Consider the following 57217-nt stretch of genomic DNA (forward strand, 5'->3'; position numbering starts at 1 on the left):
TTCGTGGCCGCGGCGCTCAAGCGCTTCGGGCGCATTGACGGCCTGGTCAACAACGCGGGCATCGCCGATCCCACCAGCGGTCCGCTGCACAAGCTTGACTGGAGCGAATGGAAACGCCGCATCGATACCAACCTGGGCGGTACCTTCCTGTGCAGCAAGCATGCGTTGCCGGCGCTCACGCGCAGCAACGGCGCGATCGTCAACATCGCATCGTCGCGCGCGCATCAGTCGGAGCCGGACACGGAGGCCTATGCCGCCAGCAAGGGCGGCATCGTCGCCTTTACTCATGCGCTGGCGATCAGCGCGGGGCCGGTGCGCGTGAACGCGATCAACCCCGGCTGGGTGGTCGTGGACGCGTGGAAAAAGCCGGGCCTGCGCCGCAAGGCGCGGTTATCCGCAGCGGATCATGCGCAGCATCCCGTCGGGCGCGCCGGCCTGCCACCGGATATCGGTGCACTGGCCGTGTTCCTGCTGTCGTCGCAAGCCGGCTTCATCACCGGTGAGAACATCACGGTGGATGGCGGCGTCGCACGGAAGATGCACTACGTGTGACGGTCAGCGGTGCAGCGGAATGGTGGTCTTGCCACCGGGGTCGAACCGGCCGTTGGCCTCGTTGTAATCCCAGTGCTCCACCACGCAGCTGCCCGGGTCGTTCGCGGGATCGTGGTGGATGACGTTGAACGAGTTGCTGATGCCGTCACGGATGCGCGTGGACAGCGCCGTACCGGCCTGCACGGACCACAGTTCGCTGGCCAGGGCACGTTTTTCCGTGTTCAGCGGCCTGACGTAGGGCAGGTGGATATGGCCGCCCAGGACGAGATCCGCACCCGCCGCGGCCCAGGCGGTGATCGCGCGCTCGTGGTTGATCAGCAGGTTGGCCACGTCCGATTCGCGGATGACGTGCACGGGTTGATGAGTGACGACGATACGTAATTGCCCCGGGGTGGCCTCGCGCAACCGTCGGCCGACCCGCTCGATCTGCGCGTCGGACACCTCGCCGTTCTTGTGCCGTGCGGCACGCACGGTGTTCACGCCGATCACCAGCACGTCGTCGCTGGCGTGCACCGGTTCCAGGTCGTGACCGAACGCACGACGGTAGCCACCGAACGGATCGAACGCACGCGCGAACACGTTCAACAGTGGCACGTCGTGGTTGCCCGGAATGGCCAGGACCGGGCGGCCGCACGCATCGATGAAGCGCCGCGCCGCGTCGAACTGGCTGCGCCGTGCGCGCTGCGTCACATCGCCGGAGAGGATGACGAGGTCGGGTCGCAACGAGGCGATCAGTTCGCCCAGGGCGGCGACCACGGGCGGGCGCTCGGTGCCGAAATGGGTATCGGAAATCTGTACCAGCAGGCTCAACCCGGATCCTCCCCGGGCTGGCGCTCACCGTCGGTGAGAAGCACGAGGGGACGCGGCGCGGCGCGGAACACGATGGGTGGGGCGAGCCAGACGATCTCGCCGTCGATCGCCACCTTGATCTTCGTGTGCCGGCGCCGCGGCGTCACTGTGATCTCGCGGAACGGAAAGCTCACCACATGCTCGGCTTCGCCCAGCTTGCCCAGCGCACCGCTGAGGATCAGCCGCAGCATGGTCAGCTTGCCGATCGGCTTGAGGACCAGCCCGGCCAGCGTGCCGTCGTTGCGATGCACGTCGGCAGCCTCGTCCAGGCCGATCTTTTCCAGCTGCAGGGCGTTGTTGCCGACGAACAACGTGGGCGTGCGCAGCTGGCGCGCCTGCGATCCGTCGGTGACCTCGATACGCAGTGGCCGGTAGTCGCGCATCAGCGTGGCCAGGCCCGACCACAATGCCACGATGCGGTGACGGCCGAAGCGCTGCTTCCAGGTTTCGCGATCCTCCAGCACCTGCGGGTAGAGACCCAGGCTGGCGTTGACCATGAACATCCGGTCGTTGACCATGCCGATCTGCGCGTCGATCGGCGTCGACCGCACCAGGGCCTCGGCGGCGCCACGCGTGTCGGTGGGAATGCCGTGCGTGCGCCCGGTGAAGTTGAACGTGCCCTGCGGCAGGATGCCCATGGTCAGTTGCTCGCGCCAGGCGGTCTGCGCGACGCAGTTGATGGTGCCGTCGCCTCCCGCCGCCACGATGGCGCCCTCGTGCTCTTTTGCATAGGCGGTCGCCTCGCGGACCGCTTGCTCGATCGGATGCCCGTCGTCGATCAGGAAAAACGCATGGGGGCGACCGGCGGCCTCCAGGATCGAGGCGATCTCGTCGCGCGCGGCGTCCGCGTCCTGGCGGCCGGAGCCGGCGTTCATGACGATGGCAAAAGCGAGTGGGGTGGGCATGGGCGAGGATCGAAGCACTCGCCTCGTCACGGTCGCATGAATTTACGTGGTGGCACGGCGGCCTTCGCGGAGGCGCAGGTATTCGGCGCTGCCCACGCAGAGGGTCACCCAGGCCAGGCCCGTGGCGTAGCCGGCCATCACGTCGCTGAAATAATGCACCTGGAGCAGGATGCGACTGATGCCGACGACGGTGATCATGGTGACCGCGCCGATCACAATGGCGCGATGCCAGCGTGGCGGGCACAGCACCAGCAACACGTAGGCAAGCATGCCGTAGAAGACCATCGAGCCGGAGGCATGCCCGCTGGGAAAGCTGTAGCTGCGCTCGACGATGAAGCCGTGGTCGTGCAGGGGGCGCTCGCGATGGAACCACGCCTTGAGAGCGCTGTTGATCAGGGCGGTGCCGACCAGCGTGACGATCCAGGTCGCGGCGAGGCGGAAATGACGGCGCAGCAGCAGGGTCAGGAAGACCACGCCGGTGGCCGCGCCCACCACGACCGGGTCGCCGCTGTGCGTCACCCACGCGATGACCCGCAGCATGGGCAGGGGCAAGTTGGCCCGCAGGTCCGCCGCCAGTCCGGCGTCGAACACCGTCAACCCGGCCTGCTCGCGCACTTCCACCGCGATCACCGTGGCGACCAGCAGCATGGTCACCACCACGACCAGCGCAGTGGTCGGCCGGAGAAAGGCGCGTGCGGCCGGGTCGAGGCCTTCACGTCGGCGCACGGCGCGTCGCCAGGCCACGTCCGAGCCGACCAGGGCCACCGCCAGTAGCAGGGCCCAGATCGACAGGGCGTGTGTGCTGATCCAATCCAATGGCACTCGGTTCACCTCGCGTATCGTGGCAGGATCGGCATGTTGCCACGCCGCGCGTCGCGGCCGATAAGGGGAAACGCATGTCCATCGGTTCACCGTTCCGCGCGGTTCTCGCGCTGGCCCTGCTCGCGGGTGGCTTCGATGCCGTCCATGCGGACGAGGCGCCAGCGGTCCATCGCATCGTCCGGGTGGGTTTGCCCGCCGCCAGCCCGGGCACGTCGGGCCGCCTGCTCCTGTTCGCCATGCCGGCCCCGGCCGCGAAGGACGGCAAGCCCGAGGCCGTCGACACCAACCCGTTCCGGCCGACCGCGGTCTCCGTGGCCGCCCGCGACGTGACCTGGATCGGCGGCGGCCAGACGGTCGACATCGATACCGACGGCGAAGCGTTCCCCGCCGGGTTCTCCGCACTGCCGCCGGGCGATTACCTGGTCCAGGCCGTGCTGGATGTCGGCCACGACTACAACTACCACGGCCGTGGCGCGGGCGATCTGCTCAGCGCGGTGACGGCGGTGAAGCTGGCCCCGGGCGGCACCGTGCCCACCCTGGTGCTGGACAAGACCGTTCCGGCGAAAGATCCCTGGTTGCTCTCGCCGCGGGTACCGCAGGCGGTCCGCGATGCATTGCCCGAGGCGCGCAAGCACGCGCACGCCGAGATCATGCCCAGCGCCGCGCTGACCGCCTTCGCCGGGCGCCCGCTGGCGATCCGCGCCTGGGTACTGACGCCGCCGGGTTACGACGCCAAGGCGAGCACGCGCTATCCCACCGTCTACGTGACCCACGGCTTCGGCGGCGGCTTCGACGAGTACGCGGGCACGATCGCCTCGCTGTGGTCGGCCATGGCCAACCGGCTGATGCCGCCGATGATCTGGGTGCTGCTGGACGAGTCCGGCCCCACCGGCACGCATGAGTTTGCCGACTCGGTGAACAACGGACCCTGGGGCCAGGCCCTGACCACCGAGTACATCCCCTGGCTGGAAGGCCGCTACCGGATGGACGCGAAGGTGGGCGGCCGGTTCCTCAACGGGCATTCCTCCGGCGGCTGGGCCACGCTGTGGCTGCAGACGCGTTACCCGAAGGTGTTCGGCGGCACGTGGTCCACCTCGCCCGACCCGAGCGACTTCCACAACTTCACCAACATCGACCTCTATGCGCCGCACGCCAACGCCTACAAGGCGCCCGACGGCACGGCCTATCCCCTGGTGCGCGACGACGGCAAGGTGATCGCCACGTTCGAGACCTTCGCCCGTCTGGAGCGGGTGCTGGGTGCCTACGGCGGGCAGCTGGCCTCGTTCGATTGGGTGTTCTCGCCCCGGGGCACGGACGGGCGTCCGCAGCCGATGTTCAACCGCGACACCGGCGCGATCGATCCGGACGTGGTGGCCTACTGGCGTGATCATTACGACATCGCCCAGCGCCTGCGCACGCAGTGGCCCACGTTGAAGCCCGACCTCGACGGCAAGATCCACCTGATCGTGGGTACCGCGGATACGTTCTACCTCGATGGCTCTGCGAAATTGCTCAAGGAGACGCTGGATGGCCTGCACGCCCGCAGCGATATCCGCTTCCTGCCCGGCAAGACCCACTTCGATCTCTATGTCGAGGGCGACGACCGCCAGGCGCTGATGAAGAAGATCGCCTGGGAAATGTACGGCGTGGCGCGCCCAGGGCAGGGCAGGTAATCCCCAGGGAGACGCGTACGCCGCGGCGCAGCAAGGCCTATTCACGCGGCTGCGCTAAAATGCGCGTCTTTACCCCGGAGCATTCCATGGCGCAGCCTTCCTCGGCCGGTGGCCGTTTCCGTGCCGCCCTTGCGGCCGAGCGGCCCCTGCAGGTCATCGGCGCGATCAACGCCAACCACGCGCTGCTGGCGAAGCGCGCCGGGTTCCAGGCCATCTACCTGTCCGGCGGCGGCGTGGCCGCCGGCTCGCTGGGCCTGCCCGACCTGGGCATCAACACGCTGGACGACGTGCTCGTCGACGTGCGCCGCATCACCGATGTCTGCGACCTGCCGTTGATGGTCGACATCGACACCGGCTTCGGGCCCAGCGCGTTCAATATCGCCCGCACCGTCAAGAGCCTGATCAAGGCCGGCGCCGCGGCCTGCCACATCGAGGACCAGGTGGGCGCGAAGCGCTGCGGACATCGTCCCGGCAAGGAGATCGTCACCACGGGTGAGATGGCCGACCGGGTCAAGGCCGCGGCCGATGCGAAGACCGACCCGGACTTCTTCCTCATCGCGCGCACCGATGCCATCGCGGTGCTGGGTGTGGATGCCGCCATCGAGCGGGCGATCGCCTGTGTCGAGGCGGGCGCCGATGCGATCTTCGCCGAGGCGGCCTACGACCTGCCGACCTACCAGCGCTTCGTCGACGCGGTGAAGGTGCCGGTGCTGGCCAACATCACCGAGTTCGGCCAGACCCCGCTGTTCAGCACCGAGGAACTGGGCAGCGTCGGCGTCGGTATCGTGCTGTATCCCCTCTCCGCGTTCCGCGCCATGAACAAGGCGGCGGAAAACGTCTACACCAGCATCCGCCGCGACGGTCACCAGCGCAACGTCATCGACACGATGCAGACGCGCGAGGAGCTCTACGACCGCATCGGCTACCACGAATTCGAGCGTCACCTCGACGCGCTTTTCTCTAAGCAGGGTTAAGGAGAGTCACGCATGAGCGACACCGCAACCACGACCGGCCCGAAGCCGAAGAAGTCCGTCGCGCTATCGGGCATCGCCGCCGGCAACACGGCGCTGTGCACGGTCGGCCGCAGCGGCAACGACCTGCATTACCGCGGCTACGACATCCACGACCTGGCCGCGAAGGGCTCGTTCGAGGAAGTGGCCTACCTGCTCGTGCACGGCGTGCTGCCGAACTGGATGGAGCTGAACGCCTATCGCGCCAAGCTGAAGCGCCTGCGCGGCCTGCCGGCACCGGTCAAGGCGTCCTTGGAGCTGCTGCCGGCCGCCACTCATCCGATGGATGTGATGCGCACCGGCGCCTCGGTGCTGGGCACGGTGCTGCCGGAGAAGGACGACCACAACGTCACCGGCGCACGCGACATCGCCGACCGGCTCATGGCCAGCTTCGGCTCCATCCTGCTGTACTGGTACCACTTCAGCCACAACGGCAAGCGCATCGAGACCGAGACCGACGACGAGTCGATCGCCGGCCACTTCCTGCACCTGCTGCACGGGCGCAAGCCGAGCGAGCTGCATTCGCATGCACTGGATCGTTCGCTGGTGCTGTACGCCGAGCACGAGTTCAACGCCAGCACCTTCGCCGCGCGCGTCATCGCCGGCACCGGCTCGGACATGTACTCGGCTATCACCGGTGCCATCGGCGCGCTGCGTGGGCCGAAGCACGGCGGCGCCAACGAGGTGGCGATGGAAATCATCGCGCGCTACCGCGACGCCGCCGAGGCGGAAGCGGATATCCGCGCACGCGTCGAGCGCAAGGAAATCATCATCGGCTTCGGGCATCCGGTGTACACGGTGTCCGATCCGCGCAACGAGATCATCAAGGAGATCGCGCGCAAGCTGTGCACCGACGGCGGCAACCCGCGCCTGTTCGAGGTGTCGGAAAAGATCGAGAAGCTGATGTGGGAACTGAAGAAGATGTTCCCCAACCTCGACTGGTACTCGGCGTCGGCTTACCACATGATGGGCGTTCCCACCGCCATGTTCACGCCGCTGTTCGTCATTGCGCGCACGTCGGGCTGGAGCGCCCACGTGATCGAACAGCGCCAGGACGGCAAGATCATCCGCCCGAGCGCGAACTACACCGGGCCGGAAGACCAGACCTATACGCCAATCGAGAAGCGTTGATGTAGTGAGGCGGCTTCGCCGCGGTGCCTCCATTCGCGCACATCGTGCGTTATCGGAGGCGGCTTCGCCGCGGCGTTTTCTGTTCGCGCACATCGTGCGCTCCTACAACGCGGCTGTCGTAGGAGCGCACGATGTGCGCGAATGGGGGCACCGCGGCGTAGCCGCCACATCCAACGCACGATATGCGCGAAGCAGGATGCCGCGGCGCGTTGACGCCGTAGCCTGACTCACATCCCCGCCGCCATCCTCGTCGCGCGGTCGATCGCCCGCTTCGCATCCAGCTCCGCGGCCACATCCGCGCCACCCACCAGTCGTACGTCGACGCCGCGCGTGACCAGGGCGGCATGCAGCGCGCGATTCGGCTCCTGCCCGGCGCAGACGACCACATGGTCCACGGCCAGCACTTGGGCCTCGCCCCCCACGGTCACATGCAGGCCGGCATCGTCGATGCGCTCGTAGGTCACACCGCCGATCATCTTCACGCGCTTGTTCTTCAGCGTGGCGCGGTGCACCCAGCCGGACGTCTTGTTGAGGCGCGCACCGGGTCGCCCCTCGCTTCGCTGCAATAACCACACCTCACGCTCGGGTTTCTCCGGCTGCGCTGGCATCAGGCCGCCGGGCGTGGCCATGGTCATGTCCACGCCCCATTCGCGCGTCCAGCGTGCGATGTCCGTCGTCGGCGAGGGGACGCTCTCGGTCAGGAACTCGGCGACGTCGAAGCCGATGCCGCCGGCACCGATGACCGCGACCCGGGCACCCACCGCCGCATTTCCGTGGAGGACGTCGATATAGCTCAGCACACGGGGGTGATCGGCACCGGGGATCGACAGTGGCCGGGGCAGCACGCCGGTGGCGAGGATCACGGTGTCGAAGCCGCCGGACGCCAGCATGTCCGCGTCGGCATCGGTGCCCAGCCGGCGGGTCACGCCGGTCTCGTCCAGGCGATGGTCGAAGTAGCGCAGCGTTTCGCTGAATTCCTCCTTGCCCGGAATCCGCTTGGCCATGTTGAACTGGCCGCCGATCTCGTGGGCACGATCAAACAGCGTCACGGCATGCCCGCGCTGGGCCAGGGTGGTCGCGGCGGCCAGGCCCGCGGGACCCGCACCGACTACGGCGACACGGCGCGCGACGGCGGCCGGCGTGATCGTCAGTTCCGTTTCGTGGCACGCCCGAGGGTTGACCAGGCACGACGCCCGGCGATTCTCGAAGACGTGATCGAGGCAGGCCTGGTTGCAGGCGATGCAAGTGTTGATCGCCTGTGGCCGGGACGCGCGGGCCTTGTTGACCCATTCCGGATCGGCGAGCAGCGGCCGGGCCATCGAGACCATGTCGGCATCGCCGTCAGCCAGGATGCGTTCGGCTACGTCGGGCATGTTGATGCGATTGGTGGTTACCAACGGTATCCCCACCTCACCCTTCATGCGTCGGGTCACCCAGCGGAATGCGCCGCGCGGCACACTGGTCACGATGGTAGGGACGCGAGCCTCGTGCCAGCCGATGCCCGTGTTGATGATCGTTGCGCCGGCGGCTTCCACCGCCTTGGCGAGGGTGACGATGTCATCCCACGGCTGCGCGTCGTCAACGAGGTCGAGCATCGACAGGCGATAGACGATGATGAAGTCCTTGCCGACCGCTTCGCGCATGCGCCGCACGATCTCGATCGGGAACCGCATGCGGTTCGCAGCCGAGCCGCCCCAGCGGTCGGCGCGTTTATTGGTACGCGAGGTGAGGAACTGGTTGATCAGGTAGCCTTCCGAGCCCATCACCTCGACACCGTCGTAGCCGGCGTCCCGGGCCAGCTTCGCACTGCGCACGAAGGCGTCGATGCTGCGCTCCACGCCGCGTGAGCCCAGCGCCCGTGGCGTGAACGGCGTGATCGGCGACTTGATCCGGGACGGGGCGACCGACAGGGGGTGGTAGGCATAACGACCGGCATGGAGGATCTGCATGCAGATCTTGCCGCCCTCGGCATGGACGGCCGAAGTGACCTTGCGGTGGCGACCCACGTGCCAGGGCATCGACATCGTGCCCGACATCGGTTTCAGCCAGCCCTGGATGTTGGGTGCGATGCCGCCGGTGACGATCAGGCCCACGCCGCCGCGCGCGCGCTCGGCGAAAAAGGCCGCCAGCTTGTCGTAGTCGGCGGCCTTGTCTTCCAGCCCCGTGTGCATCGAGCCCATCAGGACACGGTTGCGCAGGGTGGTGAAGCCCAGGTCCAGCGGGGCAAGCAGGTGGGGGTAGGACACGGCGATATCCGGTTCAAACGATCGTTCGAATGATCCCCGGATCAGGCCACGGGAGCAAGGGCGGTCGCAGCACCGTGACCCCATCGGGGCGACTGCACCAGGCAGGAAGTCGCCCTTCGGGGAGCGAAGTAAAGCAAACGTTACGTCAGCCTGTGACGCACATCACGTTTGGCGTGAGTTCCTGCGAAAGGGAAAAGGGCCCTGCAACGCCGTTTCGCCGGTGTTTCAAACGCAAAACAGTATCCGTGCACAAAACGCACACACTTGCGTTTGTTAAAATTTCAAACGGGGGTACTAACAACTTTGAAACATTTCCAGGGAGTTTTGTTCATGCGCACAGGTCAATTCCGTTACGGCAAGCTCACTGTAGGCCTTGCCATCGCTTCGCTCGCCGCCTTCGGCGCGGCCGCGCATGCGCAGGACAGCAGCGAGAAGAAGTCGCAGTCTCCCGCCCTCGACAACGTCAGCATCTGGTTGGGCGGTTACTACACCAACAACGACACGACGATCGGCGCGAAGACCGGCATCCTCAATACCAGCGGCGACGTCAACCTGGAAGACGACCTCGACTTCAAGAAGCACAAGACCGTGCCGCGCGCACGTCTGGACTTCCTGATCGGCGAGCACCAGGGCTTCACCTTCGACTACTACGAAGTGAACCGCTCGCACGCCAAGAGCCTCGATACCTCGATCAACTTCCTCGGCAACCCGATCGACGCTACGGCGCGGGTCAAGGGTGACCTGAAGTTCACCTTCGGCAGCGCTGCCTACAAGTGGTGGTTCGGCACGGGCAACGACGTGTTCGGCGTCGGCCTGGGTGCGGCTTACTACAAGGTCCAGGCCAGCATCAGCGGCACGGCGTCCGGCTTTGGCCAGACCGTCTCGGACCGCGCTTCCAGCGACGTCAACGCCTGGGCACCCAACCTGCAGCTCGGCTGGCGCCACGCGTTCAACGACCAGTGGCGCATGTACTTCAATGCCTCGGGCGTGAAGAAGAACGGCGGCAGCGTCTACGGCCACATCTGGGACGCCGCGCTGGGCGTCGAGTGGTTCCCGTGGCAGAACGTGGGCTTCGGTGCGGAATACGCCTACACCCGCATCAAGCTCAACCAGGACAAGCGTCGCTACGACCTGGATCTCGACATGAAGCTCGACGGACCGGCCGCTTACGTCCGTTTCCGCTTCTGACCAGCCGGTTGGCGGTCGGCTTGCGCCGTCCGCCTCGCCGGGGGGAATCCTGGGCCGCCTTCGGGCGGCCTTTTTTTGTGTTTTTGCTGGGGGAGGGCTCGCCTTCGGCATCGCGTTGGGCCTTGGGTCGTGGAGCAAGAGCCGGCGGGTGCCACCCTCGCGGCCACGCCTGCGGCGACCCGAAAGGGAAGGGCCGCTGGCGCGGCCGTTTTCTTATTGCCCTTCGGGCGGCGGGTCGGGCTTCGCACGGGGATTTTTGCTGAGCCATGGATGGCGAATCAAAAATCCCCGTGCGAAGCCCGACCCGCCCCGTAGGGCAATCCATAAACGGCCGCGCGTAGGAGCGCACGATGTGCGCGAACCAGATACACGGCCGCGCTAGCGGCCTTTCCTCCGGGTCGCCGCAGGCGTGGCCCCGAGGGGGCTACCCGCCGGCTCTTGCTCCACGACCCAAGGCCCAACGCGATGCCGAAGGCGAGCCACTCACGCTGATCATCCCCGCGCCCGACGCCCCCAAAGCCAACCACCGCCGCAGATGCCCAGCACGAGCACCGCGTCAAGGACCCAAGGCGCCCACGGCCGCGCATCGAACCAGGGCGCCACCAGGCCGTCATGGGCGATCATGCGCGCCGCGGTCCAGGCGATGGCCGCGGCACCGATGTAGACGACCGCAGGGAAGCGCTCGATCAGTTTAAGGATGAGGGTGGAGCCCCACACCACCAACGGCACGCTGATGGCCAGCCCGAGGACCACCAGGCCCATGTGGCCCTTGGCCGCGCCGGCGATTGCCAGCACGTTGTCCAGGCCCATCAGCGCATCGGCCACCACGATGGTGCGGATCGCCGGCCAGAAGCCCGACGCGGCATCGATGTTCGGATCGTGGTCGTCGTGCTTGAGCAGTTTCCAGGCGATGGGGATGAGCAGGGCGCCGCCGACCAGCATGAGACCGGGCAGCTTGAGCAGCCAGATCACCGCGAAGGTCAGCACGATGCGCAGGGCGATCGCCCCGAACGTGCCCCAGAACACCGCTTTTTTCTGCAATTCCCGGGGCAGGTTGCGTGCGGCCAGGGCGATCACGATCGCGTTGTCCCCCGCCAGGACGAGGTCCAGCAGGACGATGGCGGCAAGGCCGGAGAAGAATTCGGGTGTGAGGAAATCCATGGGTGGCGGCCTTTGCGCGTGGTGAGATCGAATGCGGCGGCCACGGGCACGCGCGCCCGCGGTCACCACAAAAGTCTCGTTCCTGGCGCAAGCCACCGCGACGACCGGGATGCATGGGGCACCCGTATTGACGACCGTCGCGCACGAAACCCCGGAGGGACTTCGCGGAACTACTCCCCTTCGGGTTGGTAGTAGGGCGCATTGTGCGCGGTTGGGATGCACCGCGGCAAGACATTGCCCCGGGGTCACCGGTTAAAATCGCCGGCTATCCCAACCCCGCGAGTGACATCCATGAGCGCACACGACATCCGTTCCGCCACGCGTCCCGATCCGGACCAGCCGCTGGTGGACATCGCCAACTACGTCGCCGACTATCGGATCGACTCGCAGGAGGCCTACGACACCGCGCGTTACATGCTCCTGGATTCGCTGGCGTGCTCGGCCCTGGCGATGAAATTCCCCGATTGCGTCAAGCACCTCGGGCCGCTGGTGCCGGGCGCGGTGATGCCCGGTGGCTCCCGCGTGCCGTTCACTGCGCACGAACTGGACCCGGTGCAGGCCGCCTTCGCCATCGGCACGCAGATTCGCTACCTGGATTTCAACGACACCTGGCTGGCGGCCGAGTGGGGCCACCCCTCTGACAACCTGGGCGCCATCCTCTCCGTGGCCGATTACCTCTCGCGCAAGGCGGTGAAGGAAGGCAGCGCGCCGCTGACGGTGCGCGACGTGCTGGGCTATGCGATCAAGGCCCATGAAATCCAGGGCTGCTATGCCCTGAAGAACAGCTTCAACCGCGTCGGTCAGGATCACGTGATCCTCGTCCGGCTGGCGTCCACGGCGGTCACCACGGCCATGCTCGGTGGCGACAAGGAGCAGATCACGACGGCGGTCTCGCACAGCTGGATCGACAACGGCGCCCTGCGTACCTATCGCCATGCGCCCAACACGGGTCCGCGCAAGAGCTGGGCCGCGGGCGACGCCTGCCGCCGTGCCGTCACCCACGCCATCAACGCGGTCTACCGCAACGTGGTGGGTTATCCGTCGGCGCTCACAGCCAAGACCTGGGGCTTCTACGACGTGGCCTTCAAGGGCAACGCGTTTGAGTTCGAACGTCCGTTCGGCAGCTACGTGATGGAAAACGTGCTGTTCAAGATCAGCTTCCCGGCCGAATTCCACGCCCAGACCGCGGTGGAATGCGCCATGGCGCTGCACGAGCAGGTCGCCTCCCGCGTGGACGAGGTCGAGAAAATCGTGATCGAGACGCAGGAAGCCGGTGTCCGCATCATCGACAAGACCGGCCCGCTGGCGAACTACGCCGACCGCGACCACTGCATCCAGTACATGGTGGCCGTGCCGCTGATCTTCGGCCGCCTCACCGCCGACGACTACAACGACGCCGTGGCGGCCGATCCGCGCATCGACGCCCTCCGGGACAAGATGACGGTGGTGGAGAACCCCCAGTTCACCCGCGACTACTTCGACCCGGAGAAGCGCTACATCGGCAATTCGGTGCAGGTTTTCTTCAAAGATGGTTCAAAAACCGAAAAGATTTCGATCGACTTTCCCATCGGTCATCGCAATCGCCGCGCCGAAGGCATCCCGGTCCTGCTCCGCAAGTTCGAGGCCGCCCTGCGCGCAGAGTGGCCTGCAGAGCGGGTTGAGAAGGTTCTGGAGGTCACTTCGTCGGCCGAAAAACTCGACGCGATGCCCATTCACGAGTTCATGACGCTCTTCACGGCTTGATAATAGCCGTGACTCAAGTATGAACGGCGGTTTTTAGCACGTGTTCAATTGTTTGATTTTTGCTAAACTGCCGCCGCCCGTTGAAGGGATATAAAAGCGAGGGACGGCTGAAGTCCCCGGATTAGATTTTAGATTTACGCGCGATTCCGTTTGGGGTGGAGCGCGGAAGCGAATACCAATAATGAGGAGACACCGATGAAACGTAAGGGCTTGTTTTTGCTGATCGGCTTGGCCCTGGGCGGCGTGGGTGCCGTTCATGCGCAGGAATCCGCTGCTGACACCGCGGGTAACGGCTATGACGGCCGCTGGTACATCGCACCGACGGTGGGCGGTTACTACAACGACACCGACCGCAACACCAACAGCCGTCAGGTTTACTACGGCCTGGGCTTCGGTAAGTTCATTTCGAACAACGCGTCGATCGACATCTTTGCCGATCGCACCAAGCGCGACAACGACGGTAACGGCCACTGGTCGAACAACAGCTACGGCGTGGCAGCTCGCTTCTACGCTGGTGCCTGGGACAGCTGGCGTCCGTACCTGCTGGCTGGCGTGATGGGTTCGTACCACCACAACCCGTCCGACAACGGCTGGTCCCCGGCTGCTGAGCTCGGCGTCGGCGTGTCGAAGACCATCACCGACAGCTCCGACTTCCGCGTCGAAGCCGGCTACCGCTACGACTGGGACGACAAGACCGTCGAGAGCGAGAATGGCTACGGTGACTGGTTCCTCGGCTTCTCGATCGTCTCGCGCTTCGGCGAGCCGCCGGCAGCTCCGGCTCCGGTCGCTGCTGTCGCTCCGGCCGCTCCGGATTGCTCGACGCTCGACAGCGACGGCGACGGCGTGAACGATTGCGACGACAAGTGCCCGGCCACCCCGGCTGGCACGATCGTCGGCCCGGATGGTTGCCCGCAGAAGGTCGTCATCGACCTGCGTGGTGTCAACTTCAAGTTCGACCGTCCGAAGAAGGGCGAGACGAACATCGGACCGACCCTGCAGGAGCCGACCAGCGACTCGCTGGGCGTTCTCGACCAGGCTGTCGACACCCTGCAGCGTTACCCGGCCGTCAAGGTCACGGTTGCTGGTTACACGGATAGCGTCGGTAAGGACGCTTACAACCAGGGCCTGTCCGAGCGTCGCGCCAAGATCGTGTTCGACTACCTGACCTCGCACGGTATCGGTGCGGATCGTCTGGAAGGTCCGATCGGTCACGGCGAAAGCAACCCGATCGACACGAACGACACGGCCGAAGGCCGCGCTCGCAACCGTCGCACGGAACTGCAGGTTCAGCAGTAATCGTTGCAAGATCGGTAAGTGCAGCATGAAAGAGCCCGGCGAAAGCCGGGCTCTTTTTTTGTGCAGGCCAAAGGGTCGGCCAACGTTCCCAGGGTCCAGCAGCCCGGCGGTTGTAGGAGCGGACGATGTCCGCGAACCCTCGACACGTCATTTCGCGAATGATGCGCTACGTCCGCAGGAGCGAGCGTTCTAACCAGGTGCCTGCGTGGCGCGCCGGGCGATATCGGACCGCCTCGTTCGGCAGATATGGAAACGCCCGGCGTGGGCGGGGCGCGGCATCGTTCGTTTTAGCAGTGTTGAGGGTTCGCGGACATCGTCCGCTCCTACATTGGCCTGTACCGTAACCGTAACCGCGACCGCGACCGGGACCGGGACCGGGACCGGGACCGGGGCGACCTCGGCGGCGGACGCAGCGCACATCGCCGGGTGGCGGGATTACCAGGCGTAGCGGAGCCGTCCGTACCAGTACGCGCCGTTCGAGCCGATCGGGGAGATCACGTCGTAGGGGAAGTTGCCGGCGTAGGCGATGTCGGGGATCGAGCGATCGGGGTACTGGTTGGTGATGTTCTGCCCGCCCAGCGCGAGGGAAAGGCGATCGGTGGCGTGCCATTCGGCTTCCGCGTCCAGCTGCCAGCGTGCCGCATAGGTCTGCTTCGGCACGAAGCCGCCGCCGAAATCGAACACCCGTGTGGTGCTGCCCTGGCGTGTGGCGCGGCCCAGTAACGACCAGCGCGAGTTGTCCCAGCGTGCGGTGAACGCGCCACGCTGGCGCGGGGCGGCATCGGTGAGCGTGTTGCGTTCTTCCAGCCCGAACAACACCGCATCCGCGCCGAGCGCGGCCAGTTCCGGTGGCGTGTCGCGGACGTGGCGGATCGACGTGCGGTTGTAACTGTAAGTGGCGGTGAGCGTGAGGTTGCCGCCGAAGGCCGGTTGCCGGTAGTTGGTGACCAGCTCCGCGCCGCGGGTGCGCGTGTCCACGGCGTTGGTGAAGAACGCCACGCTTTGGACACCCGGTACGCCGAAGCGTGCGTCGATGTAATTCTCCAGGCCGTCCGGCGCGATGGTTTCGGACAACGTGACACGGTGGTCGACATCGATGCGGTACACATCCAGCGAGGCGTCGAAGCGCTCGCCCAGGCGGGCGGTGAGCCCGAGACTGTAGTTGCGGGATTTCTCGGGCCTGAGGTCGCGCGCGCCCAGCCCGCGCGCGATGGGATTGTTGACCGAGAGCACGCGGCCCTGCACGAGGGTGCCATCGGCACCGTATCCCGTGGAGGTGGATTCGAAACCGACCTGGCTGAGCGACGGTGCGCGCAGGTTGTTCGATGCCGCGCCGCGGATGGCGATGGCGTCGGTGATGGCGTAACGGCCACTGAGCTTGCCCGTCCACGCGGAGCCGAAGTCGTCGTAGTGCTCGTAGCGCCCCGCGGCATCGGCGAAGAAGCGATCCGTGACGTCGCCGGAGAGATCGACATAGGCGGCGCCGATGTTGCGATGCAGGTCCGCCGTGTCCTGGGGTGTCAGGCCGCCACCGGCCTGCGCGCCGGTCGGTGCGCCCACGATCGGCCCCACCGCATAGGAGGCCGGATCGCCCGCATAGGTCCGGAAGCCCTCGTGGCGGAACTCCGCACCCGTTGCCAGCGTGAACAGCTTCGAGCCCCATTCCACGGATCGGCTTAAGTCGAGGTTGGCGGTGCCCTGCGTGCTGTCGTACTTACCGATGTCGAAGCGCGTGGGGCTTTGCTCGCCCAGCGACACGTTGACGGTGTCGCGCAGGTCGTAGTCGAAGGTGTTGCGACCCCAGGTCAGGCTGCCGTCGATATCCCATTCGCCGGCGCGGCCGCGCGCGCCGGCGGTCAGGTTGACGTCGCGGTTGTAGCCGAGCGATTCGGGCCGATAGCCTTGCGGGTAGAGCGCCGGTACGTTCGCGTCGCTGTCGGGATAGCGGAAATAGTTGTCGCCGACGGTGCGGCGCTGGGTATACATGCCAAAGGCATAGCCGCGCACGGTGTCGCCGAACGGCAGTTCGGCGTTGAACCAGCCGCTGTAGTTCTCGTTGCGCGGGTCGCCGGCGGCGTAGTTGCGCTTGCCGCGCAAGGCCAGGTTTTCCGGCGAGGGGTTCTCCCAGGAGGGGATGTCGTCACGGCCGGCCCGGTTGGTCGGCTGGCGGTTGTTGCCCTCGATGCCGGCACGCACGAAGCCACCGTCGCCTCCCAGCTTCGCGCCCGCCTTGGCGCTGACGTAGCCGCTCTGGCCATCGGTGATCTCGCGGTCGCCGGGACGGAAATTCGTGTGGTAGGCGCCATAAGTGGCGTCCACCTCGCCGCCCTCCGGGGCATCGTCGAGGATGATGTTGACCACGCCCGCGATGGCGTCGGATCCGTATTGCGCGCCGGCACCGTCGCGCAGCACCTCGATGCGCTTGATCGCGCTGATCGGGATGGCGTTGAAATCCACCGGCGTGGTGCCGCGGCCGATCTTGCTGTCGCTGTTGACCAGGGCGGAGGTGTGGAAGCGCTTGCCGTTGACCAGCACCAACACCTGGTCCGGGCTCATGCCGCGGAGCTGGGCGGCGCGCACGTGGTCGGAACCGCCCGAGTTGGACTGGCGGGGAAAATTGAAGGAAGGCAGCAGCGTGGCCAGGGCCTGGCCGAGCTCGCCGTTGACGGCGCCGGCCGAGCGCAGGTCCTCCGGCGTGAGCACGTCGATCGGTACCGGCGAATCCAGTACCGTGCGGTCTTTGGCGTGGGTGCCCGTGACCACGATCTGGTCGAGCGTGGAGGCGGCGTTGCGGTCGGCCTCCTGCGCGGCGGCGGGAAGGGCGGCAAGACCGAGCAGGACGGCGGAAGCGAGGCGGGACGGGTACATGGATGATCCTGGCGGGCACGCGGGGAGGTCACCGCGGCGACACGGGCGACGATGGCGGAGCATGATGGTTCCGGCGGCCGCAGTAACGTGCGAACCTTGCACTATTTGTTGCATTGCAGTGTACGCTGTGTCAATAGGTCGGACGCCTAGCCGTATGGACGTCCGTTTCGAAATACTCGTGCAAGGGGTTTCCATGAAGGTGTTCGCTGGTCTTTTCCTCGCCGTCTCGCTCGTGACGGCCGCCTGTGCCGGCCCCGCGCAGCGCGGCCCGGCCGCACCTTTCGCGGCAACGCTGCAAGGCGATGTGGCCCATCCGGATGCCACCCGTGGATGGGTCCGCACGGAGCTCTACTTCGGGCTGGGCCGCGCGGATGCGCACGACGGCGTGGACGAAGCGGCGTGGCGCGGTTTCCTCGACAAGGACGTGACGCCGCGCTTTCCCAGCGGCCTCACCGTGGTCGACGCGTACGGCCAGTGGCAGGGCAAGCAACAGGCACAGCCCGAGCGCCTCCGCTCGAAGATCGTGGTGCTGCTGTATCCCGATACGCCGGCGGCGCGGGCGTCGGTCGACGCCATCCGCGCGGCATGGAAGGCGAAGACGGGCGACCAGTCCGTGCTGCGCGTGACCCAGCCCGCGGACGTGTCGTTCTGATGGCGGCGGTCCCCGCACCGCGTCGTCGCTTCGGCGGCGGCGACCTCAACGGCGTCCTGGGTCTGGTTGTCGACAACCTGTCGTTGCTGGCCTTCCTGGCCACGGCGCTCATCGGCATCTTCGGCATGCCGGCCGACCTGGTGTTCCGGCGCATGTTCCCCGGCACGGCACTCGGCGTGCTGCTGGGCAATCTCGCCTATACCTGGATGGCCCGCCGCCTGGCCGCGCGCACCGGCCGCCACGACGTCACGGCCATGCCGCTGGGGATCGACGCGCCGACCACCATCGGCATGGCGCTGCTGGTGCTGGGCCCGGCTTTCGCGGGCTACCGGCAAGCCGGCATGGATGCCTCCGCCGCCGGGGAGGCCACCTGGCACCTGGGCATGGCGTCGCTGGTGGTCATGGGCGTGCTCAAGTTCGTGCTGTCGTTCTTCGGGGCGTGGGTGCAGCGTTCGGTACCGCGGGCGGGCCTGCTGGGATCGATCGCCGGCATCGCGCTGGTGCTGATGGGGCTGCTGCCGCTGGTCGAGATCCTGCGTGTACCGGTGGTGGGCTTTGCCGGGCTGGGTATCGTGCTGTACGCACTGATCGCCCGGCGCCGCCTGCCGTTCGGCATCCCGGGCGTGCTGGGCGCCTTCGTCGTCGGCGTCGCGCTTTATTACGGGCTGGGCCCGGTCGGATTGCTGGGCAGCGGCTACCACGCGCCCGCGGGCTGGACATGGCGGCTGGGCCTGCCGCTGCCCAACCTCGGTTTCCTCGACGCCTTGCCGGCCACGCTGCCCTACCTGCCCCTCATCCTGCCGTTCGGCCTGCTGATGGTGGTGGGCGGCATCAACGTGACCGAAAGCGCGCGCGCGGCGGGGGACGATTACTCGACCCGCGACATCCTGCTGGTGGAGGCACTGGCGACGCTCGTGGCGGGCATCTGCGGGGGCGTGGCGCAGACCACGCCGTACATCGGGCAGCCGGCGTACAAGGCCATGGGAGCACGCACGGGCTACACCCTGGTCACGGGTCTGGTCATCGGCCTGGGCGGCGTATTCGGTTACCTGTCCAACCTGGTGGAACTGCTGCCCGTGGCGGTGCTCGCGCCGATCCTGGTCTTCGTGTCCGTCAGCATCACCACCCAGGCGTTCGAGGCCACGCCGCTACGCTACGCGGGCGCCGTGGTCTTCAGTTTCTTCCCGGCCATCGCGCGGCTGCTGGCCATCAAGCTGGGCGATCCGACCATCGTGGACCCGGCGCATTTCGCGGCGCTGTACGCCGACAACGCCCACGGTATTTCGGCCATGGCGGTCATCGTGATCCTCGGCAACGGCTTCATCATCACCTCGATGGTCTGGGCCAGTTTCGTGGTGGCGATGATCGACGGGCAGGTGCGCAAGGCGGCGGGTATCGTGGCGCTGGGGGGCGTGCTAACCGCGTTCGGGGTGATTCATTCGGTGGCACCCATTGGTTCGGTGTACCTGCCGTGGTCGCTGGATGTGGCGGCGCGGGCGGTGGTGTGGCAGTTCGTGGCGGCGTATGGGGTGTTGGCGGGGGTGTTGATGGTGCTTTCGGTGGGGGAGGTGGACAGACGGGCGGGTGGTGCTTGAATTGCTTGGGGTGGGAGGCCACCCTTGGACATTGTCCCGAGGAAATTCCCCATGTCCCTTTCCGACCTGACCTCACTGCCGGGCGTGACCGCCGCGCCGGACGCGGTGACCCATGGCTACGTGTTCAACCATACGATGATCCGGGTGCGCGACCTGGACGTGTCGCTGGACTTCTATACGCGGGTGCTGGGCTTTACGCCGGTGTACCGGCAGGTGCACGAAGAGGCGGCCTTCACCATCGTCTACCTGGTGCTGGTGGGCGATCGTGCGCTCATTCCGGATGACGACGCGGAGCGCAAGCGCTGGGTGCTGTCGCAGCCGGGCGTGCTGGAGCTGACGCACAACCACGGCACGGAGAAGGATGCCGCCTTCGCCTACCACAACGGCAACGGCGAGCCGCGCGGCTTCGGCCACCTGTGCGTGAGCGTGCCGGACGTCAACGCCGCCTGTGCGCGTTTCGAGGCGATGGGCGTGGCGTTCCAGAAGCGCTTGAGCGACGGCCGCATGCGCCATATCGCCTTCATCCGCGACCCGGACCAGTACTGGATCGAGATCCTCCAGCCCACGCCGTTCACCGCCTGACGCGCCCGCCACCATGCCGACGAACCTCCCCCCGGTCACCCGCAACCTCCTGATCGCCAACGTGCTGGTCTTCATCGCGCAGACGCTGCTGGGCGACGAACAGACGCTGGCGGTCAGCCGCTGGTTCGCCTTGTGGCCGATCGGCCACGACCTCGCCGTGGACATGGGGGGCGGCGATATCGCCGGCGTCGGTTTCCGCGTGTGGCAGCTGGTGACCTACGGCTTCATGCATGGAAGCATCATGCACATCGTGCTGAACATGTACGCGTTGTACATGTTCGGCGGCCTGATCGAGCGCGTGATGGGCCAGCGGCGTTTCGTCATCTATTACTTTACCTGCCTGGTCGCGGCGGCCGTCGCGCAGTTAGCGGTGGTCTATTTCTTCGAGCCGGGCCGCATGTACCCGACGGTCGGTGCGTCCGGCGCGGTGTTCGGCCTGCTCGGCGCGTTCGCCATGCTGTTCCCGCGCGAGAAGCTGATGCTGATCCCGATTCCCATCGGTATCCCGGCGTGGCTGTTCGTCACGCTTTACGGTGCCGCCGAACTGATCTTCGGCGTCACCGGCACGGTCTCCGGCGTGGCGCATTTCGCCCACCTGGGCGGCCTGTTCGCCGGGCTGGCGTTGCTGTGGGCGTGGGGCGTGAGGCCGCCGCCACGCTCTTCGTTCTGAGGGGAATCAACGTAGCGCGAGGAAATCCGGGCTGACCACGAAGCGCACCGCGTCGAGGCGGAAACGCGCGTCGGGGATGGCCGCCAGCAGGGCATCGCGTTCGTTCTCCACCGCTTCCAGCTCCGCGTCCGTGATCGACGGATTGACCGCGTGCAGGGCGACCAGCCGCGCGTATTCCGTGTCGAGTTCCCGCCGTGCGGTTTCCATCGCTTCCGCCTTGATCACTTCGGCACGGGCCTCGGCGAGGTCCTGCGCGCGTTCCAGCATGGGCGGGACGAGCTTGGAAAGGAACTTGCGATAGCGTGGCACCTCGATGTTGCGATCGGGGGCGCGGCGCATGGCGACGTCGCTGGGGCGGAAGCCGGGGCGCTCACTCAGCTTGGTGTCCACCGTCAGGGCCAGCGGTGTCGTGGGCAGGAAGCGGCCCGGATCGAGCGTGCGGTCGGCGATGATTTCCAGCACGAACACTGCTTGCAACAGGGCCGTGCGCACGGGCAGGGCATCGTCGACGAGGAAGGCGGCATTGCCGTTCTCCCCCGAGACCAGCAGGTCCACCGCGGCCAGCACCATCGGGTGGTCGAGACGCAGCAGCGGCAGGTCTTCGCGCGCTAGGGCGAGGTCGCGCGAGAACGTGACCGACAATGGACCATCGGCGAAACCGGTGAGGCCGTCGGTGGACAGGTATTGTGGATCCAGCAGCACGATGTCCTTGGCCAGTTCTTCCGCGTGCACGCCGAAGGTCTCGAACAGGCGCTGGATGAAGGCATCCCGCGCTTCGTCGGCGTCTTCGGCGGCGAAGCTGCCGGCGAGGTCGTCCGCATGCGGGTCGCGGCTGGCGGCCAGTTCGAGCAGGTGGTCGCGGCCGGCGTGGATCAGGGCGGCCAGTTCCTCGTGGGCGCCACGGGTCTCGGCGATGAGCGCATCCAGTTCCTGGTCGCGCGCGTCGTCCTCGCGGGCGTGCTCGTCGGCGAGCGTGGACAACAGCTCGCCGAACCGACGCAGCAGTTCGCGGCCGTCGGCGGGGCTGGAACGGAACGCGTCCATGCCTTCGTCGTACCAGCGCGCCAGGATGTGCTGCGCGCTTTGCTCGACCACGGGCACGTGGATGCTGATGTCGTGTTTCTGGCCGATGCGGTCCAGGCGACCGATGCGCTGTTCGAGCAGGTCCGGATCGAGGGGGAGATCCCACATCACCAGGCGGTGGGCGAACTGGAAGTTGCGGCCTTCCGAACCGATCTCGGAGCACAGCAACAGGCGCGCGCCATCGGGCTGGGCGAAGAACGCGGCGTTGCGGTCGCGCTGCACGATGCCCAGGCCTTCGTGGAAGCGGGCCACGCCCACGCCACTCTTCGTGCGCAGGGCTTCCTCGATCGCCAGCACCTTGGCCTGGCTGCGGCACAGCAGCAGGAACTTGTCCGCCGGATGCGCGTCGAGCAGGCTCAGCAGCGCGGCCAGGCGCGGGTCGTCGTGGTAGTCGAATTCCAGTGGTGCCGGTGGCTGTTGCAGGTCGGAGCGGAACTCTGCCAGCAGGGCGTCGCGGCGGCCGGGCTCGAGCGCATCGGCATCCAGCACGCGGATGTGCGGCACACGGTGCGGAAAGCCGCCGATGCCGGCACGGCGGTTGCGGAACATGGCGCGGCCGGTGCCGTGGCGATCGATGAGGGCGGCCAGCAGGGCGTCGTTGGCGTCGTCGCGCTCGACCAGGCCGAGCAACTCGCGGTCGCCGGTGAAGCGAGCCTTGAGCACCTCGCGATGCGCCGTGCCGAGTGTCTCGCCCGCGGCCAGCACGCTGGCGACTTCGGACAAGGCGCCATAGCCTTCCGCCTCGCCGAGGTAGGTGTCCAGGTCGCTGTAGCGCTGCGGGTCGAGCAGGCGCAGGCGGGCGAAATGCCCGGCGCGGCCCAGCTGCTCGGGCGTGGCGGTGAGCAGGATGACGCCCGGCGTGGCGGCGGCGAGGGTCTCGACCAGGCGGTAGCGGGGGCTGGCCTCGTCCGGGGTCCAGGCCAGGTGGTGGGCTTCGTCCACCACGATCAGGTCCCAGCCGGCCTCGGTCAGCTGCGCGGCGCGCTTCGGCGAGCCTTCGAGGAAGGCGAAATCGGCGATCACCAGCTGTTCGTCCTCGAACGGATTGCGGCCGTCGCTGGCCTGTTCGATCGCCTCGCAGCGTTCTTCGTCGAAGATCGAGAAGGACAGGTTGAAACGGCGCAGCAGCTCGACGAACCACTGGTAGACCAGGGTTTCCGGCAGCAGCACCAGCACGCGACCCGCGCGCCCGGCCGCCAGCTGGCGCGAGAGGATCATGCCGGCCTCGATCGTCTTCCCCAGGCCGACCTCGTCCGCCAGCAGCACACGGGGCGGGCGACGCGCGGCGGCGATGCCGGCCACACGCAGCTGATGCGGCACCAGGCCGATCCGCGCCGATTCCAGGCCCCAGGCCGCGGAGCGACGGGCATCGGCACGCCGGCGCAGGGCTTCCAGGCGCAGGTCGAAGCGGTCGTTGGTGTCGGTACGGCCACCGATCAGGCGGTCGTCCGCCTGCGACAGCGCCTGTTCGTCGTCCAGCTGGCCTTCTTCCAGTTCGCGGCCTTCGCCACGGTAGACATAAAGGCCCTCACGTTCCTCGATGCGCTCGACCAGGAAGGCGATGCCCTTGCCCGATACACGCTGGCCGGCGCGGAATTCCGCACGAATCAGGGGGGCGCTGTCCGACGCATAGGGGCGCAGCACGCCCGCCTTGGCGAACAGCACCTGCACGCTACGTCCCTCGACGCGAAGAACGGTGCCGAGACCGAGCTCGGGCTCGGCGGTGGAGATCCAGCGTTGACCGGGTTGGAACATGCGAGGGGAGCCAGGACTGCAAGGGGGCGTTGATTATCCGCCGCCCGGCTCCGGATGCCTACCTTTGTGAGATCAGGTCTCGGCCCAGCGTCGCAGGAGGTTGTGGTAGACGCCCGTCAACCGCAGGATCGCCGGCTGATCCGCGCCCGCCGCCGACAGTTCGCGGATGGACGTATCGAGCTCCAGCAGCAGCCGCCGTGCACCATCGTCGCGGACCAGGCTCTGCACCCAGAAGAACGCGGCGATACGGGCGCCACGCGTCACCGGCGTCACCCGGTGCAGGCTGGACGAGGGATAGACGATGGCGTGGCCGACCGGCAGCTTGACCTCGTGCTCGCCGTAGGTGTCGCTGACGATCAGTTCGCCGCCGTCGTACTCGTCCGGCTCGGACAGGAACAGCGTGCATGAGATATCGCTGCGGACGTGTTCGTCGCCGTGGCCGGTGGACATCACCGCGCCGTCGATATGGAAACCGTATTCGCCGCCGCCTTCGTAGCGGTTGAAGCGTGGCGAGATGGTGCGCAGCGGCAGCGCCGCCGCGTGGTAGAGCGGGTGGCGCGTGAGCGCCGCGACCACCTGTTCACCCAGCTGGCGCCGCAGGGGCGATGCATCGGGCAGCTGCAGGTTGCGCTTCACCTTCGCGCCCTGCGGACCGACGGTCTGCCGACCGTCGGTCCAGTCGGCATCCACCATGGCGGCACGCATTCCCGCGACCTGTTCGGCGGTCAGGACATCGGGGATATGCAGCAACATGGCGGATTCCTCCGGTGGATCAGAAACGGACGTTGGCGGTGAGCATCGCCGAGCGCGGCATCCCCGGAGTGTAGCGGTAGCCGCTCTTGTTGATCGCCGCCACGTAGCGCTTGTCGAACAGGTTGTAAACGTTGAGCTGGAGGTCGATGTTGCGGTTGATCGGGTAGCTGGCCATCGCGTCGAACACCCAGTACGCCTTCGTGTATTGCGGTGTGCCTACCGCCCCATCCGTGCCGCGCAGCAGTTCACCGGAATAGCGTGCGCCGCCGCCAACGGTCAGGTCGAACGGCAGGTGATACGTGGTCCAGGAGGTGAAGGCCTTCTTCGGCGTATACGCCAGATCGTCCGAGCCGTTCTGCGTGACGTTGGTGCCCTTTTCCACGGTGGCGTCCATCGTGGTGAAACCGGCGCTGATCGCCCAGTCTTCGGTGAGCTTGCCCAGCGCGGAGATTTCTATGCCCTGCACGCGCTTCTTGCCGATCTGGTAATAAAGCAGGTCGGTCGGATCCTGCACCAGTTCGTTGGTCACCGTGGTGCGATACAGCGCGCCGGTCAGCAGCAGTCGCGAGTCGAGCAGGTCCCACTTGGTGCCGATCTCGGCGGTGCGCGCCTTCTGCGGGTCGAAGTTGGGGTTGTCGGCGCTGTTGGTGGACGCGGACAGCGTGAGCGTGTTGCCACCCGGCGGCTCCTGCGACTGGGCCACGTTGATGTAGATGCTGCCGTTGGCCGCCGGCTTGTACAGCACGCCCACCTTGTAGTTGACCAGGTTGTCGCTCTTGGTGGTGTCCACGCCGGGCAGGATGCTGCCGGCCGGCAGGCGACCGCAGGCGGGACCATTGCGTGCACCGCAGACCACGAGGCTGCTGAAGTCGGTCTTGTAGTGGTCGAAGCGCACACCGGCATTCACCTGCCAGTTCTCGCCGAACTTCAGCGTGTCGAACAGATAGGCCGCGGCCGTGTTGGTCTTGCCGCTCGATACCGCGCCGGTCTCGCGGTAGCGGAGGCCACCCACGTCGGAATACGGCTTGTAGAGGTTGGCCGCCGGCCAGGTGCTGCCGGTGACGGGACCCAGGCCGATCGTGCGCGCCTGTTCGTTGGTCAGTTCGATCCCGGCGCTGATGTTCTGCGTGACCGCACCCGATTCGATCGTCGCCGTCAGGTTGGTCTGGTTGGTGGCGATGCGATTGGACTGGTGCTTGAACGTCGGCGTGCTGCGTGCCAGCGTCCAGGTGGACGGATCGGCCGGGTTGGGCGTGAGCAGGTTGGCGGTGGTGCCCATGAACGAGGTCAGCAGGTAGTCCTGCGTGGTGCGCGCCCAGCGCGACGTGTTGTGCAGCGCCACGGTGTCGCTGAAGTCGTGCTCGACGATGACGGTGAACATGTCCTGCGTGACATGGTCGTGGTCCTGGTTGGTGCCGTAATAGTTGTCTTCGTCGACCTTGTCCGCACCGGTGAGGAACGCACGGCGATCCGGTGAGGTGTAACCCGGCAGGCCGATGGTCGGCACGCCGCCGTCGGGCACGTTGTTCTGCTTGATGTGCAGGTAGTCGAGGTAGACACGGGTCGGTGTGCCCAGTCCGAACGCCAGCGACGGGGCCACGCCCCAGCGGTTGTTCTCGATCCGGTCGCGTCCGGCCACGTGGCTGTCCTGGCCCATGACGTTGAGGCGGAACGCGGCGTCTTTGCCCAGGGCCTGGTTCCAGTCGGCGGTGCCGCGGCGGCGCTGGCCGCTGCCGACCTGCACCGAGCCGGAGACGCCGTTGCCGAGCACCGGCTGCTTGGTCACGAGGTTGACCGCGCCGGTGGGGGCGGTGCGGCCGTACTCCGTGCCGTCCGGTCCCTTGGTGACTTCCACCTGCTCGATGTTGAAGACATCGCGCGACACGGTGCCCAAATCGCGCACGCCGTCGACGAAGATACTGCCCGAGGTATCGAAGCCGCGCATGTAGATGGAATCGCCGGTGTTGGTCGAGCCGTTCTCGCCGACGAAGAAGGTGCCCACGCCCGGGCTGTTGCGCAGCGCCTCGGTCAGCGTGGTGGCACCCTGCTGCTGCATCAGGGCACGGTTGATCACCTGGATGGTCTGCGTGGTGTCCAGCAGCGACTGGGTGAACTTGGGCGAGGACACCTTGTCCACGCGGTAATCGCTGGAACGATCGGCCTGCACCTGCATGCCGGGCAGGGCCTGCGCATCGTTGACCTTGGCCTGCTGCGGCGGTACGACATCGACCGGCGCATCGCCAGCGACAGCGCCGTGGGCGAGCGAGAGGAGGACGGCGGCGCCGACGGTGCGCACCGTGGGTGCGGCGTGCTTGCGGCTGGTGATGAAGGCCATGGGGATCCTTGCGAGAGACGATGACGAAAAGGCTGCGGCCCAGGCTGCGCGCACGCGGCCGCATCGCGCTAGGCGATGACTGGCGCGGAAGACGGTGACTGCCCTTGCGATGCGTGCCGCGCAGGTAAGCGTTAACCCGGCGTGATGCACATCGTAAACTTAATGAGAACGATTCGCAATATTCATGTAAGGGATCTCCAAGGATTCGCCCATCCCATCGTCGCCATCCCGTCGAGGAGGGCGCTTCGCCGACCGGCTCAGCGCAATCGGTCGAGGCGCAGTCGCTGCCGTTCGTCGGTCAGGTGCGATATCGCCAGGAACGCGGTGCCGACCGCTGTCAGGCAGCTAGAGCCTGCCAGCAGGATCAACAGCAGGATCTGGTACTTCACGGCGTTTACCGGATCGGCGCCGGCAAGCATCTGGCCCGTCATCGTCCCCGGCAGGGTGATGACGCCCGCGGCAGCCATCTGGTTGATCACCGGGACCATGGCACTGCGAACGGCGCGGGTCACCAGCGGCGCGGTGGCCTCGCGGAAGCTGCGACCCAGCATGAGTTGGGCTTCGATGCCCTCACGTCGCAGCGTCACGTTGTCCAGGACGCCGGACAACGCGATGCTGCCCGCGTTGAGGATGCTGCCGAGCAGGATGCCTACCAATGGGATGGCGTAGCGGGGGTCGTACCACGGTTCGGGGCGTATGGCGGTCATCAGGGCGAAGGCGGTCGTCAGGAGCACCACACCGACCACGTTGGGCAATGCCACCCGCGCGTTCCCGCCGCGCAGCCGGCGCGACGGTCGCACGGCCACCTCGCGTACCGCAACGAGGGACATGGCAAGCAGGATGGCTGCGGTCAGCCACGGCGAGTGACCGGCGAACACGTAACGCAGCAGGTAACCCACGGCAACGAGTTGTAGGACCATGCGTAGCGTCGCGATCGCCAGCGCGCGATGAAAGCGCAGCCTTAGCCACACCGATAGTGCCCCGTCGATCAGAAGCAGTATCCCGGCCCACGCGATATCGGCGGTGTGCAAGCTGAGCGGCGTCATGGCCGCACCAAGGTGCCGTTGCGCATGACCAGGGCGTCATCGCCGAGACGATCCGCCTGCGCGGCGTCGTGCGTGACGAGCACCACGATCAGGCCTTCTTGCATCCGGCAGCGCAGGACCGCTTCCACGGCGAGTGTCGCCGTCGCATCCAGCGAGGCCGTCGGCTCGTCCAGCAGCACGACCTTCGGCCTGGTGAGCAATGCGCGGATCAGGGCGAGTCGCTGGCGCTCGCCCGTGGACGTTTCATCGACCGGCTGGTCGAACAGTCGGTCGGCGAGCAACATGTCGCGGGCCAGCGCGCCGCGTTCGTCGGCCTGCCTGGATGCGAAGTGCTCGTCCACACGGTCCGCCCACCAGCCGCTCCTGGCCGGAAGCAGGGCCACGCGGCGGCGCCATGTCGTCGGCGACATCGTGGCGCGGTCCTCGGCGTCGAGCGATACGCGACCCTCGCAGGGATCGAGGTCGGCCAGCATGCGCAGGAGCAGGCTCTTGCCCGAGCCGGAAGGGCCGGTGATAGCCAGGCATCGCCCGGAGGGCACATGGAAATCGAATGGCCCGGCGAGGCTGCTGCGCAAGGCTTGGACATCGAGGCTCAAGGAAGGTGTCCGTGATCATGGTCAGGTCGGGATCGCTCACGATAAACGCGGGCACGGTCTGCTCACGGACAGGGTCACCCATGCGACTTATCTGAAGCTTACGCCGGTACTCAGCCACTTCTAAGCAGGCGGCTTGAATAATGCGTTGGCTTTGCCGAATACGTGACCCAAGCCGCGCGCATGGATGCGATACCTGATGTCGTTGTGTGCCGAAGAGGACGTGATCGATGAACATTATCGTGGTCGAGGACGACGCGCGGTTGGGCTGCGCCATCAAACGGGCGCTGGAACATCTGGCTTACACGGTCACCTGGCTGCGCAACGGGGCCGAAGGCCTCGAGGCGTTGCGTAACGAGTCGGTGGATCTCGTGCTGCTCGACCTGGGCCTGCCGGAGAAGGATGGCATCGAAGTCATCACGGAAGCGCGCCGGCTCAACGTCAAGACGCCCATCCTGGTCATGACCGCTCGGGACAGCGTGGAATCGCGTATCCAGGGGCTCGATGCCGGTGCCGACGACTACATGACCAAGCCCTTCCATCTCGATGAACTGGCGGCGCGCATCCGCTCGCTGGCCCGACGCGCGCGGGGACTGGCCGACAACCAGCTGGATGCGGGCGCCCTGTCGCTCAACCTCAGCACCCTCGAGGTGACCTACCAGGCGCGCCCCGTCGAACTGACCCGGCGCGAGTTCGCGTTGCTGCGTATCCTCATGGAGCGCCACGGCAAGATCGTCCGCCGCGAGACCATCGAAGGCTCCGTCTATGGCATGGAATCGGACGTGGGCCCGAACGCGCTGGAAGTCCTCGTGCATTCCCTGCGCCGCAAGCTCAGCGCCGAGGCGATTCGTACCGTGCGCGGTTTCGGTTACATGGTGCCGCGCGACCTCGCATGATCGTGCCGCGCTGAGGCGCGGCCATCGAAGCGGGCGTCATTCCGGCCTGTCGTCACGCCGGATGCCCGGCCAAAGATTGCGCTAAGCCGGCATGTCTAACCTGCGGGCCATGAAAGCCGCCGGATGGAATGCGTTGCGTCACTTGCTTGCCCTCGTCGTGGCGACCGGTCTGGTGGGCTGTGCGACCTATCGCCCGCTGCCGCTCGTCACGCATGCCACGCTGGCCCATCGTGTCGAGCACCTCCAGGGTGGCAAGGGCACGGCCCTGCCGCTGGACGAGGTAGCCGTCCAGCGCCTTGTCCTGCTCAACAATCCCAGGCTGGCCGCGACGCGCGCCCGCCATGGCGTCGGCCGGGCGCAGGTGCTGGACGCCTCGACCCTGCCGAACCCGAGCGTGCAGGCCAACCTGGGCTTCCTGGTGGCCGGTGCAGGCGACGTGCCGGCGTGGGGCGCCAGCTTCGCACAGAGCCTGCAGGGTCTGATCGTGCGCGGTGCCCGTCGCGACGAAGCGCGTGCCTCGGCCTCGGCCACCGACGCACAGCTGCTGTGGGAGTCCTGGGTCACGTTGGCGCGGGCGCGCCAGCTCGTCGTCGACGTGGTTGATGGCGAGCGCCGCCTGACCCTGCGCGATCGCCTGGCCGACCTGATCGAAGCACGCGCGGCATCGCTGCGCGCCGCCGTGGCGCGAGGCGATGCGGACACCGGTACATCCAGCGTCGTTTTCGCCGCGGCGGTCGACGCACGCACGGCGGCCAGCGACGCGCGACAGGTCGTACAAGCGCAGCGTGCGGAACTGTCGGCGCTGTTGGGCCTCGATGCCGGCGCGCCCTTGCCGCTGGCACCGCTGCCTGCGCTGGGGCCTTTCGATCTGACGCAGGCGACTGCGGCAGTCGCTTCGATGGGCGAGCACCGTCCCGATCTTGCCGCGCTACGCTTCGCCTACGCCGCGCAGGAGGCGCGCCTGCGCGGCGCGATCCTCAGCCAGTTTCCGCCGTTGTCGGTCGGCGTGGACGCCGCACGCGACAGCAGCAAGGTGCTCGACATCGGTCCTTCCGCCTCGCTCGAGTTGCCCGTGTTCGATCGCCAGCAGGGCAAGATCGCGGTGGCCGAGGCGACGCGCCAGCAGCTGCATGACGAATACACGGCACGCATCGACGAGACCGTGGTCGAAGCGCACGCCTTGATCGCCGCGGTGGTCGCCGCGGAGCGGGCCGCGGCGCGCACCACCACGGACACCGTGGCGATGGATGCAGCCAGCCGCGCCTTCGCCCGCGGCGACATCGATGCCGCCATCTACGCCGATCTCAACGTCGCCGCGCTGGGGCAGGATGTCGACCGGATCACCCGTGACCTGTACCGGCGCGAGCAGCGCATCGCGCTCGACGCACTGACCGGCGCGGGATTGCCCAGCTCGCTTCCGCCCGGGATCGCGCCATGATTCGTTTTCTTTTCCGCGCCGCCGTGGTGGCGATCGTCGTCGCGCTTGGCGGCTGCGATACCGGTGCCGATGCGGGCACGCCGGGGGCGATGATCCCGAGTGCCGTGATCCGGCAGGTGACGCCGGTGCGCGGCCACTTCGACGATATCGTCGTGGCCTATGGCCAGGGTGCGGCGGGCAGCGGCGGCACGCGCGCGTTGACGTTGCCGATCGACGCGACGCTCACCGGGGTCGATGTCGCCGCGGGGCAGCATGTGAACGCCGGGCAGGTCCTGGCGTCGTTTGTGCCGACGAAGGCGGCCGCCGCGGCACGTGTGGCGGCGCGCTCGGCCGTTGCGTTGGCACGGGCGCAACGTGAACGCACGGCACGCCTGCTCGCCGACCACCTCGCTACGAACGACCAGCTGGCCCAGGCGGACAAGGCCATGCATGACGCCGAAGCCGCATTCGCCGCCCAGGACACGCCGCACGAGAAGCTGCAGGCACCCGCCGATGGCACGGTGCTGACCATCGATACGCTGCGTGGTGCACAGGTCGCCGCGGGCGGGACGATCATGACGCTTGCCGATACCGACTGCACCGGCTTTGCGGGTGGCATCGAGCCCGCCGATAGGGCCCGTGTGCACGCGGGTGACACGGTGGCGCTGCACGCGTTGTCGGGAGGACGCGAGCTGCCCGCCCGGGTGGCCACGGTGGCTGGTGCGGTCGATCCGCAATCGCGTCTGGTCGGGGTTACGGTCTCGACGTCATACCCGCTGATCCAGGGCATGGCCTATCGCGCCGATATCGTGGTCGGTTCGCTGGCCGGCTGGCAGTTGCCTGCCGATGCCGTGACGGGCGAGGAAGGCGCACGTGCCGTGTGGCAGGTGAGGCAGGGACAGGCGCACCGTGTCCCGGTGACCGTGGTCGCGCAGCACGGCGACCAGGTGCTGGTGGCTGGCGCGATCGAGGCATCGCTGGCGCTGGTGACGGTCGGTGCCACACAACTGGACGAGGGTATCCAGGTGCGCCCCATGGATACGCCATGAGCGGCGACGGCTTCCTTGTCCGTCACGCAAGGACCTTCATCCTGCTGGCGATGGCACTCGCGATCGCCGGTGCCGTGGCCGCCTGGGCGCTACCCGTGGGCCTGTTTCCGCAGGTCGCGTTCCCGCGTATCGTCGTCGATCTGGATGCCGGCGACCGTCCCGCCGATACGATGGCGCTGCTGGTGACCCGCCCCGTGGAAGAGGCGATCCGGACGGTGCCCGGGGTCGAGAGTGTCCGCTCGGAAACCTCGCGAGGTGCCGCCCAGGTCTCGGTGGACTTCGGCTGGGGGCGAGACATGATCGCATCCACGCTGCTGGTCGATGCGGCCATCGCGCGCGTCGTCACCAGCCTCCCCGCAGGCATCACTTACGACGTCCGGCGCATGGACCCGACGGTGTTCCCGATCATCTCGTATGCGTTGCGCTCGGACAGCGTGTCTCCTGCGGGCCTGCGCGATCTTGCCCGGTTCCGCATCGCCCCGGCGCTGGCTTCGGTACCCGGCCTGTCGAGGGTCGACGTGCAGGGCGGCGACACACCGGAAATCGAGGTGGAAGCCGATGTCCGGAAGCTTGCCGCGCATGGCTTGTCGCTCGACGACCTGGTCGGGGCGATCGGCGGCGCCAACGTCGTCCGTGCGGTCGGCCGCGTCCAGGACCGCAACAAACTCTTCCTCACCCTGGTCGACCAGCCGATCCGTGACGTGCGCGACATCGGCGCCGTGGTGGTGCGACGTGCGGACAGCGGCTGGATACGCGTATCCGACGTAGCCACGGTGCGCACGGGTGTCGAACCGCAATGGACCCGGGTTGCCGAAGACGGCCGACCCGCGGTGTTGTTCAACGTGTTCGAGCAGCCCGACGGCAACGCGGTGGCGATCGCCGCGGAGGCCAGGGCGCGCCTGGCCGGGCTGGCGCTGCCGAAGGGCGTCACGTTGCGCAAGTGGTACGACCAGAGCGAGCTGGTGACCGATGCCGCCGCCAGCGTACGTGACGCCATTGCGATCGGCCTGCTGCTCGCGGCGGTCGTGCTCTGGGCGTTCCTGCGCAACATGCGTATCGTGGCGATCGCCATGGTCGTCGTGCCGGCGACCCTGGCGATCACGGTCCTGCTGCTGCGCGGGATGAACATGAGCTTCAACATCATGACCCTCGGTGGCATGGCCGCGGCCGTCGGGCTGGTGATCGACGATGTCATGGTGATGGTCGAGCACCTTGCCCACCGCACTGCGCACGCCGCGGGATCCGAAGCGCGGGACGGCATACAGCGAAGCCTCTTTCGCTCGGCGCGCGACTTCCTGCCGCCGCTGTCCGGCTCAAGCGCGGCGACGTTGATCGTGTTCGTGCCGATGGCGTACCTGGACGGCGTGACCGGCACGTTCTCGCGTGCGTTGTCCATCACGATGGCCTGCGCGCTCGCGGTGTCGTGGGCCATGACCGCCTTCATCGTGCCGTATCTCGCCTCGCGCTGGATCGATGTGTCGCGCTGGAGCGATCCGGGCGTGGGCAAGGCGCGCGGCCTGGTTCGCTGGCATGGCGCAGCCTACCGTACAGCGGTGCGCCGGCCCTGGTGGGCCGCCATCGTCATGCTTTGCCTGTTCGTCGCAGGTGCCTTCGCGGCATCACGGGTACCTACCGGTTTCATGCCCGATGCCGACGAGAGTGGCTTCGTCCTCGATTACTACACGGCGGCGGGCACGTCGCTCAGCGAAAGCGAACGCCAGGTCGCCCAGATCGAGACCATCCTGCGCACGCGGCACGATGTCGAGACGTTCTCGCGTCGTCTCGGCACCGGGCTTGGCGGCGACCTCGGCCAGGCGCATCACGGCGACGTGTTCGTCCGGCTGAAGCCCGATCATGCGGCGCCGACCCGTGAGGTGATGGAGGACGTGCGCGAAAGCGTGTTGCGAAACGTTCCGGGCGTGGAGGTGGAGGCCGCGCAGTTGACGGAGGACCTCATCGGCGACCTGATCGCCGTGCCGCAGCCGATCGAAGTGAAGCTGTATGGCGACGACGAGGTGGCCTTGCGCGCTACGGCGACCCGTGTCGCTGAAAAGCTGGCGCACACCGACGGCCTGGTGGATATCCAGAGCGGCGTCCGCATCGCGGGAGATGCACTGGACATCCGTCTCGACCACGATGCGGCGGCTGCGGAGGGCGTCGACGCCGATCTGGTCGGACGCAGCGTCGGTGCCGCGCTGGACGGCGTCGTTGCTACCACGCTGCCCCTGCTTACCCGGGCGGTCGGCGTCCGCGTGTCGATGCCCGGCGCGCGGGAGTGGCGCATCGCCGATCTCGCCGACTTGCCACTCAGGGCGCCCGATGGTCACGTCTTTCCCCTGCGTCGCATCGCGTCGCTCGTGCCGGTGAGCGGACAGGCGCAGATCACCCGCGAAAACCTGCAGACGATGGTACCGGTGACCGCGCGTATCGCCACCGGTGGCATGGACGCCGCGGTGTCCGGCGTTCGTGCCGTGCTGGCGCAGCCCGGCCTGTTGCCGGCCGGCACGCGCTACGAACTCGGCGGCCTCTATGCGCAGCAGCAGGTGGCGTTCGCCGGTCTGCGCAAGGTGTTTGCGGTGGCCATGGTCGCCGAGTTTCTGCTGCTGATGCTGCTTTACCGCAGCCTGTGGCTCTCGGGTCTGGTGATCGCTGCCTCATTGCTATCGGCGTCCGGCGTCTTCCTCGCGTTATGGATCACCGGGGTAAATCTCAACGTCACCGCCATGATGGGCCTGACCATGGTCATGGGCATCGGTACCGAGATGGCGATCTTCCTGGTCTCCGAATACGTGGCCCGTCGCCGTACGGCGACGCCGGTGGCAGCGTTGCGGCGGGCGGTGCGCCTTCGTGTAAGGCCGATCAGCATGACCACCTTCGCGGCGATCCTCACCTTGTTGCCGTTGGCGCTGGCGATCGGCCGCGGGGCGGGCATGCAGCAGCCGCTGGCGATCGCCATCGTCGGCGGTCTGGTGGTGCAATACCCGTTGGTCCTGCTGGGCTTGCCCGTGGCCATCGGTGCCGTGGAGCGCGGGCGCGAACGGATGTCGAATCGTCATGCAGCGGACAGGAAGATCTAAGGGAGTTGCGGCATCGTGGGTGCCTGACTTCCGCCGGAGCCTGTCATGTCTCCCTTCGCATCCGCCCCCGCCGCTTCGTCGAGTGAGGCCGCCCGCGTGCCATGCACGGTAACATCGCGCTCTGGCGCCGCCGTATGGCCACATGGCTGGTGACTTAGCGCACATCGTGCGCTCCTACAACCGCACGTCCGGTAGCAGCGCAAGATGCCCTGTAGGAGCGCACGATGTGCGCGACAATGTCGCCCCGGTCGCGATGACACCGCATTGGACCATGAACATCATCGTCGTCGAGGATGACGCCCGACTGGGCGCTGCCATCAAGCGTGCGCTGTAGCACCTCGCTTACATGCTGAGCTGGTTGCGTAACGGGGTCGATGGCCTCGGGGAATTGCGTAACGAGTCGGTCGATCTGGTGATGCTCGACCTGGGCCTTGCCGATAACCAGCTCGACGCGGGAGCCCTGTCGCTCAACTTCAGCACGCTGGAGGTGACCTTCCAGGAACAGCCCGTCGAACTGACCCGCCGCGAGTTCGCCCTGCTGCGCATCCTGATGGAGCGCCACGGGAAGATCGTCCGCCGCAAGCTTTGTCCTGACGTCATCCGCACCGTCCGCGGTTTCGGCTACATGGTGCCCCGGGACCCGATATGAACGGCGGTGGGTGGGACATCGAATCGTCATCTCGCCGACAGCAAGATCTAAGGTAATTGCGGCATTGTCGGCGGCAGCCCTCCCAAGAGCCCGCCCTATGCGCCCGATCGCATCGTTTTCCCCCGCCACGTCAGCCGAGCCCACCCGCACCCCGATGCACGGCAAGGCGGCGGCATGGCGCCGTCACCTCGCCGCCTGGCTGGCGCGCCACCTGATCGCCCCGTCCAGGAATCTCGTCGGTGCGGGTGGGCTGCCCACCTCGGGCATCCAGCGCATCCTGGTCTGCCGGCCCAATCACCGGCTGGGCAACACGCTGCTGCTGACGCCGCTGCTGGTCGAGATCGAGCGCCGCTTCCCCGGCGCGGAGGTGGACCTGCTCTCGGCCGGTCCGGCCGCCCATGCGGTGTTTCGCGGGTTCGACATCGTCGGCGACTGCACGACCCTCGATCGTCATGCCGTCCGACGCCCGCTCGCCACGCTGGGTGCGTTGCGCAAACTGCGCTCGCGTCGCTATGACCTGGTGATCGACGCGGCGGCGGGTTCCTCGTCGGGCCGCATCGCCAGCGCCATGGCAAAGGCGCGCTACCAGCTTCGTACAGAAGCCATGCCGACCGACGGCGGCACGACGCACCTTGCCGCACGCCCGGTGCAGGCCCTGCGCTGGGCGCTCGGCGCGACAAGCGACGCCCAGGTCCCGCCTCTCGACGTACGGTTGTCGGACGCCGAGCGGCAAGGCGGTCGCGAGGCCCTGGCTCGCGTATTACGCGAGGTCGACGGACGGCACCTGCCGGTGCTGGCCATCTTTCCCAATGCCACCGGGTCCAAGCGACTTCCCGCCGACTGGTGGGGCAGCTTCATGCAGGCGTTGCTGGATCGCCTCGGCGAGAGCTGCGTGGTCGAACTCGTCTCCGCCGACGGCCAGTCGCGCCTGGGTGGCGGCTATCCCACCTATTACACCAGCGATCCGCGCAAGCTGGCCGCCTTCATCGAGGCGTCGGGCACGTATATCAGCGCGGATTGCGGCGTGATGCACCTCGCCGCGGCAACGGGGGCGACCACCGTCGGGCTGTTCGGCCCGACCGATCCGGAACGCTACGCACCGTATGGTCGCGACAATACCGCCGTGGCCTGCGACGACGGCTGCCCGCGGCAGGCGGCGGCACGTGTGGCTATGCATCTGCTGCGCCTAAGGCTTCAAGCACGAAGCACGTAGTAGGGAACGATGCCGTCGGTGCCGGTAGGCGCGACGCTGCGCTGTATCCGTAAACCATGGCGTGCCGCGCCTTGGTGGACGTCGACCAGCACCGGCGTATGGCCGAACAGGACGACAAGCCCTCCGCGTCGCACACTCGGTACCAGCCGGTCGAACAGGGCGTCAGCCTGCGCCCGCGTCACCACTTCCGCATTGAGAAAGCGGAGGACCAGGGCGTCGCAGGAGGCCGGCGGTACGAGTGCGGCATCGGCAAGGGAGAAGGTGACCGGCCCATCGGGGTGACGGGTACGCGCGGTCCGGATCATGTCCGCCGCCCGATCCGATCCCTCGAAGTGGAGCCGTGGACAGGCATGCGCCATGGCCACTACGAAATCCCCGGTGGAACAGGCCGGATCGCGTACCAGCGCGCCGTCGGGCAGCTCCGTACGCAGTGTGGCGGCACACAGCGCACGCATGTGGCGCTCGCCGGCTGCCAGGTCCTCGGCGCGTTCGGCCATGCGCGCCCAGAACGCCGGCGGACAGACGAACTCATGGCCCCATGTGCGCATCGGCGCGATGGGGAAGTGGATCACGGCGAGCGGATCGCGGCGCACGAGCGCCATGAAAGCCTTGGCCTCCTGACGGCGACGATGGGTCGCGCTCACCTCGATCGCGTCCGCATGCTCGTACAGCACGCCATCCGAGCCCAGCAGATGGTGCGGCCGGATCACGTTGCAGGCGTGCCGGGGCTCGTCACGCGTCGTCGGCGCGACATGACCGATCCAGCGATAAGCGCCGGCGCGCAGCAGAAAGTAACCGTGCGCGGATCGTGGGTCGTCGATCCGCCAGTGCCGCCGGCTCGTCGCCTCATTCATGGCCGGCGATCCGCGCGGCCGGAAAACCCGGAACGATGGGGTTGCCGTGGGCGACCAGGAAATAGCGATCGAAACCCGGCACGAGCACCTGGCAGACCACGACACCCCGGCAGGCCGCGTGGATCACGTGCAGCAAGGGGCGATAGCCTTCTTTCGCCAGACGATGTAACGCACGCGTGAGCAAGGCGCGCGGCGAGGTGTGTCGAAGGCGAGTGGGCAAGGGCACGGCGACCGTGCGTCGCTTGCGTAGCAGTGCAGGCAGGTCGGCCACGCAGGCGCGATGGGCACGCGGCCACGGACGCAACCGAAGCTCGGCGCGCTCGAGCTGATGAAGAACGCTTTCCTCGGCGCGGGCGAGCAGCTCGAGTTGTACCAGTTCGTGCAGGGCGCGCGACAGGGCGTGCCCAGGGCAGCCGGATGCGCCCGCGCCGTAGAGCTGCACCGGATGGGCGGCATGCTGCGTGAAGGCGAGGTAGCTGTAAGCGGCGCGATGCGTACCGATGTCCAGTACGGTGACGGTATAGCCCAGCATGTCTTCCGTGCCGTTCCACAGTCGGGTGGACACGGGGTCCAGCGTACTGCGATCGATCACGCGCACCGGTGCAATGGCATCGGCGTCATGGAAATGCACGCGAAGGAAGTGGGAGACGTCGTCGCGCTCGATGCACTCGTTGAGCGCATGCAGCGCGGCCTCCGTGAAGGTCGAACCGATGGCCGTTCCGCTGTTGCCGGCATAGCGGCGCAGGCCTGAATAGTCGAAGGTGTCGGCCTGCATGCGCCGGTCGATATACGTGGGACGAAACAAGGCGAGGGGATGCTCCTGTGCGCTCCCGTCGTGGAAGCTGGTAAATCGGCGGACGGCGAGCCGTGCCTCCGGCTGTGCATCCAGCAGCGCATCAATGGGCGCACCGAGGCCCCGCGTGACGTCGCGGGCGGTCGCGACCACCGACGTGAGCGAGCAGTCGTCGTGCAGGGAGATGAAATGCTCGAAGGCCTCGAAGAGCCCGCCGACCAGCGCGCTGTCGCGGTCGCCCTTGCCGACGCCACGACACACCGGGCGACCGGCGTCGTCGCTCAACTGAACGACGGTCGCAAAGGGGCCGGACCCATGTTCCGTCGCGTGCCAGCGCAGCCCTCGCGCGGCCAGTTCGTTGTCGATGCGTCGCCGCGCGGCTCCCAGGGGAACGTCGCGTTCGAATGGCAGGGTGGCGTTGGCCATCGGGTGGTTCCTCCATGAAAAAAGGCGAGGCCTCCTGGCCTCGCCCGGGTGGATCAGTCGTCGCTGGTGAGCGCCGCGGCTTCCAGTGGGGTGAGGTGTTCCACCGTCTCCGTGGCCGGCATTCCGGTGGTGTCTTCGTTGACATCGACGTAGGCGATGCCGCTCATCATGTAGCCCATGGTGGTGTTCCTTGTGAGTGGGAAAGGACGTGCCGGTGCGGTTATCGCACCGGCGCGCTCAGATTCGCGCACACGCACCGACATGGGCATCGGGCTTTTCGCTGAGATTCTGTAGGGGAATGCCGGGGGTGAGCAAAAGCATCCCGTACTTGCGATCGAAAGCGCTTGCCCGATCTTCACCTGTTTGTCGCCCGAGCGAAGCATCTCCGCGCAATGATTCAACCCCTGGGCGAAAGTAGATATAAGTCGTGGGATGGGTATGCGCCGATTCGGCCTGCGTCGTTCAACGCCATGAATCCGCACAGGTGTATAGCCGTGTGTCGAAAGCCGCGCAGTGGACGCGGCGAGTTGTGCCTGGAGTGAGCCGGCGATGTGTTCGGTTTAACGCCATTGGCCCCGGCGTGAGAATATATACCCAGCCTTCTGGCGCACAGGGCGGGCTCACATATGCGTGACATGGGTTGGAGCAACTTAAATGTTGCAAGGAGAGCCCTTGCCCGTGCTCATATGGAAGAGATGCACCATGTCATTCAACGCAGATAGCGCGTACTTCAATCCGGTATTTGATGACATCGCACAAGCATTCGTGGGAGAGTTTTACAGGCGGTTATGTGATCAGCCTGCTGATAGTTTGAAGTCGCTCTTCAACGTCGAGCTTTCTGTGCTGTCAATCGATGGGAAAGTCGGCAGAGGCAAGGACGGGATTGACTTGCTAGAGGCACGTTCCGCCGTGGTTTCGGGTGGCGGAGGCAGCTTCGGATTCAGTGGGCCCGTAACTGCTCTGCCGACGAGAGATGGCGGCGTGCTCGTCGTTGCTAGAGGGCGGTTTTCCCATGGATACGACGGCTCAGTTTTTACTGACGTATTCATCCTTTCGCCCAAGGGAACAGGCTTCTTTATCGCTAACTACATCAGCGTAAAGACATTGATGGATCAGTCGGCGTAACAGAGGACGTTGCAGCCGAGTTTTACGTGTATCCGTTTGGGGCTCTAGGCCGATAAATTCGGTCACAAGTCATCGCAAACGGCGCTGGCGACCGGTTGTCCAGTCGAGTCGATATGTTGTCTGGCTTGCGGTCCCATTAGTGTGGCCGTCGACTTATAGCGGAGATCGTGTTGCCCTATAAAACGAAAATGCCGCGCGACAGCGCGGCATTTTCGTCACCGAGCCCTTGGGCGAGCGGCGATTACCAGATCTTCACCTGCTTGTCGCCCGAGCGAACCATCTTCGCATCCGGCTTGCACTGGAACGCGGTAGCGAAGGCCTCCATGTTCGACGGCGCACCAATGGCGCGCAGCGATGCCGGGGCGTGCGGGTCGGTGTTGAGGTAGAGCATGGCCTGCTTCTCACGCACGCTGCCGCGCCACACGCGGGCCCAGTTGAGGAAGAAACGCTGGTCCTGGGTGTAGCCGTCGATCTTCGACTCCGCTTCCTTCGGGTTTTTCTTCAACGCTTCCTGCAGGGCGTCGTATGCCACGGCCGTGCCGCCCAGGTCGGCGATGTTCTCGCCCAGGGTCAGCTTGCCGTTGACGTGCAGGTCCGGCTTGTCTTTCAGCGGGGTGTATTCGTCGAATTGCTTCACCAGCTTGGCGGTGCGCTCGTCGAACTTGGCGCGGTCGGCCTTGGTCCACCAGTTGCTGTTGTTGCCTTCGCCGTCGAACTGGCTGCCCTGGTCGTCGAAGCCGTGGCTGGCCTCGTGGCCGATCACCGCGCCGATACCGCCGTAGTTGATCGCGTCGTCGCCGTTGGCGTCGAAGAACGGCGGCTGCAGGATGGCGGCCGGGAAGTTGATCGTGTTATCGGTCGGGTTGTAGTACGCGTTGACCGTCTGCGGCGTCATGCCCCATTCCATGCGGTCGGTCGGCTTGCCGATCTTGGCGATGTCGTAGTGGTAGTTGAACTTGCCGGCGGCTTCGACGTTGCCGTAGTAGTTCTCGCCATTGATGTCCAGGCCCGACCAGTCACGCCACTTGTCCGGATAGCCGATCTTGGGCAGGAAGGTGTTCCACTTGGCGATGGCCTTCTGCTTGGTCTCGTCGCTCATCCAGTCGAGCTTTTCCAGGCGTGCCTTGAGCGCGGTGCGCACGTTGTCGACCAGCTCGCTGGCACGTTGCTTGGCTTCCGGCTTGAACACCTTGGCCACGTACAGCTGGCCCAGGCCTTCGCCCATGGACGTATTGACGGTGCCGAGCACGCGCTTCCAGCGCGGCTTCTGCTGCGGCTGGCCGGCGAGGGTCTTGCCGTAGAAATCGAACTTGTTGTCCTGGAAGGTCTTGGACAGGTACGGCGAGGCACTGTCGATGGCGTGGAAGCGCAGGTAGGCCTGCCAGGTGGATACCGGCGTGGTCGCCAGCATCTTGTCGAATTCCTTGAAGAACTTCGGCTGCGACAGCGAGAAGCCCTTGTCGACGGTGACACCCTGGGCGGCAAAGAACTTCTCCCAGTTGAAATGCGGGGTGACCTTGTCCGCTTCCGCCACGCTGACGAAGTGGTACTGGTTTTCCGGTGCGCGCAGTTCCACCGGCGAGAGCGAGGCCGCGGCGAGCTGGGTCTCGAACTTCATGATGGCGTCGGCCTGCGTCTTCGCATCCGCGTCGGACACGCCGGCCAGGGTCAGCGTCTTGACGATGTAGTCGACATACGCCTTGCGGTTGTCGGCCTGCTTGGGGTCGGTGTAGTAATCCTTGGTCGGCAGGCCCAGGCCGTCCTGCTGGGTGAAGCCGATCTGCATCTTGGCGTTCTTGAAGTCGGCGCCGGCGCCGAAGCCGAACACGTAGCCGTTGCCGTCGTTGAAGCTGCTGTCGAGGAAATCCACGATGTCCTGCGGCGACTTCAGCGCATCGATCTTCGCCAGCTCCGGCTTCAGCGGTTCGATGCCGGCCTTTTCGATGGCGTCCTCGTTCATGCCGGAGCGGTAGAGCAGGCCGATCTTCTGTTCGATCGAGCCGGCCTTGGCGCTGGCCGCGCCCTTGTCCATGGCGTCAACGATGTCGTGCTGCGTGTTGAGGCTGGTTTCCGCCAGCTGGTCGAAGGCACCCCAGCGGGTGCGGTCGTCGGGAATCGGGTTGGCGGCCACCCACTTGGCATTGACGAAGCCGTTGAAGTCGTCGCACGCGTCGATGCCGGTGTCCAGGTCGGCCACGTTGAACGTGGGGCCTGCAGGCGCGGCGGCGGCCGTGGTGGCCGGGGCGGGCGCGCTGCCCGTCGCGGCCGGGGCGTTGGCGGCCGGCGCGGCGGTGTCGGCATCGTTGTGCTGGCTGCACGCGGTGCCGGCGAGCGCGATGCTCAAGGCCAGCGCGAGCGGCTTCAGGTACTGCTTGGTCATGGATGTCCCTCGATGGAAGTGACGTACATCGGCACCCCCCGGGCGCCGCACTTCCCGAGGATAACGGCTGGCGGGCCAGCGCAGGGCCAACCGTGACGAAAGTCATGGATCGGCACATTCCGCAAGTAATCGCGGCGAAGTGACGCCGGGCTGTCATACGCGTTTCGCAAACTGGAGGGCAATCGCGTCGCAGGGGGCGCGGTCCCCAGGCAGTGCGATCGTCATACCGAGGAATCATCGTCATGCGCAAGCTACTGGCTGCAGGCATCGCCTGTGTGCTCACCCTGTCCGCCGCGTCCATCGTCGTGGCCCAGCAGACCGCGCCCGCGGAGGCCACGTCCGTCGAGGATGCCCTGGGCTTCGGTTTCGGCCACGGCCATGGCAGGGGCCCGCATACGGCCACGCCGATCCGGCACCTCGTGGTGATCTTCCAGGAAAACGTTTCCTTCGATCACTACTTCGGTACCTATCCGTTCGCGGCCAACCCGGCCGGCGAACCCGCGTTCTATGCCCGGCCGTTCACGCCGCCGGTGAACGGGCTCACGCATCGGCTGCTCACCGCCAACCCCAATGCCGCCAACAGCGGCAATGCCGACGCCGCGATCAACCCGTTCCGGTTGAGTCGCGCGCAGGCGGCCACGGCCGACCAGGATCACGGCTACACATCGGAGCAGCGCGCCTTCGACGGCGGCCGCATGGATGCCTTCCCGCGCTACACCGGCCGCGGCGAGACGCTGCCCGGCGGCGACCCCACGGAAGAAGGCAAGGGCCAGGTGATGGGCTATTACGACGGCAACACCGTCACGGCCTACTGGAACTACGCCCAGCACTACGCCCTGAGCGACAACCACTACGGCACCGGCTTCGGCCCCTCCACTCCCGGCGCCGTGAACCTGATTGCCGGACAGACCGCCGGCGTGATCGACACGCTCAACGGTACCGGCGCGGAAACCGACGACGGTCACGGCGGCCTGACGATGATCGGCGACCCCGATCCGCTGGGCGACGTCTGTTCCTCGCCGACCGCCAACCAGGTGACCATGGGCGGGCGCAACATCGGCGACCTGCTCAACGAGCAACAGGTGACCTGGGGCTGGTTCCAGGGCGGTTTCGACCTGGGCGTGACCAACCCGGACGGCAGCACGGGATGCGGCCGGCATACCCTGTCCGCGGTGACCAAGGTCACCTCCAACGACTACAGCCAGCACCACCAGCCGTTCCAGTACTACCCCTCCACCGCCAACCCGACGCACGCGCGGCCCACGTCGCTGGCGATGATCGGCCGGACCGACGCGGCCAACCACCAGTACGACATCCACGACTTCTACGACGCGCTGGACACCGGGCACCTGCCGGCGGTGAGTTTCCTCAAGGCGCCCGCGTACCAGGACGGCCATGCCGGTTACTCCGATCCGCTGGACGAGCAGGCCTTCGTCGTCCACGTCATGAACGCCCTGCAGCAAAGCGACGAGTGGAAAGACACGGCCGTCATCATCGCGTATGACGACTCCGACGGCTGGTACGACCACCAGACGCCGCCGCGCCTCAACGGCTCGATCGGCAGCACCGATGCCCTCGATGGCGACGGTGTGTGCAAGGGTCACGGCACGTTGCCCGGGCTGGACGGCAAGACGCCGGCGCAGGGCCGCTGCGGCTTCGGTCCGCGCCTGCCGCTGCTGGTGGTGTCGCCGTGGGCCCGCGAGAACATGGTCGATCACAGCATCACCGACCAGAGTTCGATCACGCGCTTCATCGAGGACAACTGGCTGTCCGGCAAGCGTATCGGTGGCGGTTCCAGCGACGCACAGGCCGGTCGCATCGACGGCATGTTCGACTTCTTCCTGCCGCGTCTGTTCGACCGCAAGCTGATCCTGGACGAAACCACCGGCCAGCCGAAACAGGCCGGCGGCGGCTGGCCCGGCTGGCCGCAGTGGCCGAACGGGAAAGGTGGGCATGGTTGATCGCCGTCGGTTCCTGACGACGGCGGGTTGGGCGGCCGCGGCGGGATGGATGCCGTCACGGCTGCTCGCGCACGACATGCACGACATGCACGGGGCGCCCGCCGGCAAGGTGGGCAACACGTTGTGCATGCATCCCATGGGTGACACCAGCCGCATGCCCGGCCTGGTCGATCCGGCACGCCTGGCACCGTTCGTGGATACCTTGCCGTTGCCGCCCGTGCTGCACGCCGTACACGGCAAACCGCTGCATGTGCGCATGGCGCAGACCGCGCAGAAGCTGCACCGTGACCTGCCGCCCACGACCTTGTGGACCTACGGCGGGCACTATCCCGGTCCCACTATCGAGGCACGCACGGGGCAGCCGATCGATGTGATCTGGGAAAACGCGCTCCCGCGCAAGCATTTCCTCCCCGTCGACCACGCGATCTGCGGTGCCGAGGCGGACAAGCCCGAAGTCCGCGCCATCGTGCACCTGCACGGGGCCAAGGTGCCGCACGCGGACGACGGTTATCCCGAGGACTGGTACGTGCCCGGCGTCTCGCGCCGTCACCACTATGCCAACGCGCAGGATGCGGCGGCGCTGTGGTATCACGACCATGCCATGGGCATCAATCGGCTGAACATGTACGCCGGGCTGATGGGCATGTACCTGCTGCGCGACGAGCACGAGTTGTCGCTCGGCCTGCCCTCGGGCGAGCAGGAGCTGCCGCTGGTACTGGCCGATCGGCTGCTGCATACGGACGGCCGTTTGTATTATCCCGATTCCGGTGACGCCAAGGCCCCGTGGGTGCCGGAAGTCTTCGGCAACCTGACCCTGGTCAACGGTGTGGTGCTGCCACGGGCGGACGTGCAGCCGCGCCGTTATCGCCTGCGCGTGCTCAACGCGGCGAACGGGCGTTTTTATCACCTGCGCTTCCGCGATGGCCGGCCGTTCCAGGTCATCGGTTCGGACCAGGGCCTGCTGGCGTCGCCCTCGGCGATGAAGTCGATCTTCCTGGCGCCTGGCGAGCGTGCGGACATCGTGGTCGATTTCGCCGCGTTGCGCGGTGGCACGGTCGAGCTGATGAACGATGCGTTGCCGCTCATGCGTTTCGCAGTGGGGCAGGGCACGGTTCGCGACGACAGTCGCGTGCCCGACGTGCTGCGCGACCTGCCGCGCGTGACGGCATCCACCGCGTCGAAGACCCGCGAGCTGACCCTCGACGAATACAGCGACTGCGTCGCCACGCCCATGCTCATGCTGCTCAACGGAAAGCGCTGGCACGACCCGGTAACCGAGTCGGTGAAGCTCGGCAGCACGGAAATGTGGAGCCTGGTGAACCTTACCGAGGACACCCATCCGATCCACCTGCACCTCGTCCGTTTCCAGATCCTCGACCGTCGTCCGTACGACGTGGACGAATACATGGAGAAGAAGACGATCCGCTATGTGGGCCCGGCACAGGAACCGCCGCCGCACGAGCGTGGCTGGAAGGATGTGGTACAGGCGTATCCGGGCATGGTCACGCGCATCGTCGCCACGTTCGACGGCTTCCCCGGACGCTACGCGTGGCACTGCCATCTGGCCGAGCACGAGGCGAACGAGATGATGCGTCCGTTCGAGGTGGTGGCCTGAGCCGCCGTGTCTGGTAAGTCAGGCAACGGGCGCCGCGGTCAGCGCGGCGCCAGCGTTTGCAGCGCCGTGTTGTCCAGCCGCAGTACGGGGTAGGCGCCGACCTTCTGCACCGTGTACCACGGGCTGCGTTCGTAGAAGAAGGCCAGCCGGGCGCGCGGGCTGGCCGCGAACGCTGCGTCGTCCCGAAGCTTCCGGTCGAATTCGGTTTTCAGCGCAGGATCGTCGGCAAGCATCTTCCGGGCGAGTGCCTCGAGTACACGGGGTTCGCCGTATTCCTTCTGTTCGAAGATGCCGTTGAGGTAGCCCCAGCGCAGCAGGGAATCCGGCGCGCGCGCATCGAGCAGGTTCAGCGCGAGCACGGCATCGGCGTTGTCGGCGCGGACGATGACCGTGCCGGCAGGCAACACCACGTTCTCCCGGGCCGACGCGATCGCCACGTCCTTGAGCATGTGGTGACCTTCGAACGGCTTGTCCGCCCAGACCGGCTGGGTGAGCGTGTCGCGCGTGGCCTCGACCTTCATCGGCGCTGTCGTGCGCGTGTAGGGAATGCCATGCGCGTCGAGCCGCGCGACGATCGCCGTCCACTGCGGCGGAATGGCCCATGCCGCGGGCAGCGGTGCGGCGACATCGGGCAGCAGGTCGTTCCAGCTCTGGATATCGTAGGTCTTCCTGGCCGACGGATCGTAGCGGACCCAGGTGTCGCCGGAGATCTCGCTTTTGGTCTGCGTAAAGGCGAAGCCCTTGAGCTGGAAGGGTTGCGATGTTGGGTCCTGCTTGAACGTCACCGGTAGCGATGCGTCCGGTTGCGCAAGGCGTGATGCTGCCCAGGCGTCCGCCGCGCGTGATGCGGCAAGCAGGCCGGCGGGATCATCGTTCACCACCGCGAGCACGCTGCGCACCACATCGTACGTGGCGCGCACACGCACCTCGTACGACTTCAGCATGTGCGTCTCGATCAGCAGCCCGGACCGGTTGCGGATGGCCGCATAGCCCGTGGAAAAGCGCGGGCCGGAGCCGAAGTTTTCGATGCCCTTGGTGATATCGCGTCCGTCGCGGAATTCGAGGTAGGGCGAGGCGAGGTGGCCGAGTGCCTCGTAACGCGGCATCGTCTGGCCGGCAAACGCACGAGCCTGCCAGGCGGCGATCGACGGCGGCAACTTGTGTGCGTCCTCGGCATACCAGGTGAGGTCGTACTGGTAGTCCGCGCCGTCCGTCGTATGGATATCCACCAGCAGGTCGGGCTTCCATGTGTTCCACAGCCCCAGCCACGCACGGGTTTCCGGTGCGTCGGCTTTCACGTAGTCGCGGTTGAGATTGAGGTACTGCGACTGGCCGCGAAAGCCCATCTCCGCCGGGCCGTTCTGATTGATCCGGGAATAGGGGCCCGAATTCTCATGGCCATCCACGCTGTAGACGGGGATGTAAACCAGCACCGCGTGGTCCAGCAGGTGTGGCAGGCGGTGCAGCGTGGCGAAATCGCGCAGCAGCATCAGACCCGCGTCCTTGCCCTCGATCTCGCCCGGATGGATGCCCGCCTGCACCAGCACGATCGGCTTGCCGGCGGCCCGGGCGCGTTCGGGCGTGAGGTCGCCGTCGGTCGCGGCGATCACCACCGTCATGGGTCGACCTTGGGGCGTCGTACCGAAGGTCTCCAGGCGGATCGTCGCCGGCGCCGCATGGGCCAGCCGGCGCAGGAAGGCCAGCGTTTCCGCATACGAGGGCGTGGTGCGGAACGCGGAGGCTTCCGCTGGCGTGGTCCAGGTGTCTTTCGCGTGGATCGTCATCGGCAGCACCGCGATCAGGGCGAGGAGGAGTCGTACGGGCAGGGTCACGGGTGGCCGGGCCTTGGCGGGATGATCGGGCCATTGTGGCGCGATGGGCACGGCGCGCAAAGCCCGGCGTAAGCTGGTGCTAAGCGCTGGATGCAGATAATTTGCCCCTATCCCGGAGGGCGCCGCCTTGCACATCATTCTCGTCGAAGACGATGCCCGACTCGGCGATGCCATCCGTCGCGCACTGGAGCGCCTGACGTACACGGTCAGTTGGTATCGCGACGGCAACGAGGCGCTGGCGGCGCTGCGCGACCACGATGCGGACCTGGTTCTGCTCGACCTGGGCCTGCCCGGTCGCGACGGCATGGAGGTGCTGAGCGAGGCCCGCCGGCTAAGGGTGACCACGCCGGTGATCGTGATGTCCGCGCGCGATGCCCTGGACTCGCGTATCCGGGTGCTGGACGCGGGGGCGGACGACTACCTGGTCAAGCCCTTCCATCTGGACGAGTTGGCCGCACGCATCCGTTCGCTGGCACGCCGGGTACGTGGCGCGGCAGTCAACAAGCTGGAGGCGGGCGCGCTCAGCCTCGACCTGGGCAGCTTCGACGTGCACTGGCGCGGCGAGAAAGTGGAGCTGACACGGCGTGAATTTTCGTTGCTGCAGGCCCTGATGGAGCGTGCAGGTCGGATCGTCCGTCGCGAATCGCTGGAAACCTCGCTGTACGGTCCCGACAGTGCGATGAGTACCAGCGCACTCGAGGTGCTGGTGCACTCGCTGCGACGCAAGCTCAGTCCCGGCGCCATCCAGACGGTGCGCGGCTTCGGCTACATGGTGCCGCGGGAGCCGATGTGAGGCCGCTGAGCCTGCGTTCCCGATTGCTGGTGCTGATCGTGTGCATGCTGGCGGCGGTGCTGCTGCCGCTGGGCGTGCTCAGCGCGAAACGCACGCTGGAGGAAGTGGACGAGTTGTCGGACGGTCGCCTGGCCCAGGCCGCGCGCACGCTGGAGGTGCTGGTCGGTCGCATCGGCGTGGAGCGGTTGCGCAGCCAGCGCAACGCAAGCCTGTTGGTGCCCAGCGTGTCCAACCATCCGCAGGAACTGACCGTACAGGGTCGCACCTTCGAATCCGAGGTGGGCTTCCAGGTGCGTGATCGCGACGGTCACCTGTTGCTGGGCACGGAGAACCTGGCCGGTCTGCCCGATACCCACGCCGAGGATGGGGCGTTCGAGGATGTGGTGAACGGACGCTACGAGTGGCGCGTGTTCACGCTGATCATGGAGAGCGACGGCATCACCATCCGTGCGGGCGAGCGTTACGACAGCCGGCATGAGATCACCCGGGCGCTGTGGATCGAGCATGGCCTGCCCACCTTGCTGGGGTTGCCGCTGCTGGCGATCCTGGTCGGCTGGGCCATCCGCCGCGGGTTGCGCCCCCTGGAAACCCTGGCCGATGCGCTCTCCCGTCGCGAGTCCGGCAGCCGGGCGCCCATCCACCTGGCCGATGCGCCGACCGAACTGCAGCCTGTGGTCACCGCACTGAACGAGCAGATCGAGCGACTGGAAGGCGCCCTGGAGCGCGAACGTCGTTTCAGTGCGGACGTGGCCCACGAACTGCGCACGCCGCTGGCTTCGACCATGATCAACCTGGAAGACGCGATGGCCTCGGCGGACCCGGACGCGGCGACACGCGCCGCGCTGGAGGCGGCACGTGAATGCCTCGTTTCGCTGGCCCGGCGCACGGAGCAGTTGCTGGACCTGGCGCGGCTGGAAGCCGGCGCCGCCGCCGGGCCACGCAGTCGCGTGGACCTGGGCGAACTGGCGCTCCAGGTCATCGACGAACTGTCGCCCCTGGTCGGCAAGGGACACGTCGAACTGAGCGTGCGCGAGCTGCCGGCCCATCTGTTCGTGGAAGGCTACGGCGTTGCCCTGGGGGCGTTGATGCGCAACCTGCTGGAGAACGCGTTCCGCCACGTGCCGCCGGGAGGGCATGTGGAGCTGTCCATCGACGCGGCCGACGGCGTGGCCCGCATTGTCGTGACAGACGACGGCCCCGGCATTGCGCCGGAGCGTCGCGCGGCCATGTTCACCCGTTTCCAGCGCGGGGAGGATACGCACGGCGAAGGCCATGGGCTGGGCCTGTCGATCGTGCAGCGTGCGGCCCAGCTGCACGGCGCCACCATCGACCTGCTGGACCGCGAGGGCGGTTCGGGGTTGCGGGTCGTGGTGGGGTTGCCGGCGGGGTGATCCAACGGGTAGTGGGCTTTTGTCGCGCACATCGCGCGCTCCTACAGGTAGCGCTGCGCGGTATGGCGGTTGGCGTGGTTCAGGGGGTGGCGATGGCGCCGATCAGGTCCTTGCCGTCGCCGCGCACCAGGTGCGGGTATTTCAGGCCGCCGTGGTAGTCGACCTTGATCGTCGCGTAGTCGTCGGTGCTCTTGACCAGGAACTCGATGGGCGTCGATGTGCCCTTGGCGGCCGTTACCGCGTCCTTGAGCACCTGGGGGGAATAATCCTTGCCGTTGACGGCGACCAGTTGCACGCCCGGCACGAGACCCGCCTTTGCGGCGATACCGTCCCATTGCGCGTCAGTGACGATGCCCTTTTCGTTCACCTGGATGCCGAGCGAATAGGTGAAGTTGGCCGACTTGCGGATCTTTTCCCCGGTGATGACGAAGGGCGAGGGTTTGTCGTCGTACACCAGCTTCCAGCCGCCGCCTTCGATACCGTGCTCGGGCAGGGTATCGCCGGTGTAGTCGAGGCGCTGGCGCAGGAAACCCGCCCAGTCGAACGGCTGGATGCGGTTGAGGGTGGCGACGACATCCTCGAAGGTATAGGTCTTGGGGGTATAGCTGCCGTTGTCCATGCCGTAGAAGGCCTTGGCGAACTCGTCCAGCGTATGCTTGCCGCCGGAGAGCGTGCGCATCTTGGTATCGACGTCCAGCCAGAGCAACTGGCCTTCGGGGTAATAGTCGGAGCTGCGACGCAGGTTGTCCCAGCCCGGGCTGCTGCCCCGCGACGAGAGCGGAATGCCGTCCGCCGTGTCCTGCAGCGATCGCCACGACCGCCCCGTACGCGCCGACATGCTGGCGGCGATGCCCGCCAGCGAGTCGCGCCATTGCTCCGTGGTCCAGATGCCCGAGCGCGCGGTGAGTACGCCGGCCCAGTAGTCGGTCAGGCCCTCGTACACCCACAGCAGGTCGTCCTGCATCGGCTCGGCGAAGCTCGGGGTCCACAGGTCGGCCGGGCGACGGAACTTGCCGTTCCAGGAGTGGATGTACTCGTGCGGCAACAGCGTGCCCGCGGCCACGTTGACGTCGGCGTCGGTGAGGAAGTTGGCGAACAGGCGGTCGTCGCTGGACTGGTGGTGCTCCAGACCAAAATGGCCGGTGTGGTCGGACGTCACCAGCAGGAAGTCGTAGTGCGCGTAGTGATGCGCGCCGAACAGCTTGTTGGCCTGCACGATCAGGTTGCGCTGCGCCTGGATCTGCTTGTCGGTGGCCTTGACCCCCGCGGCGGTGTCGCCGGTGATGTTCAGGTGCACCGGCGTGGGCTGGCCGGGCGCCAGGTCGATGCGATTGAAATACTTGCCGCTCATGACCGGCGAATCCACCAGGTTCTCGTAGCTCACGGTCTTGAAATGCACGGTGTTGCCGCTCTGCGAAGCGGTATCCAGCGCCGAGGCGTAGCGCCATCCCGCCGGCAGCGTGACGCTCGGGTCCACCTTGATCTGGCTGGTGTAGTAGCCGGCGGGGTAGAACGACACCTCGTTGAACGACAGCGGCACGTAGTTGGGCGTGGCCGGTGCGAGGTAGACGAAGGACAGTTCGAGCGTGCTGGCGCCGTCGGGCACGTCGACGTGGAAGGCGTACATCTCCTTCGTGTCGCGGCGCCAGGGGATCTTCTTGCCGTTGGCCGTGATCTGGATGCCGGCGACATTCGACAGGGGACCTGCCGGGCCATGCACCCCCGGGATCCACTCGGGATAGTTGAGCACCACGTGGCCGGGCGTTACCGGAATCGTCTCCCTGACGCGGAAGATGTTCTTCGCGGCGTCGGACAGATCCACGTCGAGGGTCAGGTTGCCGGGGTAGGGGGTGTCCGCCGCGACCGGGATGTCGGCCGCGCGTGTGGCCGTGGCGGAGAAGGTCGTCGCGGCGGCGATGGCGGCGGCGAGGATGGCACGACGGAGCGGCAGGCGCATGGCGGCAGGTTTCCCCTTGGCGGACAGTAGCGTCCGATAGTCGGCAGCCTGCCGCCGGGCGGCCTGTGCCAAAGGTAACGGCGCGGCGTGATAAGCCCGGTGTTTTAAACGAGCGGCTTCGCCACGGGGCAGGCGGCGGCTAGCATGGCGGCTCGCGCAGTCCAGGTACCCCGCCCATGAAAGCCTCCACGCTCCGTCGCATCCTCAATGCATGGCCGCCGTTCCTGTTCACGGGCATCCGCGTGGTGACGATGGACGATTACCGCTATGCCCGGGTCAGGCTGACGCTGGCCTGGTACAACCGCAACTACGTGCGCACGCACTTCGGCGGCAACCTGTTCTCCATGACCGATCCGTTCTGGATGATCATGGTGCTGAAGTCGCTGGGCGACGACTACATCGTATGGGACCAGGCAGGCGAGATCCGCTTCGTCGCTCCCGGTCGCGAGGCTGTCTTTGCCGAGTTCCGTGTGGACGACGCGCTGCTGGATGAGCTGCGCGACGCCACGGCCGGCGGCGAGAAGTACCTGCGCTGGTTCGACACCGACATCCGCACCGCCTCCGGCGAACTGGTGGCCAGCGTGCGCAAGCAGCTGTATGTTCGCCGCAAGCGCCGCTGAGCCGGCCGCCCTTCAGAACACCAGCGAGGCCATCTTCCGGCGATACGCGCTGACCAGCGCGGCGTCCTCGAGGGTGGCGAACGCGGCGAGCAGGCGCTTTTTGGCCTGGCCGTCTTGCCAGTCCCGCTGGCGCCTGAGGATGTCCAGGAACTGGTCCAATCCTTCGGCGGCATCACCCTCGATCAGCAGGCGCACACCGAGCAGGTCGCGGGCCTCCCAGTCGGTGTCGTCGGTCTGGACCCGCTCGCGCAACTCGGCCATGGCCGGCGCCCCATCCAGCGCGCTGGCCAGTTCCAGCTGCTTGGCGAGGCGGACGGCGCGGGCATCCGTGGCCAGGTTGGCGGGCAGGGCGTCCAGTTCGGCCTGGGCCGGCTTCACCTGCCCGGCGCGCATGAGGGCCAGGGCGAGGTCGAGCTTGAGCTCGGCGCGGTCCGGCTCGGCGGCGATGGCCTGCTGCAGGCGGTTGATCGCCTCGGCGGCGGTCTCGGGCGCGGCGACCTCGGCCGGCGCCTCGACCACGGCTTCGGCGGGCGCCACGCCGTGCTTGGTCAGGAACTCGCGAATCTGGCCTTCGGGCAAGGCCCCGGCGAAGCCATCGACCACCTGGCCCCCGCTGATCAGGATGACCGTGGGGATGCTACGTACGCCGAACATCCCGGCCAGTTCCTGCTCGGCATCCACGTCGATCTTGGCGAGGCGGAAGGCACCGTTGTATTCGCCCGCCAGCTTCTCGAGGATCGGGCCCAGCGACTTGCAAGGGCCACACCATTCGGCCCAGAGGTCGACGAGGACCGGTGTTTCGAGCGAGGCCTGGATGACGTCGGTCTCGAAGCCGGCGGTGGTCGCGTCGAAGACGTGTTCACTGCGGGTCGGGGCACTGCTCACGGAGGACTCCTGGGACGATGGTCGATGGCCCCTTACGTCGGGGGAGGGCGGGAGCATATCAAGGTGCCGCGCGCTTTTCGGCCAGGCAACGCTTTTAGGCCGGCGCCTAGGGTTTTCATCATGCGCCGTCTACGCGAATTTGCGATCATGGGCGCCAGGGCCAGCCGGCCCGGAGCCGCCGGGTTGGCATGCGTAAAGGTCAGGACCTGATTATCTGCGAGCATTGCGACTCCGTTTACCGGAGGCGCAGCCTTGCGCGTGGGGAGGTTGCCGACTGCGTGGTGTGCGGCGCGGTGCTGGAGCGCCACCAGTGGCTCGGAGTGGATAGCCAGTTCGCCCTTATCGTCGCCGCGCTCATCGTCTTCGTCATCGCCAACGTGTCGCCCATCGTCACCCTGGGCCTGTCGGGCATGACCGCCGCCACCACCCTTTGGGGCGCAGTGATCGCCATGTGGCAGGACGGCGCCCAGATCGTGGCCGTGCTGACCGCGCTCACGCTGTTCTTCTTCCCGCTGGCGCAGATCCTCATGTTCGGCTGGGTGCTGCTGTTCGCGCGGAACGGGCAGCGGGCGCCGGGCTTTGCCTGGGCCATGTCCGCGCTGGTCCGGGTGAAGCCGTGGAGCATGATCGAGGTGTTCATGCTCGGCACCCTGGTCGCCGTGGTCAAGGCGCATACCTATTTCGACGTGGTGCCCGGTGCCGGCATCTGGGCCTTCGGCTTCCTCACGCTGCTGATCACCGTCTTCTCGGCCCACGACCCGCGCGGCCTGTGGGACCTGACCGGGGGCGCCAAGGCATGAGTACGCCGCCCCGCGCCGTGGATATGGGCATCATGTCCTGCCATGTCTGTCAGCTGGTCACCGCGTACACGGACGATCCCCACGCGCACTGCCCGCGTTGCGGCAACCCGCTGCACGGGCGCAAGCACGGCAGCATCTCGCGCGCCTGGGCGCTGCTGCTGGCCGCGGCGATGTTCTACATCCCGGCCAACATCTTCCCGATCATGCGCACCGAGAGCCTGTCCTCGAAGGACGACAACACGATCCTCAGCGGCATCGTCGAGTTGTGGCAGGCCGGCTCCCCGGGACTGGCGGCCATCGTCTTCACGGCGAGCATCGTCGTGCCCATGCTCAAGTTCATCATCATGGGCTACCTGCTGGTGTCCGTGCAGCGGTCCAGCGACCTGGGGCCGCGCCAGCGCTCCAAGCTGTACCGTTTCGTGGAACTGATCGGCTACTGGTCGATGCTCGACGTGTTCGTCGTGGCGATCCTGTCCGCGCTGGTGCATTTCAAGATACTGAGCCGCGTCGAGCCCCTGCCCGGCGTGGTGTATTTCGGCATCGTCGTCGTGCTGACGATGCTCGCGGCCATGAGTTTCGATCCCAGGTTGATCTGGGACAAAAGGAAATCGCAATGAGCGACACCCACGACGGAAAAACGCCGGCCCCGGACGAGCTGCCGCAGCCGGAGGTGCGCAAGTCCAAGCTCGGCTTTTCGCTCATCTGGCTGGTGCCGATCGTGGCGGCGCTGGTCGGCATCTCGCTGATGGTCAGCCATGCGCTGTCGGCCGGTCCGCAGATCTCGGTCACCTTCCTCACCGCCGAAGGCATCGAGGCCGGCAAGACCCAGGTCAAGTACAAGAACGTGGTGATCGGCAAGGTCACCACCATGCGGTTGTCCAAGGACCGCACGCACATCTCCGTGGTGATCGATCTGGAGAAGGACGCCCGCGCGTTCGCGACCAAGGGCACGCGCTACTGGGTGGTGCGGCCGCGCATCGGCGCCAGTGGTGTGTCCGGCATCGACACGCTGCTGTCCGGCGCCTTCATCGGTGCGGACGCAGGCGATTCCGAAGACGAGAAATCCGATTTCACGGGGCTGGAAACGCCGCCGGCGGTGACCCACGGTGCGCCGGGGCGGCGCTTCGTGCTGCACTCCAGCGACCTGGGTTCGCTGGATATCGGCTCGCCCGTCTACTACCGCCGCATCCAGGTGGGCCGCATCGTGTCCTATGAGCTGGACAAGGACGGCAAGGGCGTGTCGCTGCAGCTGTTCATCGACGGCCCCAACGACCGCTTCGTCACCAAGGACGCGCGCTTCTGGAACGCCAGCGGCGTGGACGTGTCGCTGGGTGCCGACGGCCTCAAGCTCAACACCCAGTCGATCGCGACGGTGATCGCCGGCGGCGTCGCCTTCCAGTCGGCCCCCGGTCCGCACGACGAAACTCCCGCCGACGAGATGGCCGACTTCACGCTGTTCAACGACCAGCAGACCGCACTGGCGCCGCCCGATGGCAAGCCGCACTACATCCGCATGCGTTTCGAGCATTCGCTGCGCGGCCTGGCCCCGGATGCGCCCGTGGAATTCCTTGGCGTGAAGGTCGGCCGGGTGGTGTCGGTCAACCTCGACTACGATCCGGTCAACAAGACCTTCCCCGTGATCGTCGGCGCCGTGGTGTATCCGCAGCGCCTCGGCAAGGCGGACGAGAAACTCCGTGCGGCCGTCGGCGGTACGGAGGAAGAACAGCTGCCGCGCATCCTGCATGGCATGGTCGACCACGGCCTGCGCGCGCAGGCACGCACCGGCAACCTGCTGACCGGTCAGCTCTACGTCGCGATCGACTTCGACAAGAAGGCGCCCAAGGTGACCTTCAACGAGAAGGCGTCGCCGCTGGAAGTGCCCACCATGGCGGGCGACTTCGATCACCTGCAGGAGCAGATTTCCAGCATCGTCGACAAGGTCGAGAAGATTCCCTTCGACTCCATCGGCAAGAACCTGGACGGCAGCCTGCAGGAACTGCACGGCACGCTCAAGCAGGTCAATACCGAGCTCCTGCCGGAAGCGAAGAAGACGCTGCAGGGCGTCAACAAGACGGTGGGCACGGCCAACGATGCGCTGTCCGCGGATTCGCCGTTGCAGCAGAACATCACCGTGACACTGGAGGAACTGCAGCGCACGGTGCGTTCGGTGCGCGCGTTCACCGACTACCTCGGCCGCCACCCCGAGTCGCTGCTGCGTGGTCGCGGTGCCGACGCGCCGCCCAAGGTCATCACCCCGTCGCCGTCCAGGCAGGGCAAGGAAGTACAGCCATGATCCAGACACTTCGCCTCGCCGCCGCCGTCACCTTGCTGGGCACGCTGGCCGCGTGCTCCTCGGCACCCACCCATTTCCACACGCTGATCCCGCCTTCGGCGGGCCTGCCGCCCGCCGCCGCGCCGTTCCTGATCGACGTCCAGGCCGTCGCCGTGCCTCCGCAGGTCGACCAGCCCGCGCTGGTGCTGCGCCAGGGCGCCAGCGGTATCGCCGTGCTGGACGGCGAACGCTGGGCCTCGCCGCTCGGCGACGAGATCCGCGGTGCACTGGCAGCGGACCTTTCCACCCGTCTTGGCACGCACGACGTACACGGCCTGCCGCGCGGCAAGGAGGCCAAGGTGGTATTCGTGCAGTTCGACGTGCGTCGCTTCGATTCCGAAGTGGGCGGCAACGCCACCCTGGAAGCCAGTTGGTCCGTACGCAGCGGCGACACCGCCAGCACCTGCGCGTCGCGGGTGAGCGAGCCCGCGGGTAGCAGCTACGACAGCCTGGTCGATGCGCATCAGCGTGCGCTGGGGAAGGCCGCAGATCAGGTCGCCGGGGCGGTTCGCGCGGTGGCGGGCGGGCAGGTGGCTACCTGCCGCTGAGCGGGAGGGCTCGCCTTCGGCATCGCGTTGGAGCTTGGGCCTTGGAGCAAGAGCCGGCGGGTGCCACCCTCGGGGCCACGCCTGCGGCGACCCGTC

Annotated in this window: 45 protein-coding genes (1 of these 45 cut by a window edge); 27 read left to right on the top strand and 18 right to left on the bottom strand. The window is 66.9% G+C overall.

What is annotated here, in order from left to right; all coding sequences use genetic code 11:
• Positions 1-552, top strand: the 3' portion of a protein-coding gene (locus QRN34_RS16240) for an SDR family oxidoreductase (protein ID WP_285406020.1). 255 nt of this gene lie to the left of the window's left edge; 552 of the gene's 807 nt are visible here — the last part of the coding sequence; its start codon lies off the left edge, out of view; it ends in the stop codon at positions 550-552.
• 3 nt (positions 553-555) lie between these two features.
• Here the strand turns inward: QRN34_RS16240 and QRN34_RS16245 are convergent, their stop codons facing one another.
• The 3 genes from QRN34_RS16245 to QRN34_RS16255 are packed head-to-tail and all read right to left on the bottom strand — an operon-like array spanning position 556 to position 3128.
• Positions 556-1362 (bottom strand): metallophosphoesterase, encoded by an 807-nt coding sequence (locus tag QRN34_RS16245; RefSeq protein ID WP_285406022.1) that lies wholly within the window; start codon positions 1360-1362, stop codon positions 556-558.
• Positions 1359-2306: a diacylglycerol kinase family protein gene (locus tag QRN34_RS16250; RefSeq protein ID WP_285406024.1), complete on the bottom strand. Its 948-nt coding sequence runs from the start codon at positions 2304-2306 to the stop codon at positions 1359-1361. Before QRN34_RS16250 ends, QRN34_RS16245 begins: the two co-directional genes overlap by 4 nt.
• A 42-nt stretch (positions 2307-2348) precedes the next feature.
• Positions 2349-3128: a phosphatase PAP2 family protein gene (locus tag QRN34_RS16255; protein WP_285406026.1), complete on the bottom strand. Its 780-nt coding sequence runs from the start codon at positions 3126-3128 to the stop codon at positions 2349-2351.
• 74 nt (positions 3129-3202) lie between these two features.
• Between QRN34_RS16255 and QRN34_RS16260 the strand changes: the two genes are divergently transcribed.
• The 3 genes from QRN34_RS16260 to prpC all read left to right on the top strand — a co-directional run bounded on the left by QRN34_RS16260 (position 3203) and on the right by prpC (position 6942).
• On the top strand, positions 3203-4801 hold the full coding sequence (locus tag QRN34_RS16260; RefSeq protein WP_285406028.1) for an alpha/beta hydrolase-fold protein: 1599 nt from the start codon (positions 3203-3205) through the stop codon (positions 4799-4801).
• Between the two features lie 86 nt (positions 4802-4887).
• On the top strand, positions 4888-5775 hold the full coding sequence (prpB, locus tag QRN34_RS16265; protein WP_285406030.1) for a methylisocitrate lyase: 888 nt from the start codon (positions 4888-4890) through the stop codon (positions 5773-5775).
• Positions 5776-5787: 12 nt separating this feature from the next.
• Positions 5788-6942, top strand: a complete 1155-nt coding sequence (gene prpC, locus QRN34_RS16270; RefSeq protein ID WP_036140202.1) for a 2-methylcitrate synthase — start codon at positions 5788-5790, stop codon at positions 6940-6942.
• A 227-nt stretch (positions 6943-7169) separates the two neighbouring features.
• On the opposite strand, the gene QRN34_RS16275 is transcribed toward prpC, so the two are convergent.
• Entirely contained in the window at positions 7170-9188 is a 2019-nt protein-coding gene (locus tag QRN34_RS16275; protein WP_285406034.1) for an NADPH-dependent 2,4-dienoyl-CoA reductase, read from the bottom strand.
• Between the two features lie 330 nt (positions 9189-9518).
• Between QRN34_RS16275 and QRN34_RS16280 the strand changes: the two genes are divergently transcribed.
• The gene (locus QRN34_RS16280; protein ID WP_285406036.1) at positions 9519-10376 is read left to right on the top strand and encodes a hypothetical protein; all 858 of its coding nucleotides are present in this window, start codon (positions 9519-9521) and stop codon (positions 10374-10376) included.
• Between the two features lie 492 nt (positions 10377-10868).
• Here the strand turns inward: QRN34_RS16280 and QRN34_RS16285 are convergent, their stop codons facing one another.
• Positions 10869-11537, bottom strand: coding sequence for a TerC family protein (locus QRN34_RS16285; protein WP_036140211.1), 669 nt, complete (start codon positions 11535-11537; stop codon positions 10869-10871).
• Between the two features lie 291 nt (positions 11538-11828).
• On the opposite strand from QRN34_RS16285, the gene QRN34_RS16290 reads away from it, so the two are divergent.
• Together QRN34_RS16290 and QRN34_RS16295 are read left to right on the top strand one after the other, a co-directional pair.
• Entirely contained in the window at positions 11829-13280 is a 1452-nt protein-coding gene (locus QRN34_RS16290; protein ID WP_285406039.1) for a bifunctional 2-methylcitrate dehydratase/aconitate hydratase, read from the top strand.
• 195 nt (positions 13281-13475) lie between these two features.
• Positions 13476-14576 carry an OmpA family protein gene (locus tag QRN34_RS16295; RefSeq protein ID WP_036140216.1) on the top strand — a complete coding sequence of 367 codons (1101 nt, stop codon included), beginning with the start codon at positions 13476-13478 and terminating at the stop codon, positions 14574-14576.
• Between the two features lie 435 nt (positions 14577-15011).
• On the opposite strand, the gene QRN34_RS16300 is transcribed toward QRN34_RS16295, so the two are convergent.
• Positions 15012-17444 carry a TonB-dependent receptor gene (locus QRN34_RS16300; protein WP_285406041.1) on the bottom strand — a complete coding sequence of 811 codons (2433 nt, stop codon included), beginning with the start codon at positions 17442-17444 and terminating at the stop codon, positions 15012-15014.
• Between the two features lie 193 nt (positions 17445-17637).
• On the opposite strand from QRN34_RS16300, the gene QRN34_RS16305 reads away from it, so the two are divergent.
• Genes QRN34_RS16305 through QRN34_RS16320 form a run of 4 tightly spaced genes read left to right on the top strand, consistent with a single transcriptional unit; the run spans position 17638 to position 20943 of the window.
• Positions 17638-18096, top strand: a complete 459-nt coding sequence (locus QRN34_RS16305) for a DUF3574 domain-containing protein (protein WP_285406043.1) — start codon at positions 17638-17640, stop codon at positions 18094-18096.
• Complete coding sequence (locus QRN34_RS16310; RefSeq protein WP_285406046.1) at positions 18096-19691, top strand: hypothetical protein; 1596 nt, start codon at positions 18096-18098, stop codon at positions 19689-19691. Before QRN34_RS16305 ends, QRN34_RS16310 begins: the two co-directional genes overlap by 1 nt.
• Before the next feature lie 51 nt (positions 19692-19742).
• A complete protein-coding gene (gloA, locus tag QRN34_RS16315) occupies positions 19743-20273 on the top strand; it encodes a lactoylglutathione lyase (protein WP_285406049.1) in 531 nt (176 codons plus the stop codon).
• Between the two features lie 13 nt (positions 20274-20286).
• A complete protein-coding gene (locus tag QRN34_RS16320; protein WP_285406051.1) occupies positions 20287-20943 on the top strand; it encodes a rhomboid family intramembrane serine protease in 657 nt (218 codons plus the stop codon).
• A gap of 6 nt (positions 20944-20949) precedes the next feature.
• Here QRN34_RS16320 and rapA read toward each other — a convergent pair whose 3' ends face one another.
• The 5 genes from rapA to QRN34_RS16345 form a co-directional block, all read right to left on the bottom strand.
• Positions 20950-23781 carry an RNA polymerase-associated protein RapA gene (gene rapA, locus QRN34_RS16325; protein WP_285406054.1) on the bottom strand — a complete coding sequence of 944 codons (2832 nt, stop codon included), beginning with the start codon at positions 23779-23781 and terminating at the stop codon, positions 20950-20952.
• A 72-nt stretch (positions 23782-23853) separates the two neighbouring features.
• Positions 23854-24534, bottom strand: a complete 681-nt coding sequence (locus QRN34_RS16330; RefSeq protein WP_285406057.1) for a Fe2+-dependent dioxygenase — start codon at positions 24532-24534, stop codon at positions 23854-23856.
• 19 nt (positions 24535-24553) lie between these two features.
• Positions 24554-26869 carry a catecholate siderophore receptor Fiu gene (locus tag QRN34_RS16335; RefSeq protein WP_285406059.1) on the bottom strand — a complete coding sequence of 772 codons (2316 nt, stop codon included), beginning with the start codon at positions 26867-26869 and terminating at the stop codon, positions 24554-24556.
• Positions 26870-27126: 257 nt separating this feature from the next.
• On the bottom strand, positions 27127-27915 hold the full coding sequence (locus tag QRN34_RS16340) for an ABC transporter permease (protein ID WP_285406062.1): 789 nt from the start codon (positions 27913-27915) through the stop codon (positions 27127-27129).
• A complete protein-coding gene (locus QRN34_RS16345; protein ID WP_285406063.1) occupies positions 27912-28511 on the bottom strand; it encodes an ABC transporter ATP-binding protein in 600 nt (199 codons plus the stop codon). The genes QRN34_RS16340 and QRN34_RS16345 overlap by 4 nt, the downstream gene beginning before the upstream one ends.
• Positions 28512-28738: 227 nt before the next feature.
• On the opposite strand from QRN34_RS16345, the gene QRN34_RS16350 reads away from it, so the two are divergent.
• The 6 genes from QRN34_RS16350 (at position 28739) to QRN34_RS16375 (ending at position 36809) form a co-directional block, all read left to right on the top strand.
• The gene (locus QRN34_RS16350; RefSeq protein ID WP_285406065.1) at positions 28739-29404 is read left to right on the top strand and encodes a response regulator; all 666 of its coding nucleotides are present in this window, start codon (positions 28739-28741) and stop codon (positions 29402-29404) included.
• 91 nt (positions 29405-29495) lie between these two features.
• A complete protein-coding gene (locus tag QRN34_RS16355) occupies positions 29496-30842 on the top strand; it encodes a TolC family protein (protein WP_285406068.1) in 1347 nt (448 codons plus the stop codon).
• Entirely contained in the window at positions 30839-31870 is a 1032-nt protein-coding gene (locus tag QRN34_RS16360) for an efflux RND transporter periplasmic adaptor subunit (RefSeq protein WP_285406071.1), read from the top strand. Before QRN34_RS16355 ends, QRN34_RS16360 begins: the two co-directional genes overlap by 4 nt.
• Positions 31867-34947 carry an efflux RND transporter permease subunit gene (locus tag QRN34_RS16365; RefSeq protein ID WP_285406074.1) on the top strand — a complete coding sequence of 1027 codons (3081 nt, stop codon included), beginning with the start codon at positions 31867-31869 and terminating at the stop codon, positions 34945-34947. Before QRN34_RS16360 ends, QRN34_RS16365 begins: the two co-directional genes overlap by 4 nt.
• A gap of 346 nt (positions 34948-35293) precedes the next feature.
• Positions 35294-35596, top strand: coding sequence for a hypothetical protein (locus tag QRN34_RS16370; RefSeq protein ID WP_345782911.1), 303 nt, complete (start codon positions 35294-35296; stop codon positions 35594-35596).
• 97 nt (positions 35597-35693) lie between these two features.
• Positions 35694-36809: a glycosyltransferase family 9 protein gene (locus QRN34_RS16375; protein ID WP_285406076.1), complete on the top strand. Its 1116-nt coding sequence runs from the start codon at positions 35694-35696 to the stop codon at positions 36807-36809.
• On the opposite strand, the gene QRN34_RS16380 is transcribed toward QRN34_RS16375, so the two are convergent.
• The 3 genes from QRN34_RS16380 to QRN34_RS16390 are packed head-to-tail and all read right to left on the bottom strand — an operon-like array spanning position 36791 to position 39061.
• The gene (locus QRN34_RS16380) at positions 36791-37663 is read right to left on the bottom strand and encodes a class I SAM-dependent methyltransferase (protein WP_285406078.1); all 873 of its coding nucleotides are present in this window, start codon (positions 37661-37663) and stop codon (positions 36791-36793) included. The two genes, QRN34_RS16375 and QRN34_RS16380, sit on opposite strands and share 19 nt — an antisense overlap.
• Positions 37656-38882 (bottom strand): YcaO-like family protein, encoded by a 1227-nt coding sequence (locus tag QRN34_RS16385; RefSeq protein WP_285406080.1) that lies wholly within the window; start codon positions 38880-38882, stop codon positions 37656-37658. The genes QRN34_RS16380 and QRN34_RS16385 overlap by 8 nt, the downstream gene beginning before the upstream one ends.
• Before the next feature lie 53 nt (positions 38883-38935).
• Positions 38936-39061 (bottom strand): hypothetical protein, encoded by a 126-nt coding sequence (locus QRN34_RS16390; protein WP_255349635.1) that lies wholly within the window; start codon positions 39059-39061, stop codon positions 38936-38938.
• 523 nt (positions 39062-39584) lie between these two features.
• Between QRN34_RS16390 and QRN34_RS16395 the strand changes: the two genes are divergently transcribed.
• Positions 39585-40007, top strand: coding sequence for a hypothetical protein (locus QRN34_RS16395; protein WP_285406082.1), 423 nt, complete (start codon positions 39585-39587; stop codon positions 40005-40007).
• Positions 40008-40248: 241 nt separating this feature from the next.
• On the opposite strand, the gene QRN34_RS16400 is transcribed toward QRN34_RS16395, so the two are convergent.
• Entirely contained in the window at positions 40249-42387 is a 2139-nt protein-coding gene (locus QRN34_RS16400; RefSeq protein WP_036140244.1) for a M13 family metallopeptidase, read from the bottom strand.
• A gap of 242 nt (positions 42388-42629) precedes the next feature.
• On the opposite strand from QRN34_RS16400, the gene QRN34_RS16405 reads away from it, so the two are divergent.
• Both QRN34_RS16405 and QRN34_RS16410 read left to right on the top strand, forming a co-directional pair.
• On the top strand, positions 42630-44348 hold the full coding sequence (locus QRN34_RS16405; protein WP_285406086.1) for an alkaline phosphatase family protein: 1719 nt from the start codon (positions 42630-42632) through the stop codon (positions 44346-44348).
• The gene (locus tag QRN34_RS16410) at positions 44341-45963 is read left to right on the top strand and encodes a multicopper oxidase domain-containing protein (protein WP_285406089.1); all 1623 of its coding nucleotides are present in this window, start codon (positions 44341-44343) and stop codon (positions 45961-45963) included. The genes QRN34_RS16405 and QRN34_RS16410 overlap by 8 nt, the downstream gene beginning before the upstream one ends.
• A gap of 38 nt (positions 45964-46001) precedes the next feature.
• On the opposite strand, the gene QRN34_RS16415 is transcribed toward QRN34_RS16410, so the two are convergent.
• A complete protein-coding gene (locus QRN34_RS16415; RefSeq protein ID WP_345782912.1) occupies positions 46002-47795 on the bottom strand; it encodes a M14 family metallopeptidase in 1794 nt (597 codons plus the stop codon).
• 127 nt (positions 47796-47922) lie between these two features.
• Between QRN34_RS16415 and QRN34_RS16420 the strand changes: the two genes are divergently transcribed.
• Together QRN34_RS16420 and QRN34_RS16425 are read left to right on the top strand one after the other, a co-directional pair.
• Positions 47923-48588, top strand: coding sequence for a response regulator (locus QRN34_RS16420; RefSeq protein WP_285406091.1), 666 nt, complete (start codon positions 47923-47925; stop codon positions 48586-48588).
• Positions 48585-49979, top strand: a complete 1395-nt coding sequence (locus QRN34_RS16425; protein WP_285406094.1) for an ATP-binding protein — start codon at positions 48585-48587, stop codon at positions 49977-49979. The genes QRN34_RS16420 and QRN34_RS16425 overlap by 4 nt, the downstream gene beginning before the upstream one ends.
• A gap of 79 nt (positions 49980-50058) precedes the next feature.
• Here QRN34_RS16425 and QRN34_RS16430 read toward each other — a convergent pair whose 3' ends face one another.
• Positions 50059-51936, bottom strand: coding sequence for a M61 family peptidase (locus QRN34_RS16430; protein ID WP_285406097.1), 1878 nt, complete (start codon positions 51934-51936; stop codon positions 50059-50061).
• 176 nt (positions 51937-52112) lie between these two features.
• On the opposite strand from QRN34_RS16430, the gene QRN34_RS16435 reads away from it, so the two are divergent.
• Positions 52113-52556, top strand: a complete 444-nt coding sequence (locus QRN34_RS16435) for a DUF4442 domain-containing protein (protein ID WP_285406099.1) — start codon at positions 52113-52115, stop codon at positions 52554-52556.
• Between the two features lie 12 nt (positions 52557-52568).
• Here QRN34_RS16435 and trxA read toward each other — a convergent pair whose 3' ends face one another.
• Positions 52569-53441 (bottom strand): thioredoxin, encoded by an 873-nt coding sequence (trxA, locus tag QRN34_RS16440; RefSeq protein ID WP_285406101.1) that lies wholly within the window; start codon positions 53439-53441, stop codon positions 52569-52571.
• A gap of 188 nt (positions 53442-53629) precedes the next feature.
• Between trxA and QRN34_RS16445 the strand changes: the two genes are divergently transcribed.
• From QRN34_RS16445 to QRN34_RS16460, 4 genes are read left to right on the top strand one after another with little or no spacing between them, the layout of a single operon-like run.
• Entirely contained in the window at positions 53630-54241 is a 612-nt protein-coding gene (locus QRN34_RS16445; RefSeq protein ID WP_285406103.1) for a paraquat-inducible protein A, read from the top strand.
• On the top strand, positions 54238-54858 hold the full coding sequence (locus QRN34_RS16450; protein WP_285406106.1) for a paraquat-inducible protein A: 621 nt from the start codon (positions 54238-54240) through the stop codon (positions 54856-54858). Before QRN34_RS16445 ends, QRN34_RS16450 begins: the two co-directional genes overlap by 4 nt.
• Positions 54855-56534: an MlaD family protein gene (locus QRN34_RS16455; RefSeq protein ID WP_285406109.1), complete on the top strand. Its 1680-nt coding sequence runs from the start codon at positions 54855-54857 to the stop codon at positions 56532-56534. The genes QRN34_RS16450 and QRN34_RS16455 overlap by 4 nt, the downstream gene beginning before the upstream one ends.
• Positions 56531-57121 carry a PqiC family protein gene (locus tag QRN34_RS16460; protein ID WP_285406112.1) on the top strand — a complete coding sequence of 197 codons (591 nt, stop codon included), beginning with the start codon at positions 56531-56533 and terminating at the stop codon, positions 57119-57121. The genes QRN34_RS16455 and QRN34_RS16460 overlap by 4 nt, the downstream gene beginning before the upstream one ends.
• The last annotated feature ends 96 nt before the right edge of the window (positions 57122-57217 follow it).

This window comes from Luteibacter sp. ME-Dv--P-043b (genome assembly GCF_030209605.1).
Classification (GTDB): Bacteria; Pseudomonadota; Gammaproteobacteria; order Xanthomonadales; family Rhodanobacteraceae; genus Luteibacter.

What these genes read in the sequence shown, in the direction of transcription:
- QRN34_RS16300 (WP_285406041.1), bottom strand. Translation starts at nt 17,444, where the DNA reads ATGTACCCGTCCCGCCTCGCTTCCGCCGTCCTGCTCGGTCTTGCCGCC.
- rapA (WP_285406054.1), bottom strand. Translation starts at nt 23,781, where the DNA reads ATGTTCCAACCCGGTCAACGCTGGATCTCCACCGCCGAGCCCGAGCTC.
- QRN34_RS16350 (WP_285406065.1), top strand. Translation starts at nt 28,739, where the DNA reads ATGAACATTATCGTGGTCGAGGACGACGCGCGGTTGGGCTGCGCCATC.
- QRN34_RS16385 (WP_285406080.1), bottom strand. Translation starts at nt 38,882, where the DNA reads ATGGCCAACGCCACCCTGCCATTCGAACGCGACGTTCCCCTGGGAGCC.
- QRN34_RS16365 (WP_285406074.1), top strand. Translation starts at nt 31,867, where the DNA reads ATGAGCGGCGACGGCTTCCTTGTCCGTCACGCAAGGACCTTCATCCTG.
- QRN34_RS16430 (WP_285406097.1), bottom strand. Translation starts at nt 51,936, where the DNA reads ATGCGCCTGCCGCTCCGTCGTGCCATCCTCGCCGCCGCCATCGCCGCC.
- QRN34_RS16445 (WP_285406103.1), top strand. Translation starts at nt 53,630, where the DNA reads ATGCGTAAAGGTCAGGACCTGATTATCTGCGAGCATTGCGACTCCGTT.
- prpB (WP_285406030.1), top strand. Translation starts at nt 4,888, where the DNA reads ATGGCGCAGCCTTCCTCGGCCGGTGGCCGTTTCCGTGCCGCCCTTGCG.
- QRN34_RS16460 (WP_285406112.1), top strand. Translation starts at nt 56,531, where the DNA reads ATGATCCAGACACTTCGCCTCGCCGCCGCCGTCACCTTGCTGGGCACG.
- QRN34_RS16410 (WP_285406089.1), top strand. Translation starts at nt 44,341, where the DNA reads ATGGTTGATCGCCGTCGGTTCCTGACGACGGCGGGTTGGGCGGCCGCG.
- QRN34_RS16320 (WP_285406051.1), top strand. Translation starts at nt 20,287, where the DNA reads ATGCCGACGAACCTCCCCCCGGTCACCCGCAACCTCCTGATCGCCAAC.
- gloA (WP_285406049.1), top strand. Translation starts at nt 19,743, where the DNA reads ATGTCCCTTTCCGACCTGACCTCACTGCCGGGCGTGACCGCCGCGCCG.
- QRN34_RS16390 (WP_255349635.1), bottom strand. Translation starts at nt 39,061, where the DNA reads ATGGGCTACATGATGAGCGGCATCGCCTACGTCGATGTCAACGAAGAC.
- QRN34_RS16380 (WP_285406078.1), bottom strand. Translation starts at nt 37,663, where the DNA reads ATGAATGAGGCGACGAGCCGGCGGCACTGGCGGATCGACGACCCACGA.
- QRN34_RS16310 (WP_285406046.1), top strand. Translation starts at nt 18,096, where the DNA reads ATGGCGGCGGTCCCCGCACCGCGTCGTCGCTTCGGCGGCGGCGACCTC.
- QRN34_RS16335 (WP_285406059.1), bottom strand. Translation starts at nt 26,869, where the DNA reads ATGGCCTTCATCACCAGCCGCAAGCACGCCGCACCCACGGTGCGCACC.
- QRN34_RS16450 (WP_285406106.1), top strand. Translation starts at nt 54,238, where the DNA reads ATGAGTACGCCGCCCCGCGCCGTGGATATGGGCATCATGTCCTGCCAT.
- QRN34_RS16355 (WP_285406068.1), top strand. Translation starts at nt 29,496, where the DNA reads ATGTCTAACCTGCGGGCCATGAAAGCCGCCGGATGGAATGCGTTGCGT.
- QRN34_RS16330 (WP_285406057.1), bottom strand. Translation starts at nt 24,534, where the DNA reads ATGTTGCTGCATATCCCCGATGTCCTGACCGCCGAACAGGTCGCGGGA.
- QRN34_RS16375 (WP_285406076.1), top strand. Translation starts at nt 35,694, where the DNA reads ATGCGCCCGATCGCATCGTTTTCCCCCGCCACGTCAGCCGAGCCCACC.
- QRN34_RS16360 (WP_285406071.1), top strand. Translation starts at nt 30,839, where the DNA reads ATGATTCGTTTTCTTTTCCGCGCCGCCGTGGTGGCGATCGTCGTCGCG.
- QRN34_RS16455 (WP_285406109.1), top strand. Translation starts at nt 54,855, where the DNA reads ATGAGCGACACCCACGACGGAAAAACGCCGGCCCCGGACGAGCTGCCG.
- QRN34_RS16260 (WP_285406028.1), top strand. Translation starts at nt 3,203, where the DNA reads ATGTCCATCGGTTCACCGTTCCGCGCGGTTCTCGCGCTGGCCCTGCTC.
- QRN34_RS16290 (WP_285406039.1), top strand. Translation starts at nt 11,829, where the DNA reads ATGAGCGCACACGACATCCGTTCCGCCACGCGTCCCGATCCGGACCAG.
- QRN34_RS16295 (WP_036140216.1), top strand. Translation starts at nt 13,476, where the DNA reads ATGAAACGTAAGGGCTTGTTTTTGCTGATCGGCTTGGCCCTGGGCGGC.
- prpC (WP_036140202.1), top strand. Translation starts at nt 5,788, where the DNA reads ATGAGCGACACCGCAACCACGACCGGCCCGAAGCCGAAGAAGTCCGTC.
- QRN34_RS16340 (WP_285406062.1), bottom strand. Translation starts at nt 27,915, where the DNA reads ATGACGCCGCTCAGCTTGCACACCGCCGATATCGCGTGGGCCGGGATA.
- QRN34_RS16305 (WP_285406043.1), top strand. Translation starts at nt 17,638, where the DNA reads ATGAAGGTGTTCGCTGGTCTTTTCCTCGCCGTCTCGCTCGTGACGGCC.
- QRN34_RS16285 (WP_036140211.1), bottom strand. Translation starts at nt 11,537, where the DNA reads ATGGATTTCCTCACACCCGAATTCTTCTCCGGCCTTGCCGCCATCGTC.
- QRN34_RS16400 (WP_036140244.1), bottom strand. Translation starts at nt 42,387, where the DNA reads ATGACCAAGCAGTACCTGAAGCCGCTCGCGCTGGCCTTGAGCATCGCG.
- QRN34_RS16370 (WP_345782911.1), top strand. Translation starts at nt 35,294, where the DNA reads ATGCTGAGCTGGTTGCGTAACGGGGTCGATGGCCTCGGGGAATTGCGT.
- QRN34_RS16250 (WP_285406024.1), bottom strand. Translation starts at nt 2,306, where the DNA reads ATGCCCACCCCACTCGCTTTTGCCATCGTCATGAACGCCGGCTCCGGC.
- QRN34_RS16405 (WP_285406086.1), top strand. Translation starts at nt 42,630, where the DNA reads ATGCGCAAGCTACTGGCTGCAGGCATCGCCTGTGTGCTCACCCTGTCC.
- QRN34_RS16395 (WP_285406082.1), top strand. Translation starts at nt 39,585, where the DNA reads ATGTCATTCAACGCAGATAGCGCGTACTTCAATCCGGTATTTGATGAC.
- QRN34_RS16280 (WP_285406036.1), top strand. Translation starts at nt 9,519, where the DNA reads ATGCGCACAGGTCAATTCCGTTACGGCAAGCTCACTGTAGGCCTTGCC.
- QRN34_RS16435 (WP_285406099.1), top strand. Translation starts at nt 52,113, where the DNA reads ATGAAAGCCTCCACGCTCCGTCGCATCCTCAATGCATGGCCGCCGTTC.